This is a genomic window from Endozoicomonas acroporae, assembly GCF_002864045.1.
In the GTDB taxonomy this organism is placed as follows: Bacteria; Pseudomonadota; Gammaproteobacteria; order Pseudomonadales; family Endozoicomonadaceae; genus Endozoicomonas; species Endozoicomonas acroporae.
Genome location: NZ_PJPV01000084.1, coordinates 1 through 47,658, shown reverse-complemented (window position 1 = coordinate 47,658; position 47,658 = coordinate 1). Strand labels below are relative to the sequence as shown.

General features: G+C 49.4%; 38 protein-coding genes and 1 pseudogene. 20 read left to right on the top strand and 19 right to left on the bottom strand.

Features of this window, described 5'->3' with window-relative positions; genetic code table 11:
• Positions 1-201 precede the first annotated feature (201 nt).
• From CX664_RS14870 to CX664_RS14815, 12 genes are all read right to left on the bottom strand, one after another.
• Complete coding sequence (locus CX664_RS14870) at positions 202-1,059, bottom strand: hypothetical protein (RefSeq protein ID WP_101747496.1); 858 nt, start codon at positions 1,057-1,059, stop codon at positions 202-204.
• A 437-nt stretch (positions 1,060-1,496) separates the two neighbouring features.
• On the bottom strand, positions 1,497-1,826 hold the full coding sequence (locus CX664_RS14865; RefSeq protein WP_101747494.1) for a phage portal protein family protein: 330 nt from the start codon (positions 1,824-1,826) through the stop codon (positions 1,497-1,499).
• Between the two features lie 422 nt (positions 1,827-2,248).
• The gene (gene vapC, locus CX664_RS14860) at positions 2,249-2,596 is read right to left on the bottom strand and encodes a type II toxin-antitoxin system VapC family toxin (protein ID WP_101747493.1); all 348 of its coding nucleotides are present in this window, start codon (positions 2,594-2,596) and stop codon (positions 2,249-2,251) included.
• Complete coding sequence (locus tag CX664_RS14855; protein WP_101747492.1) at positions 2,590-2,787, bottom strand: type II toxin-antitoxin system VapB family antitoxin; 198 nt, start codon at positions 2,785-2,787, stop codon at positions 2,590-2,592. Before CX664_RS14855 ends, vapC begins: the two co-directional genes overlap by 7 nt.
• 65 nt (positions 2,788-2,852) lie before the next feature.
• The gene (locus CX664_RS14850; protein WP_180966508.1) at positions 2,853-3,098 is read right to left on the bottom strand and encodes a hypothetical protein; all 246 of its coding nucleotides are present in this window, start codon (positions 3,096-3,098) and stop codon (positions 2,853-2,855) included.
• 46 nt (positions 3,099-3,144) lie between these two features.
• On the bottom strand, positions 3,145-4,398 hold the full coding sequence (locus CX664_RS14845) for an MFS transporter (protein WP_101747491.1): 1,254 nt from the start codon (positions 4,396-4,398) through the stop codon (positions 3,145-3,147).
• Positions 4,399-4,577: 179 nt separating this feature from the next.
• Positions 4,578-4,901 carry a hypothetical protein gene (locus CX664_RS14840; RefSeq protein WP_101747490.1) on the bottom strand — a complete coding sequence of 108 codons (324 nt, stop codon included), beginning with the start codon at positions 4,899-4,901 and terminating at the stop codon, positions 4,578-4,580.
• A gap of 341 nt (positions 4,902-5,242) precedes the next feature.
• Entirely contained in the window at positions 5,243-7,165 is a 1,923-nt protein-coding gene (locus tag CX664_RS14835; protein WP_146000035.1) for a hypothetical protein, read from the bottom strand.
• Between the two features lie 30 nt (positions 7,166-7,195).
• Complete coding sequence (locus CX664_RS14830; RefSeq protein ID WP_241693372.1) at positions 7,196-7,966, bottom strand: epoxyqueuosine reductase QueH; 771 nt, start codon at positions 7,964-7,966, stop codon at positions 7,196-7,198.
• A 209-nt stretch (positions 7,967-8,175) separates the two neighbouring features.
• On the bottom strand, positions 8,176-9,447 hold the full coding sequence (locus tag CX664_RS14825) for a hypothetical protein (protein WP_146000034.1): 1,272 nt from the start codon (positions 9,445-9,447) through the stop codon (positions 8,176-8,178).
• 103 nt (positions 9,448-9,550) lie between these two features.
• Positions 9,551-10,336: a gamma subclass chorismate mutase AroQ gene (aroQ, locus tag CX664_RS14820; RefSeq protein WP_101747485.1), complete on the bottom strand. Its 786-nt coding sequence runs from the start codon at positions 10,334-10,336 to the stop codon at positions 9,551-9,553.
• Positions 10,337-10,651: 315 nt separating this feature from the next.
• Positions 10,652-11,887 (bottom strand): hypothetical protein, encoded by a 1,236-nt coding sequence (locus tag CX664_RS14815; protein ID WP_146000033.1) that lies wholly within the window; start codon positions 11,885-11,887, stop codon positions 10,652-10,654.
• Positions 11,888-12,061: 174 nt separating this feature from the next.
• Between CX664_RS14815 and CX664_RS14810 the strand changes: the two genes are divergently transcribed.
• Both CX664_RS14810 and aceK read left to right on the top strand, forming a co-directional pair.
• On the top strand, positions 12,062-13,069 hold the full coding sequence (locus CX664_RS14810) for a 1-aminocyclopropane-1-carboxylate deaminase/D-cysteine desulfhydrase (protein ID WP_206679272.1): 1,008 nt from the start codon (positions 12,062-12,064) through the stop codon (positions 13,067-13,069).
• Between the two features lie 16 nt (positions 13,070-13,085).
• The gene (aceK, locus tag CX664_RS14805) at positions 13,086-14,891 is read left to right on the top strand and encodes a bifunctional isocitrate dehydrogenase kinase/phosphatase (RefSeq protein ID WP_101747482.1); all 1,806 of its coding nucleotides are present in this window, start codon (positions 13,086-13,088) and stop codon (positions 14,889-14,891) included.
• A 19-nt stretch (positions 14,892-14,910) separates the two neighbouring features.
• Here aceK and CX664_RS14800 read toward each other — a convergent pair.
• A pseudogene (locus tag CX664_RS14800) lies at positions 14,911-15,069 on the bottom strand (PhnA domain-containing protein); the annotation flags it as partial.
• 12 nt (positions 15,070-15,081) lie between these two features.
• Positions 15,082-16,086, bottom strand: a complete 1,005-nt coding sequence (locus CX664_RS14795; RefSeq protein ID WP_101747481.1) for a DUF1853 family protein — start codon at positions 16,084-16,086, stop codon at positions 15,082-15,084.
• 148 nt (positions 16,087-16,234) lie between these two features.
• Here CX664_RS14795 and CX664_RS14790 point away from each other — a divergent pair, with 148 nt between their 5' ends.
• The 10 genes from CX664_RS14790 (at position 16,235) to CX664_RS14745 (ending at position 31,177) form a co-directional block, all read left to right on the top strand.
• Positions 16,235-18,754 carry a ShET2/EspL2 family type III secretion system effector toxin gene (locus tag CX664_RS14790; protein ID WP_101747480.1) on the top strand — a complete coding sequence of 840 codons (2,520 nt, stop codon included), beginning with the start codon at positions 16,235-16,237 and terminating at the stop codon, positions 18,752-18,754.
• 106 nt (positions 18,755-18,860) lie between these two features.
• Entirely contained in the window at positions 18,861-21,377 is a 2,517-nt protein-coding gene (locus tag CX664_RS14785; protein ID WP_101747478.1) for a ShET2/EspL2 family type III secretion system effector toxin, read from the top strand.
• 181 nt (positions 21,378-21,558) lie between these two features.
• Positions 21,559-22,443: an NAD(+) kinase gene (locus CX664_RS14780; RefSeq protein WP_101747476.1), complete on the top strand. Its 885-nt coding sequence runs from the start codon at positions 21,559-21,561 to the stop codon at positions 22,441-22,443.
• A gap of 21 nt (positions 22,444-22,464) precedes the next feature.
• Positions 22,465-23,346 (top strand): rhomboid family intramembrane serine protease, encoded by an 882-nt coding sequence (locus CX664_RS14775; RefSeq protein WP_101747474.1) that lies wholly within the window; start codon positions 22,465-22,467, stop codon positions 23,344-23,346.
• Between the two features lie 15 nt (positions 23,347-23,361).
• Complete coding sequence (locus CX664_RS14770) at positions 23,362-23,631, top strand: YeaC family protein (RefSeq protein ID WP_101747473.1); 270 nt, start codon at positions 23,362-23,364, stop codon at positions 23,629-23,631.
• Between the two features lie 75 nt (positions 23,632-23,706).
• A complete protein-coding gene (locus CX664_RS14765) occupies positions 23,707-24,585 on the top strand; it encodes a DUF2797 domain-containing protein (RefSeq protein ID WP_338063478.1) in 879 nt (292 codons plus the stop codon).
• Between the two features lie 49 nt (positions 24,586-24,634).
• Positions 24,635-27,292, top strand: coding sequence for an aminopeptidase N (gene pepN / locus CX664_RS14760; RefSeq protein WP_180966507.1), 2,658 nt, complete (start codon positions 24,635-24,637; stop codon positions 27,290-27,292).
• A gap of 188 nt (positions 27,293-27,480) precedes the next feature.
• Positions 27,481-28,815, top strand: a complete 1,335-nt coding sequence (locus CX664_RS14755; RefSeq protein WP_241693371.1) for an efflux RND transporter permease subunit — start codon at positions 27,481-27,483, stop codon at positions 28,813-28,815.
• 183 nt (positions 28,816-28,998) lie between these two features.
• On the top strand, positions 28,999-30,297 hold the full coding sequence (locus tag CX664_RS14750) for an OmpP1/FadL family transporter (protein ID WP_101747471.1): 1,299 nt from the start codon (positions 28,999-29,001) through the stop codon (positions 30,295-30,297).
• 148 nt (positions 30,298-30,445) lie between these two features.
• Complete coding sequence (locus CX664_RS14745; protein ID WP_101747470.1) at positions 30,446-31,177, top strand: hypothetical protein; 732 nt, start codon at positions 30,446-30,448, stop codon at positions 31,175-31,177.
• A 29-nt stretch (positions 31,178-31,206) separates the two neighbouring features.
• Here CX664_RS14745 and CX664_RS14740 read toward each other — a convergent pair whose 3' ends face one another.
• On the bottom strand, positions 31,207-31,965 hold the full coding sequence (locus CX664_RS14740) for a sulfite exporter TauE/SafE family protein (protein ID WP_101747469.1): 759 nt from the start codon (positions 31,963-31,965) through the stop codon (positions 31,207-31,209).
• Positions 31,966-32,145: 180 nt separating this feature from the next.
• On the opposite strand from CX664_RS14740, the gene ahpC reads away from it, so the two are divergent.
• Together ahpC and ahpF are read left to right on the top strand one after the other, a co-directional pair.
• Positions 32,146-32,715 carry an alkyl hydroperoxide reductase subunit C gene (ahpC, locus tag CX664_RS14735; protein ID WP_101747468.1) on the top strand — a complete coding sequence of 190 codons (570 nt, stop codon included), beginning with the start codon at positions 32,146-32,148 and terminating at the stop codon, positions 32,713-32,715.
• Between the two features lie 185 nt (positions 32,716-32,900).
• Positions 32,901-34,484: an alkyl hydroperoxide reductase subunit F gene (gene ahpF / locus CX664_RS14730; protein ID WP_101747467.1), complete on the top strand. Its 1,584-nt coding sequence runs from the start codon at positions 32,901-32,903 to the stop codon at positions 34,482-34,484.
• 205 nt (positions 34,485-34,689) lie between these two features.
• Here the strand turns inward: ahpF and CX664_RS14725 are convergent, their stop codons facing one another.
• The 3 genes from CX664_RS14725 to CX664_RS26460 all read right to left on the bottom strand — a co-directional run bounded on the left by CX664_RS14725 (position 34,690) and on the right by CX664_RS26460 (position 35,459).
• Positions 34,690-34,932, bottom strand: coding sequence for a PIN domain-containing protein (locus tag CX664_RS14725; protein WP_101747466.1), 243 nt, complete (start codon positions 34,930-34,932; stop codon positions 34,690-34,692).
• Between the two features lie 142 nt (positions 34,933-35,074).
• The gene (locus CX664_RS14720; RefSeq protein WP_146000032.1) at positions 35,075-35,320 is read right to left on the bottom strand and encodes a hypothetical protein; all 246 of its coding nucleotides are present in this window, start codon (positions 35,318-35,320) and stop codon (positions 35,075-35,077) included.
• Positions 35,301-35,459 carry a hypothetical protein gene (locus tag CX664_RS26460; RefSeq protein ID WP_180966506.1) on the bottom strand — a complete coding sequence of 53 codons (159 nt, stop codon included), beginning with the start codon at positions 35,457-35,459 and terminating at the stop codon, positions 35,301-35,303. Before CX664_RS26460 ends, CX664_RS14720 begins: the two co-directional genes overlap by 20 nt.
• 123 nt (positions 35,460-35,582) lie before the next feature.
• Here CX664_RS26460 and CX664_RS14715 point away from each other — a divergent pair, with 123 nt between their 5' ends.
• Positions 35,583-35,987 (top strand): hypothetical protein, encoded by a 405-nt coding sequence (locus CX664_RS14715; protein WP_101747464.1) that lies wholly within the window; start codon positions 35,583-35,585, stop codon positions 35,985-35,987.
• A 14-nt stretch (positions 35,988-36,001) separates the two neighbouring features.
• On the opposite strand, the gene CX664_RS14710 is transcribed toward CX664_RS14715, so the two are convergent.
• Entirely contained in the window at positions 36,002-36,421 is a 420-nt protein-coding gene (locus CX664_RS14710) for an SDR family NAD(P)-dependent oxidoreductase (RefSeq protein WP_219622206.1), read from the bottom strand.
• A 539-nt stretch (positions 36,422-36,960) separates the two neighbouring features.
• On the opposite strand from CX664_RS14710, the gene CX664_RS26455 reads away from it, so the two are divergent.
• The 5 genes from CX664_RS26455 to CX664_RS14680 form a co-directional block, all read left to right on the top strand.
• A complete protein-coding gene (locus tag CX664_RS26455; RefSeq protein ID WP_180966505.1) occupies positions 36,961-37,623 on the top strand; it encodes a homeobox domain-containing protein in 663 nt (220 codons plus the stop codon).
• A 470-nt stretch (positions 37,624-38,093) separates the two neighbouring features.
• Entirely contained in the window at positions 38,094-38,750 is a 657-nt protein-coding gene (locus tag CX664_RS26450; protein WP_180966504.1) for a homeobox domain-containing protein, read from the top strand.
• A 500-nt stretch (positions 38,751-39,250) separates the two neighbouring features.
• Entirely contained in the window at positions 39,251-40,822 is a 1,572-nt protein-coding gene (locus tag CX664_RS14690) for a long-chain-fatty-acid--CoA ligase (protein ID WP_101747460.1), read from the top strand.
• 152 nt (positions 40,823-40,974) lie between these two features.
• Positions 40,975-43,191 carry a YgiQ family radical SAM protein gene (locus CX664_RS14685; RefSeq protein WP_101747459.1) on the top strand — a complete coding sequence of 739 codons (2,217 nt, stop codon included), beginning with the start codon at positions 40,975-40,977 and terminating at the stop codon, positions 43,189-43,191.
• Positions 43,192-43,568: 377 nt separating this feature from the next.
• The coding region (locus tag CX664_RS14680; protein WP_180966503.1) for a M26 family metallopeptidase at positions 43,569-47,658 on the top strand (4,090 nt) is incomplete at its 3' end.

Below are 47,658 nucleotides of genomic sequence, written 5' to 3'. Positions count from 1 at the left end.
GCTATTGATGCTTGAATAATAGATTTAGCGAATGGTTACCTGCCTTCAGTGTTTAACCGCCGAACATCGTTGCGACGGTAAGAATGGCGGACATCATTATAAGACTATGACACCGAATTGAGACTTGGCATCATTAAACATGATGCCGAACCATCCTACTTCTCCTTCACAACAATAAAGTATTGTGAATAACCCGTTGTTTTAACCGGAAATCACATCCACAAGCTGCTGCATAACCCCACGCCCCCGGTCATCCTGCATCACCGCCATCAAAAACAGGCACTGCCCATTGCTCTTGCTGGCCCACAGCTGGCCTACGGCATTTTTCTCTTTGGAGTCATCATTACTCTTGTAGGCCTCACCTTTATACTCCACCACCAGCATCCGCCCATCGTTCAGCTCCACAATAAAGTCCGGGTAGAATTTTGCGTCCGATAAAGGTAGCCAAAAGGCGGCATGAGGCTTCTTCACCAGGTTGCGTATCCAGTGTTTCACCGGCGGCAGGCTATCGATGATCTGGGCACACATAAACTCCTCACCATCTGCCTTCAGGTCTTCAATTTTGTCATAGTAGTGCTTCTGAAATTGATAGCGTCCGGAGTAATAGGGGGGGTTGGCCGGGTAAAACCCCGGCTTAAAGTCATAGCTGAAAGCCATGGAAGCACTGACTTCAGCATGGCTGCCAAACAGTGAATCCTGATAGCTGGTTTTCACCGCGCTGCTGCGCAGAAACTGCACCCGTTTCTGAATACTTCGAGCCAGCTGGAATCGGGCACGATACAGCGCCGTTAACGAGCAACCTTTCTCAGTCAACAAGTGACTCACCAAACGGGTCAGGTATCCTATCATCTCACCCTGGGTAATATCCGGCTGATAAACCTGCTGATCCAACCACCGCACAATATCCACTTCAGTGTATTGAATACCCGCTTTATTGAGATCCAGCTTATTCTGCCCGGCCAGCTTATAATTCACTTTCTGGCCGTCCATATCCACGGTAAACGTGTTACTGGTTTCCTTAATGGTAAAATTGGGCAGTTCAACAGGAAAATCCAGCAAAAAAAAAGGTGTCAGGTCTTGAATCTTGAATGAAAAAAAAAAGGTGTCAGGTCTTGAATCTTGAATGAAAAACCGGTGTCATATATGGTCCGACCCGCACTGCAAGGAAAAGTTTTCCATCATGACTAAAGAGTAATGCTTCCATATATCCGGCCTTGGGGTGAGGTCTCATTTGCCTCTGGCCCTGATGGAATCCGCTCATTCCCACCTCATCAGGTCTTCGGCCTCTACGGGCCCTGACCCCGGTCAGGTTCAAGGGAGTGCAGGTCTTACCTTTTATGCCATCATTTGAACTTTATCCACGCAACTCGTTGCAGGCTTCTTACACTGATTAACCGCTTTTGCTTTTCTTGTCTAACGACAAATGTTTAATAGTTTATTGGCTATTTCATACTGCTGCCGTCGTATGCCCACAGGCGCTCGGCTACTGAATAGCCTTAGAAGACGCCGAATAGCATCTTATCGGTAATGTCATCAAAGCGGTGGTTCTGCAGCTGCTCTTTAATAAATTCTGCTGCTGCTTTGTCTTCGCTGCTCTCGCTGGCAGGTTCTACGTCCCTCTCTGACTGGGTCACCGCCAGTCGCCGCTGCTGAAAGCAGGGTTTCACCTGGTCATTCCGTAGCAACTCATCATAGAGCCGCATATCCCGGCCACGCTGTTTAAGAACGCTGTCGGGGTTCTCCATGAGCATGTGGGTGTAGGCCTTGCTCATCAGAATGCCTTGGTCGGCTTGGGCGATTTCGCCGAGGGTGGGTTTACCTGCCATGTTCACACACCAAAAAATGACTTTAACCAACAGGAGTGTGCCAACGGATTTTACTCTCTATCAGGTCTAAAAATTCCGCTGTAAGGTGCCGAATAGCTGGCGGGCTATGGTAGGATTTGTAACCCAAGATGCTCTGAAAAAGGCAAAAAGTCCCGATCAGAATGGAGCAGGGCTAATAACAGTGTCGAGTAATCTATGATTATCTTGGTTAATCTGCTTTTTTATTGCCTTATTTAACGGTTGCTACTACATTACTTCCTGCTACTAACGAAAACCAAGTTTGTGGCAAACTGATTACAAAAGACTAGGCAACCCCGTCGGGACACGTTACAGCCCGACGCTAATCCCTACAGAAGAGCTGCGTAAGACTTACCACGGTAAGCGGTGGCGTTGACGATGTAGATAAACCCAGATAATCCTGATTATCGTAGGTTTTTAGTAACGGTAATATCATGTTCCAAACAGTAGGTAGCAATCATCACATCAATGGTTTTGCGTACTGTAACACCTCTTTTTCTGAGATAGCGGAAGTTGGAAGCACTTTTGATGGCTAAGTCCTGAGACAGTAGATTATGAACGTCCAGTGACGTCAGTAGTGACTTTGCCTTGTTAAAATCTTTTTCACTTCTGAATCCCTGCAATACTTCTGCAAGAATCAGGTCGCCGATAATAAGGTTCTGTCGGCCTAATGCAGCATCCAGGTAGTCACTGGCATCAGTGGATATGCCATTGAAATAGTCAATCCAGACCGATGAATCTACCATCACCATTTGTCGGTTCTCATATCATCCAGATCGCCTTCCCAGTTCAGCTTGCCACGATACTCTCTGATTTTTTCCTGCTTTTTCAGCTGTATCAGTGCTTTCAGACCCGCCTCTACCGCTTCTTTCTTGGTCGTCAGTCCGCTGGCATTTAATGCTTCCTGCATCAGTTCATCATCAATAACAATATTGGTTCTCATGGCTCGCCTGTGTGTATGTTTTTTTCTGTTTGTGTGTATTGTAGCCAATCCATCAACAATAGCACTTAATAACCTCGAAAATCATTACTCCGTCTGACTGCACCGTAACCCCGGGTGGTGCAGACACTCGGGTCATTCACCTGTTCTGGTTTATAAGCGGTATCCCAGCTCTGAATAACGCTTAAAAATTCCGAGGGCAGTACGTTGTAGCGTTTGAACCACTGCGATCGCTTTTTTATCCATTCGTGACCTGGGCCACCCGGGTTGGCGCTCACGTTAAAGCTGGAGGGTATGCCGTGGGGGCGAACCATTCCATTAATTCCTTATTGAAATATGGAAGTGATTTAAGGCAGCTCCTCAGCTTGCCGGTTTAGCCGTATCTTCGCTTTCCAGGAACTCCTCGGCATCAGAACGTGGGTCAATCTGCGCAACAATGGGTGTTGTTCGGGGTACTGGAATAAAGTGCTGCTCTTCGCTGGTGTAGATCGCAGGACGGTAAGCCATCCGAATCAGGAAGAAAAGACCGGTAGCGCCCATCACCGTGATGAAATACAGCATCAGGCCTTCAGGAATATGGCTCATAAACAGTGAAGCGAAGATCGGGCCGATACACGCACCAAGGCTGTAGGCCAGCAGAAGTCCCTGGGTGCCGGCAACAATATCATCCGGGTGCATGTGATCACAGCCGTGGCTGATGGCCAGTGGATAGAGTGTGAAGGTAGCGCCGCCAAACAGAAACAGTGCTGGATAATACAGCCAGCTCTCGTGGGAACTGAGGATCAGGGCAAAGCAAATAGCACAGCCAGCCAGGGCAACCAGAATCAACATTTTACGCCGATCGATCATATCGGACAGGTAGCCCACCGGAAATTGCAGTGCCATGCCGCCAATCATGGTGATGGCCAGAAAGAGCGCTACGGTGTGATCATCACTGCCGCTGAGGTCGGCCAGGTAGATGGGCAACATTGAATACAAACCACCCAGTACCAGGCCACCGGCAAAACAGCCGAGTACTCCGGAGGGTGTCAGTTCAAACAGCTTTCTGAATCCCAGGGTAGAAGCCTCTTCAATTTCCGGTGTCGGGATTCGGGTCATGGCCGGTGGGAAGATCGATAATGACAGCAGAATCCCGATCAGGATAAACGGCATCAGACTACTGCTATCCAGGAAGCCGACAAACAGCTGTCCGATAGCGTTGGCACCATAGAGTGACACCATGTAGAAAGACAGTACTCTGCCCCGGTTGGCGCTGTCGCTTTCACAGAGCAGCCATGACTCAACCACAACAAATATGCCCGCCACCGCCATGCCATTAAGGAAGCGCAGTACCAGCCAGCTGGTGGTATTCTCCGACAGTGCCAGGCTCAGTACGGTGGCACAGAGCAACGCCATAAAGCAGGCAAAGGAGCGAATATGGCCTACCCGGCAAACAATGCTTTCTGAGCGAAATGATCCGGCCAGTAATCCCAGGTAGTAGGCGGTACCCATAAGGCCGGCCAGAAAGTCATTGCCATCTGTCGCATTGATTCTCAGGGGAATCAGAGTCGTCAGGTATCCGCTGGCCAAAGCGAAAATAAACATGCCTGACAGTGGCGCAACAAAACGTATCATAGTTTGTAGCCCGATAACGGTGTTAATAAGTAGAAAAAATGAGCGATGTATTCCGGGTTTTATCGGCCTGACAGGAAAGCGGAATAGAACAGCTCGACGGGATTGCAGATGTTCTCAGAAACGCTCTGGTTTCGATAATTATGTTCAGAATCCGTTATTTTGATGAACTCTGCAACTGATCAAAGGATTGTATGTCCCCTCCCCGCTGGTGCATTCTGCCGGGTATCAAGCTTCACTATCTTCTTTGGCACCAGCATTGGCCATTCTCCCGGGTGGTCATTGTTGGTGAAGTAGGGGCGCTTCTCTCTGACCACGGCAATACCACGTTTCTTCAGCACTTTTTGGGCTTCCTTCGAAGCCAGTGTTTTCTGCGTCAAGGTGCCCGGATTCATCCGTATACCTTCGCTCTTCAGCCGCTGTATCTCTTGTTCCAATGCCAGTTTTGTTGCCGGGCTCAGCAGTGATGGGTCATGTTCGTACTGCATCTTTTCCAGCAGCGTCATTCCCGCCGGAATCGCCACCTGCCGCAGATCATACCTGCTGTTATGAGATGGAGAGATTGTTCCAGGCGCGCATTTTCACGCCGAGCCCACTGTACATGCTCTGGCCAATGCTGGTAGAAAAGATAAGTTTCCCGTTGCTTCCATAGATTATCAAGCCACTTGATAAAATCATTCGGAGAAAAGAAAAAATCTTTTCCTCTGTGACTCCGTGTCTCCGTGGCAAAAAGGGAAGTTATTCCGGGACAATTCCTTAGAGTCGGTTTTAGAATAACAACTCGCTTCGTGTAGGAGCGAATTGTAATTATGCGACAACTTCTAACCACAGAATTGACAGCAAACAATCAGTCATACATCCGTAGTTCAGTGATCTTCGCTGTGTTATCGCCATGGATGGTCAACACATGGCCATTGATGCTAAAGATGGCTGATATGATTGCACTATGATGGGAAGTGGTGGCTTTTTCTTCCCATGATCCATCGCTGTTCAGACCATAAACTTTCACTGTTCCATCGAAACTGGCAGTGACCACATGGCGGCCATCGACGCTAAAGGTTGCTAATCTAATATCCTTACCATTGGAGATGACGGCTTTTTCTCTCCATGATCCATTGTTCGTCAGGCCATAGATTTTCACCGTGTGATCTATGCTGCAGGTGATGACATGACGGCTATCGGGGCTGAATGTGGCATAGTAGACACTTTTGTTATGGGGAACGATGTTTTTTTCTTCCCATGATCCATCGTCCTTCTTGCCATAGATTTTCGCTTTGCCATCCGAACTGGCGGTCACCACATGGCGGCTATCGGCGCTGAATTTGGCTGAGCAGACTGTCTTGTCATGGGAAATGATGGCTTTTGCTTTCCATGATCCGTCTTTATCCTGGCCAGAGATTATCACCTTGCCATCGTCACTGGAGGTCATTAAAAAACAGCGACTATCGGGGCTGAATTTGACTGAGTTAACCTTTCCATTGTGGGAAATGATGGCTCTTTCTTCCCATGACCCATCGGCATCCAGTCTATGGATTGTTGCACTGCCATTTTTTCCATTTTTTCTGATGATCACCACATGGCGACTATCAGAGCTGAAGGTGACCGAGACAAAATGGGAAATAATGGCTTTTTCCAGCCATGACCCATCGTCCTTCCTGGCATAGATTTTCGCTTTGCTATCCAGGCTGGCGATCACCACATAGCGGCTATCGGGGCTGAAGGTGGCTGTGTAGAGAATTTCATCATGTGGAATGATGGCTTCTTCTGCCCATGTCCCATCGTCTGTCAGGCCATAGATTTTTGCCCTCTGATCCCAACTGGTGGTTACTACATAGCGACCATCTTTGCTGAAGGTGGCAAAATTGACTCTATCATCATGGGAAATAGTGGCTTTTTCTTCCCATGATCCATCGTCCTTCTTGCCATAGATTTTCGCTTTGCCGTCGTCACTGTAGGTCAACACATGGCGGCTATCGGGGCTGAAGGTGGCTGAGCGGACCCAGTGACTGTGGGAAATAGTGGTTTTTTCTTCCCATGATTGTTCGTCCTTCTTGCCATAAATTTTCGCATTGCCATCCATACCTGCGGTCACTACATAGCGGCTATTGGCACTGAAGGTGACTAATCTGACTTGCTTATCATGGGAGATAGTGCTTTTTGCTACCCATGATTCATCGCTCTCCTGGCCATAGATTTTACAGGTTCCAGAGTCACAGGCGATCACCAGGTGGCGTCCATCGGCGCTGAAGGCAGCTAAGTCCTTTAAACTATTACAGGGGATGCTGGCTAAAGTCTCTAATTTAAATGCTTTACATTGACACATCAGTTTAGTGAGAGTGGAAAAGAACAGAGCAGGAAAATAAAAACACGCCTGGCGATCCATAATTGACTTGACTAATGCCTTATCCTTTGTAAAACGGCTCAACCAATTCTCGAGTTGACCTTTATTTTTTGCAGTGAGGATTGTTTCCGTAATGGCCAGGTGTGATGAGGCAATCTGGCGATACCACGCCCTTATCATTGATGCATCTTTTTTGAGCGTGTTGTAAATGCATGAATTCACCTGTGTTAAACGGGCAATATCACGAGTCTGCAAATAGGTATAAATTTTGGCTTGTATTTCAAAGGGTAAATCGAGCAATAACGAAAGCTCATCCTTGTCACGAACAATGGCGTCCCTACGCGTGCTGATACCACTTCGTGTCCCATATTGAGATTGAACTGGTGTTGATGAAAGTGCATGGCCGGAACTACTTTTTATGCAATCCATAAATAGTCGACATTATTTGGCGGATGGTTTTCACGAAGATTTAGCGATAATAGCACAGTCCTCTTTCCCGTCCTGCGCATTGTTACTCTGGCCGTAAAAATTCACCAGTCTTTTTATCCGGTTGCGTCCCCGGGCCATTCGGAAGCGGTTGGTGTCCCTCAGGCTGTATACGCAACCGCAGTATTCCTGTTGATAGAACGCTTCCCGCTTGGACAGCTCAATCATTCTCTGGCTGCCCCCTTGTTTACGCCAGTTGTAAGTCCAGTAGGAAACACCGGGGTAATGCCCGGCAGAGCGGATGCCGCAGTCATTGATCTGTTCCATGTTCTTCCAGCGTGAAATACCCAGTGTGCTGGAGATCACCGTAAAGTGGTGTTCATAAGCATAAAGGGCGGTTCGTTCAAAGCGCATATCAAAACAGACGGTGCAGCGTTTGCCCCGTTCCGGCTCATTTTCCAGGCCCCGGGTGCGGGCAAACCAGTTGTCGGTATCATAATCAGCATCAATAAACGGAATATTGAGTTTGTCACAGAACCGTTTGTTTTCATCCTTGCGCAGCCGGTACTCTTCAGCCGGGTGGATGTTCGGGTTGTAAAAGAATACGGTCTGCTCAATACCCGATGCCTGAATCGCTTCCATTACTTCACCGGCGCAGGGGGCACAGCAGGAATGCAGCAGGATTTTTTCAGCACCATCAGGCATATTCAGAACAGGACGTTGATAATTTTCCAGGGAGAGAGGGGTGTTTTTCATGGCAGCCATACCGGTCTGACAGGTAGAGTGTTTACTTAGGGTGGACATTAAGCTTACCCCTCCATTTTCAATGGCTTTTGAATGGAACCACGAAGGACACAAAGAGCACGAAGGAAAAGAAAATCTCTTCTTTGTGCTCTTTGTGTCCTTCGTGGTTCCATCTTTAACTTCCCGAAGAGGGGAGTAGACGCTTAATGTCTACCCTAAGAGAGTGTTTACACAACCGGTAAGCATAGCAAAATATTGTCGTAAACCTTCTATCCAGCAGAAGAACTGATGGTTGAATCGCCCCTATTGGTAAACAGCATTTGTAATGCCTCCTGATGAGCCTCAAATAATTGATGGTAGTTTTGACAAAAGGCGTCTTCATTCGGTTCCACCAGTACCTCAAAGGAAGGCGCTATACCTTTTGCCCAACCGGGTAGGTAGTACCCTTTGGCAGCACACAGTGCATGAATGATCATTTCTACAGTACCACCGGGTCCTCTGACCGTTGGTGCCAAGTGCACATACCACCAGTGAATGCGAGGGATTACCGAAAGGTCGCCAGCCATCGCCTGATCAATTAAACCCTGAACATGCTGTAACCCTGGATTCAGTTGATCAGGATCCGTATGGATAATTAAAGCAGAGCGCTTATTCTTGCCAACATAATGCAAATAACAGTCACCAAAAAAATATTCAATTCCATAATTCTTGATTCTAGGGCTGGTCACTATTTGGGTTAGATAAACCTTATTCTCTCCTGCATTACCCACAACCACGCCATAATGTATATGAGCAATTTTAAGGGGGTTTAGTTTATATTTGTCAGAGATGTGATTAATAAACCTTTCTCCTGCCTTGGTTTTTTGATTGATAAAGGATTTATTGTAGGTCAGTGCAACCGCACGTTGTTTAGCAAAGGAATAAGTAGATTTTAGTGGGGTGTGGGTACAAATGGGATAATTACTCACTGATTGCAGATTATTACGAAGAAGGTCAAATTCTTCAGCACACTCATTATTTCTGGTAATCTCAATGTGTTTACGAGTATTAATTGCTTTCTTAATTAACTCTTCAGCGGTGATTGTCCTTTTAATAATACTGTCTTTTACCCGGTCAATAAATAATCTGAATTCTGAGTTAAAAACATCTGGATCACCATATGGAAGCCAATTATCTCTTTTAACCAGATGATTGGAATTTTCCGGCCGAATCAGCAAAGGTGACAGCAACTGTTCATTTTTTACTGGCAAAACCTCAGTTTCTGGCGTTTTTTCAGGCATCTTGCTGGACTGCAGAGGATGGTCCAGGTGATTTTCCAGCCTTTTGTCAGCAGTGACTGCTATTTTCCTAAGTGCGCCATTATCGGCTTGAGTGCATTGTTCAGGGGAATTACCGGTGGCATGCTGGATATTGACCATTAAATTTCGATTCGATAACTGTTTTACCGGTATTTTCTGATGTTCAACCGATGATGGCTGAGGGGGCAATGAAGATGACTTTGTCTGACCTGCAATAGGGGGGGGATGATTAATTTTGTTCACAACTTTTAATCCTTTGTCTTAGCGGTTGTAATAATTTTTCTGGATTTCAAGTCATCTTCGGCTTAATAAAATCCTTTTAATGTAAGCCGTCAATCAATCAGTTTTAAATCACACGTATCCTCTGAAGACATTCAAACATTTTTTCTTTGTCGTCTTCGGACAGGTGCGTTGCATTTACTAACCTGACAAAGTCTTGCTGCATGTTATTATCAAACTTTCCTCCATTTTTAAGATATGCGCTGATTTGAATCACGATCTGTTTACCAAGCTCTATCAGCCTGGGTCTGACCTCAGAATACAGGTCACGGTGTTTTTTATTTGCTGGCCTGGCAGAGGACCATTGCTTAATATATCCATATTGAATAGCCTTGGCCGCATTCATCTGTGCCTGAAAAAAATGTTCCATGGAATTCGGGTCTAAACCAGCATTTTTAGCATCAGACATGGCCTTCTCAAGCACCATTTTTTCTCTGGTTAAATCTTCAACAGCCCGATTCTCCCTGTCCTTGAATAAGGCTACATCTTCCATATAAGTCAGCCGCTGGTTGATTAACTCAAAGATTCCATGTAATTGCTGATTTTTGCCTGGCAAAACCTCAGTTACTGGTGTTGTTTCAGGGGGGGGGCCGGGCTGTAGAGTAAAGCCTGTAGAATTTACCAGCCTGGTTTGCGCAGTTGCAGTTATTGCAACTTGTCGAAACGTGTAATCACTGGCTTGGGCACATTGTTCCGGGGGATGCTTGATATTTACCTTTAAATTTGTATTCGATAGTTGTTTTACCGGTGTTTCTTTATCTTCAACCGATGATTTATCTTCAACCGATGATGGCTGAGGATATTTGGAATTTGTCGAACTTATCGTAGTGGATACTTGATTAACTGGGTTCACTGATTCGAATCCTTTGTTAAAGAGGGGTAATAATTTTCCTCAATGTCAAACCATTTTCAGGCTGAAAAAATTCACCCTAACATGGGCTATCAATCAACAAACTAACTATGTTGTCAGTAACTCTAACGGACAGTCATTTATGAGGCAGGTTTCGGCGCACATTCAGAGTGAGATAAGAAGAATGAGCAGTAGTGCTGCGGGTAGAATGTTTTTCATGGCAGCCATACTGGGAGGCTGACAGCGTAGAGTGTTTACACAAGCGATAAGTTTTGCAAAGTCGTCGTAAACCCTCTATCCATCAGCAGAACCGATGGTTCAAGCGCTCCTTTTGGTAAACAGCATTCGCAATGCCCCCTGATGAGCCTCAAATAATGTAGGGTAGTTTCGACAAAAGGCCTCTTCATTTGGCTCCACAAGTACCTCAATGGAAGGCGCTATGCCTGTTGCCCAACCGGGTAGATAGTACCCATTGGCGGCACACAGTGCATGAATGATCATTTCTACAGTACCACCAGGTCCTCTGACCGTTGGTGCCAAGTGCACATACCACCAGTGAATGCGTGGGATTACCGAAAGGTCACCTGCCATCGCCTGATCAATCAAACCCTGAATATGCTGTAACCCCGGACTCAGTTGATCAGGATCCGTATGGATAATTAATGCAGAGCGCTTGTCACTGCCAACATAATACTCATCATATCGACCAAAATAATAGGACATTCCGGAATTATTGATTCTGGGGCTGGTGAATATTTGCGTTAGATAAATCTTATTGTTTCCTGCATGACCCACAACAACTCCAGAATGAATATTATCAATTTCACATGGATATAGACCATATTCACTAGCGATGTGGTTAACAAAATTTTCTCCCTCCTTAGTTCTGTGATTAATAAAGAATTTATTATGCGTCAGCGCAACCGCACGTTGTTTACCACAGGAATAAGTTGTGTTTAGAGGGGTGTTTAAACAAAAATTGTGCAGATTGTTACGAAGAAGTCCAAAGTCATCAGCCTCAATATTATTTCTGGTAATCTCAATGTTTTTACGAGTAATAATCGCTTCCTCAATTAAATCTTTAGCAGTGATATTCTTTTGAATAATCCTGTCTTTAAACCTGTCAACAAATAATCTGAATTCTGTATTAAAAACATCTGGATTACCATATGAAACCCAATCATCTCTTTTAACCAGATGATTGGAATTTTCCGACCGAATCATCAAAGGTGACAGCAAGTGTTTATTTTTTACCGGCCAAACCTCAGTTTCTAACATTTTTACAGGGATCTTACTGGACGGTAGAGGATAGTCTGTAGACTTTGCCAGCCTTCTTTCAGCAGTTACTGCAACTTTCAGAAGCGTGTCATCATCGGCTCGGTTGTATTGTTCAGGGGAATTGCCGGTGACATGTGCGACCTTTACCATTAAAGCAGGATTCGATAACTGTTTTACCGGTATTTTGTTATGTTCAACCGATGAGGACTGAGGGTGCAATGAAGGTGAACTTGCCTCACTTATAATAATAGTTGGAGGATGATTAATTTTATTCACAGTTTTGAGCCCTTTGTTTTAGGGGGATGTAATAATTTTTCTGGATTTGGAGCTATTTTCAGCTAAAAGAATTCATTTTAATATAAGCTATCGATCGATAAACTAACCATGTTGTTAGGAATTCTTGCAGACAGTCATTTATCAGAGTGATGCAAAGAATAAGCAAGCGCGGCAGTGCTGGAAGAGCCAGCAGTGATGCGGGTAGGAGATGGCGGGATTGTCATCGGTGGAGCAGGAACTATGGTATTCGAATCTATTGGGTTATTGGATAAGCCGGTTCCTATGCAGTCAGTGAATACCGGGTGGCTATATGAACTGGGCGTATCCCTGGATATTTTGCGCCTGGATCAACTTGACCCCGAGATCAGCGGTAACAAGTGGTACAAGCTGAAACACAATCTTATTGCCGCGCAGCAGGAGGGCAAATCGGCCATTCTCAGCTTTGGTGGTGCCTGGTCCAACCATATTCATGCACTGGCTGCGGCGGGTCATCGGTTTGGCATGCCAACCATTGGTGTTATCAGGGGAGAGCCGGGGGAATCTCTGTCAGCGACCTTGACCGATGCGGTTAACTGGGGAATGCAATTACACTACCTGTCCAGAAGTGATTATCGTCGAAAGAATGAAGCCGTCTTTGTTAACCATCTTTTGCATCAATCAGGTTTGTCAGCCCGGGATGTACATGTTGTACCGGAAGGCGGGAGTAATTTGTCCGGTGTGCAGGGTTGCCGCGAAATTCTGGCAGCCGGGGGCGTCACTGCGGGGAGCTATGATGAGATCTGGCTGGCGTGTGGCACGGGGGCCACGCTGTCAGGGGTGGCGCTGGCTGCGGCAACAGAGATGCCACAGACGCAGGTGACCGGAGTCGCCGTCCTTAAAGGAGGCGATTTTCTGCGCGGTGATATTCATCACTACACCGGGCAGGCATTGGCTAACTGGACACTGTTGACGGACTATCATCATGGCGGTTACGCTCGCACTACCCAGGCTTTGCTGTCGTTTATCAAATCCTTTGAGATGGAGGCGGCAATCCCTTTGGATCCGGTATACACCGGCAAGGTCATGTTTGCCATTCGGCATTCACTGGCGGAAAACCTGAAGCAAGGCCTTCCCTGCCGGGGCAGACGGCTGTTAATGGTTCATACCGGAGGGCTTCAGGGGCGGCGCGGTTTAAAAATATAAGAGCAATGGTGCAGTAATGAATACTTCAATAGCCCGACAGATTGCCAGAATTGTTCTTGAAGGGTTCAGTGACTATCGAACACGCTTTACTGACATCACCCTGGGTGCCCGGGCCCGTTTTCTGAAGGCGGACTGGAGTGCTGCGCAAAATGCTGCCTCTGACCGGATTAACCTTTACCATGTTGCCGTTACCGATGTGATGGCAACCCTGGCATCCCGGATTGAAGCGTCCTATCTCAGCGACAGTAGCTGCTGGCAGGATGTGCATGACGCTTACCTGGATTTGATCTCTTACCGGACCGACCCGGAACTGGCGGAAACCTTTTATAACTCCATCTACCGCAAGTTGTTCAGGGGCGAAGCGGTGAACCCCCGTCACTGTTTTATTCAGTCGGAATTTGATGGTTTTAAGGTACACAGCGCCAGGGGCATTTATCGATCCTATGCTTTTAATGATAAAAGTAATGACCAAAGCCAGCAGCAGGGGCTGGTCAGCCAGGTTGGCCAGATACTGGATGATTTTCAGTTTGAACTGCCCTGGGAGTACCGGCGCAGGGATATTCGCAATATTATCCATGCGTTGCAGAAAACTCAGCCATCATGGGTTCGGCGCAGTAATGTTCGGGTGGATGTGCTGAAGTGGGTCTTTTATCGGAATAAAGCCGCTTACCTGGTGGGAAGGCTGGTGGCCGGTGACGACCTGCAACCGTTTGTTCTGGCGGTTCTGAATAATGAACAGGGCGCGCTCTACGTTGACGCCCTGCTCTGTGAAAACGACAGCGTCAGTGTGCTGTTCAGCTTTACCCGCTCTTATTTCCTGGTTGATGCCCGGATTCCCTCCGAGTGTATTGAGTTTTTGCACACGCTGGTGCCTGAAAAAAAACGTGCCGAGCTTTATAACTCCATCGGTTTTTTCAAGCATGGTAAAAGTGTCTTCTATCGGGATTTTCTCCAGCATTTGCACCACTCTGCTGATCAGTTTGTCATCGCTCCGGGTGTCAAGGGCATGGTGATGTCGGTGTTTATGCTGCCTTCCCTGGATATGGTGTTTAAAGTCATCAAAGATCATTTCGCCCCGCCCAAAGATATCAGCAAGGCCATGGTTAAAGACCGGTACTATCTGGTAAAAACCCATGACCGGGTAGGGCGGATGGCAGATACTCAGGAGTACTCCAATCTGATATTGCCCCGTTCCCGGTTCAGTGATGAGTTGTTGCAGGAGTTGCGGCAGGTAGCGCCCTCTACCGTTCTTGTCTATGACGATAAGGTGCTGATTCGCCATCTATATACTGAGCGGCGAATGATGCCCATGAATATCTATGTTGAACAGCTGGTTGACCATGGCAACGAGCAGGCACTGGAAGCGGTGCTTGATGAGTATGGCCGGGCGATCAAGCAATTGGCCGCCGCCAATATCTTCCCGGGCGATATGCTGCTGAAAAATTTCGGGGTCACTCGCCATGGTCGTGTGGTTTTCTACGATTACGATGAAATTATCTATCTGACCGAGTGCAATTTTCGCGAGATACCCGAGGCGCTTTATCCAGAGCAGGAAATGTCCGCTGAGCCCTGGTATTCCGTTTCACCGGGGGATATTTTTCCGGAAGAGTTTCCGGTGTTTCTGTTTCCTGATCTGGCCATCCGCAAACGTTTTACCCGTCTTCATGGTGATCTTTTTACCGCCAGCTACTGGCGCAGTGTTCAGCAGCAGATTACCCAGGGGCAGGTGATGGATGTATTGCCATACACGCCATCACTGCAACTGAAAAAACACCATGTTGACCGGGTTGCGTCCCGGCCAAAAACAGTGCCTGTGGTTTAACAGGCGCTACTTATGGTGTTCACGCTTTTTTCAGGTACTTGGTCAACAGAACAATTCTGACACCATTGACACGGCCTTCGATCTGTTCAGGATTACCGGTCAAAGAGATATTGCGCACAGCAGTACCGCGCTTGGCAGTAAAGCCAGCACCTTTGACCGGCAGATCCCTGATCAGCGTTGCCATTGATTGTCACTCATCGGTTTTAGCGACCTTTATCGCTCTCTCAGGCCAGTCATCAGGCACAATAAACAAATGCCTCTGCTGTTGCAGCGCCTGATGGATTACCCTGATATACACCGGTCGTTTTTGCGGTTGCAGCTGGCGTATCAGCGCATCATGATCGAGCCACTCTGCAACAGGGTTCTGATTCAACCACTGCACTTTCTGAGGTATCTGGAAGCGGACATCCCCGTTGATGGAGCGGGTACCCAGAAGGAAATGGCTTTGGGTTAACCAATAACCTTTCAGGTGATTCTGGTTGCAATACTCCGGTGGCGGGCACTGCGCTGTTATATTCTGTTCTGCCTGAGTTATTAGTTGGATGTCGTTCAGTTGCGGTATGGCTGTTTTATCTGTGCGGTACAGGGGATAAAAAAGCCTTCCCTGTATCAGGATCTCTTTAGCAACCGGCTGGACAATACCCAGCGTTAATAATGTTTCCCGCCCTTCATGGCTATCACTCAACAGGGCTTGATGATGGAGCAGGCGATCCATCTTGCGATCCAGCCGGTCCCTGAGTCCGGGACCGACCCAATGTTGCCATGAAGACCCCGTGACATTGTCAGCTTCACCAGGCATACCCAGATAAAATTTAACGGCCAGTTCCCGATGGATAAACCGGTTTTTCCGCTGGTAGATAAGGTCATATTCACCCAGTGTGGCAGGCTGACCATTTTTCTCGCCATTCACCTGCAGGTTAGCGGCAATGGTCTTGTTATCAGGCAGCTGGCTCAGCAGGAATTGCCATAGGGTTTCGTTGAAAATGCCGAGCAGGGGATTGCCTTTTTGGTTAACCAGACTTTCCAGAAGGGCCAGCTGCTGTTGATCAGGCATCACCGGGGCTGTTCCGGCCGGTAAGGGGGAATCAAGAAAAAGAGGGCTGGCCGTACGATTAAATAATGGCGGGCTGTTTTGTACCCACTCTACTGCCTGTTGTAGAGTGTGATGTATGCTTTGATGTGAAAATCTGTTCATACTGACGTTTATATACTATTACATGGTTTCAATGTAATTGATGGGTTCTTTTTATCAATGGCCTCCAAACTCCGTTCGTCCTGAGGAGCCGAAGGACGCTAAGGGTGACAGGAGATTGTACACATCAAAATCATCGAAATAATGTACTATGGAAAATATCAGTCAGAATACACCTTGTTCATCTGCTGACATACCTCAGAAGGATTCTCAATCTGTCAATGAAGCGGCAATCCTCACTGGATTTCCGCGAGCTGTTAAGTCTGTTGATCCAAAAAACATTCCCGGGGAAAAGAAAAGTCAGTCTGCCAATGTTCCCCAACATGTATCTCTGATTAGCCGTAAAATCGAACAACTTAACCATCAGGGACGCACTTACCTGTTGCAGGTGGATAAGCCTCTGGAGAGTGGCAATGCACCCATAGAATCTTCGACAGAGACCCTGCCTGTTAATACCTCCGGGATTTTGCAATACGTATCAAAGGGCGACCAGAGAAGGTTCAACGGCATGGCGAACAATCTCTTTGATCATGAACCGATTACTTGCAGGCATTTGGCCTATGCGTTTGCTACAGGCAAGTTTGGCACGAAAGATGTGGGCAAATTCACGTCCATTGATCAGCTTGATAAAATTTCCCGTCACAGCGGTATTAAAATGGATCAGGCCCTGGACGACACTACGGCTGATGGCTATAAAACGGCACAGGAAGGTTATTACTTTGACCGGGCTGGCTTGGGCCAGGCAATTTATGCAGCTTGTCAACAGCAGCTGGTCGATAGCGAGCAAAATAAAACCTATCTGTTTTCGTCATTGAACCATTTGATGGCTCTAAAGATAAACTGGTCGCCTGAGCGACCGGAAATAAAACTGGCCTGTTATGATCCCAACGACACCCTGAGAGTCCAACGGCTTATCGTCCCTGACCTGCAAACCCTGAAGGCGATTAAAATAGAGCACCTGTTCCCGAATTCTTATGCAATCAAATTATATTTCCCCAAGCCTTCCTGGAGTGGATGTTTAACCACGACAACGGTTGAGAGCCGGGCCGGTAACTCGTTGGTCAGGATTCTGGCGGATATGAATTCGTCGATCCTGTTTTTAATGCTCAGGAATGGACATTTTTCTTCGCAAATGGTGGATCAATTCATGGGGCAACTGAACCGGCTTGATCCATATCATCAAAAGATTGCCCTGATGGCTAAAAATGACGATGGTGTGCCAGGGCTGAACATGGCATCACACAGGGGGCATGTTGAGTGCGTCAGGAAATACCTGGGTTGGGTCATGGCCAGCGCCCTGAACGACGAGGTCAAACAGGATCTGTTGATGGCGACATCCGACAGTGGTTTTCCCTGGCTCTGCGTGGCAATGCAAAGCGGCCACGGGGAGTGTGTGAAGAGTTACCTGGATCGGGTGATGGCCAGCTCCCTGAGCAACGAGATCAAACAGAATCTGCTGATGGTGAAATCCCCCAAGGGTTATCCCGGGCTCTTCGGGGCGCTGCAAAACGGCCACGAAGAGTGTGTGAAGAGTTACCTGGATCGGTTGCTGGCCAGCTCCCTGAGCGACGAGGTCAAACAGTATCTGCTGATGGCAAAATCCCCCGGGGGGTATCCCGGGCTCTTCATGGCACTGGAAAATGGCCAGGGGGAGTGTGTGCAGAGTTACCTGGACCGGGTCCTGGCCAGCTTCCTGAGTGACGAGGTCAAACAGAATCTGCTGATGGCGAAGTCCCCCAGGGGTTTTTCCGGGCTCTGTGTGGCGTTGCAAAACGGCCATGGTGAGTGCGTCAGGATTTACTGGGATCGGGTGATGGCCAGCCCCTTCAGCGACGAGGTCAAACAGAACCTGCTGATGGCGAAATCCGACAGGGGTTTTCCCGGGCTCTACGTAGCACTGGAAAAAGGCCATGGTGAGTGCGTCAGGATTTACTGGGATCGGGTGATGGCCAGCCCCTTTAGCGAGGAGGTCAAACAGAACCTGCTGATAGCGAAATCCGACAATGGTTTTCCCGGGCTCTGCGCGGCACTTAAAACTGGCCACGGGGAGTGCGTGAAGAGTTACCTGGATCGAGTCCTGGCCAGCTCCTTCAGTAACAAGGTCAAACAGGACCTGCTGAGGGCGAAATCCGACAGTGGTTTTCCCGGGCTCTATGTAGCATTGGAAAATGGCCATGCTGATTGCGTCAGGATTTACTGTGATCTGGTGATGGCCAGCCCCTTCAGCGAGGAGTTCAAACAGGACTTGCTGAGGGCGAAATCCGACAGTGGTTTTCCCGGGCTCTACATAGCACTGCAAAATGGCCATGGTGAGTGCGTCAGGATTTACCTGGATCGGGTAATGGCCAGCCCCTTCAGCGATGAGTTCAAACTGAATCTGCTGGTGGCGACATCTGACACGGGATTTCCGGGGTTGTTTAAGGCGCTGAAAAATGGCCGGGAGGCGTGCGCCAGGGATTACCTGAGTCTGGTTATGGCCAGTCCCTTCTGCGATGAGGTCAAACAAAACCTGCTGATGGCGACGACCCGGGGCGACGGTATCTCCGGACTCTACGTGGTCTGGGAAAATGGCAGACGGGAATGCTTCAAGACGTATGTTACAGAGGTTATCAATAGCAGCTTCAGTAATGATTCAAAACAATCAATGATATCGTCGACTCCGGCGAACTGAACGACCTTGTCCCGGATTCTGATTTAATGATCAATAATTTTTAAAACAGCCTCTTATTGTCTACCGTAATAAGGATCACAGACTACGGATAAACACCCATTAGCCTATGTACAATATCAGGCAGAATCCTCCTCGCTCATCTGCTGGAGCACCGCAGAAGGATTCTCAATCTGTCAATGAAGAGATACTCATCACTGGATTTTCGCGGGCCATTAATTCTGTTGACCCAAACAACATTCCCGGGGAAAAGAAGAGTAAGTCTGCCAATGTTCCCCAACATGCATCTCTGATTAGCCACAAAATCGAACAACTTAATCGTCAGGGACGCACTTACCTGTTGCAGGTGGATAAGCCCCTGGTTAGTGGCAATACATCCATAGAGTCTTCGACAGAGGCCCTGCCTGTTAATACCTTGGGGATTTTGCAATACGTATCAAAGGGCGAGCTGAGAAGATTCAACTGTAGAGCGAACAATCTCTTTGATCATAAACCGATTACTTGCAGGCATTTGGCCTATGCGTTTGCTACAGGCAAGTTTGGCACGAAAGAGGTTGGCAAATTCACGTCTATTGATCAGCTTGATAAAATTTCCCGACACAGCGGTATTAAAATGGATCAGGCCCTGGATGACACCACGGCTGATGGCTATAAAACTGCACAGGAAGGTTATTATTTTGACCGGGCTGGCTTGGGCCAGGCAATTTATGCAGCTTGTCAACAGCAGCTGGTCGATAGCGAACAAAATAAAACCTATCTGTTTTCGTCATCGAACCATGTGATGGCTCTAAAGATAAACTGGTCGCCTGAGCGACCGGAAATAAAACTGGCCTTTTATGATCCCAACGACACCCTGAGAGTCCGACGGCTCATCGTCCATGACCTGCAAACCCTGAAGGTGATTAACATAGAGCACCTTGTCCCGGATTCTTATTCAATCAAATCCTATTACCCTGAGTCTTCTTTGGGGGGATGTTTAACCACGACAACGGTTGAGAGCCGGGCCGGTAACTCATTGGTCAGGATTCTGGCGGATATGAATTCGTCCATCCTGTTTTTAATGCTCAGAAATGGACATTTTTCTGCACAAATGGTGGATCAATTCATGGGGCAACTGAACCGGCTTGATCCATATCATCAAAAGATTGCCCTGATGGCTAAAAATGACCAGGGTGTACCAGGACTGCACATGGCATTACAAAAGGGCCATGGGGAGTGCGTCAGGAAATACCTGGATTGGGTCCTGGCCAGCTCCTTGAGCGACGAAGTCAAACAGGATCTGTTGATGGCGAAATCCGACAGTGGTTTTCCTGGGCTCTACATGGCACTGCAAAACGGCCACGGGGAGTGCGTGAAGAGTTACCTGGATCGGGTCATGGCCAGCTCCCTGAGCGACGAGGTCAAACAGAATCTGCTGATGGTGAAATCCCCCAGGGGTTATCCCGGGCTTTTCGCAGCACTGCGAAATGGCCATGTTGAGTGCGTCAGGAATTACCTGGATTGTGTCATGGCCAGCCCCTTCAGTGACGAGTTCAAACATAACCTGCTGATGGCGAAATCCCCCAAGGGTTTTCCCGGACTCTTTGAGGCACTGCGATATGGCCATAGTGAGTGCGTCGCGAGTTACCTGGATCGGGTTCTGGCCAGCGCCCTGAGTGACGAGATCAAACAGGACCTGATCAGGGCGAAATCCAACGATGGTTTTCCCGGGCTCTACGTAGCACTGCAAAATGGCCATGTTGAGTGCGTGAAAAGTTACGTGGATCGGGTCCTGGCCAGCTCCTTGAGCGACGAGGTCAAACAGGACCTGCTGATGGTCAAATCCCCCAAGGGTTTTCCCGGACTCTGCGTGGCGCTGCTGAAAGGCCATGGGGAGTGCGTCAAGAGTTACCTGGATCGGGTCCTGGCCAGCTCCCTGAGCGACGAGATCAAACAGAATCTGCTGATGGCGAAATCCGACAGTGGTTTTCCCGGGCTCTTCGTGGCACTGGAAAACGGCCAGGAGGAGTTTGTGCAGAGTTACCTGGATCTGATCCTGGCCAGCTCCCTGAGCGACGAGGTCAAACAGAATCTGCTGATGGCGAAATCCCCCAAGGGGTTACCCGGGCTCTACGTGGCACTGCAAAATGGCTATGTTGAGTGCGTCAGGAGTTACCTGGATCGGGTCCTGGCCAGCGCCTTGAGTGACGAGATCAAACAGAACCTGCTGAGGGCGAAATCCAACGATGGTGTTCCCGGGCTCTTCGAGGCATTGCAAAATGGCCATGGTGAGTGCGTCAAGAGTTACTGTGGGCGGGTGATGGACAGCGCCTTCAGCGACGAGATCAAACTGGATCTGCTGCTGGCGAAATCCGGTAAGGGTTTTACGGGGCTGTTCAAGGCGCTGCAAAATGGCCATGAGGCGTGCGTCAGGGATTACCTGAGTTTGGTCATGGCCAGTCCTTTCAGCGATGAGGTCAAAAAAAAACTGCTGGTGGCGACCTGGGGCGATGATATTTCCGGACTCTACGTGGTACTGGAAAATGGCAAACGGGAATGCTTCGAGACGTATGTTACACAGGCTATTGATAGCGTCTTAAGTAACGATTCAAAACAATCAAGGATATCGTCGCCTCAGGTTAACTGAACGACCTTGTTCCGGATTCTGATTTGCATCAAATTATTTTATCTTGGGCCTTCTTTGGGTGGAGCACCACTCTACTGTCTTTTGTAGAACCTGTTGAAGAGTATGATGTATGCTTTGATGTAAAAATCTGTTCATGACTAACGTATACTCACTCACATTCTAAGGCGACATCACTGAGTTTATGGAACACTTCAAAATTGTCGGAGTAACCGGCCGCCAGGGGCGTATTCAGGTGGAGGATACTCTAAGGCATCTGGCAGACTTTCTGCAGCAGCGTGGGGTGACCGTAGTTCTGGATGAACAGCTGGACGGTCTGTTGCCGGGTCACTCCTTTTCCATGATCAGCCGTGAGCAAATGGGGCAGCAGTGTGACCTGGTGATCGTTGTGGGTGGTGATGGCAGTATGCTGGGCGCGGCCCGCACACTGGCGCTGTACGATATTCCCGTGATCGGTATCAACCGCGGGCGATTGGGTTTTTTGACCGATATCTCCCCGGATGAACTGGATGACCAGCTGGCAGAAGTGCTTGAGGGACGCTACCTGGCCGAGAGTCGTTTTCTTCTTGAGGCCCGCGTTCGCCGCCAGGGCAAGGTGATCGGCCAGGGGGATGCGCTGAATGATGTGGTGCTGCATCCCGGCAAGTCGACCCGAATCATTGAGTTTGAACTGTATATCGATGGGCAGTTCGTTTACAAGCAGCGGGCTGATGGACTGATTATTGCCACGCCAACCGGTTCAACCGCCTACGCGCTGTCTGGCGGTGGTCCCATTATGCACCCCAGGCTGGACGCCATTGTTCTGGTGCCTATGTACCCCCACATGTTAACCAACCGTCCCCTGGTGGTGGATGGCGATAGCGAGCTGAAACTGGTGATTCGCCATGAAAACACCATTTCCCCGCAGATCAGCTGTGATGGACAGATTCATATCACCTCGGCACCGGGGGATGAAATCACGATTCATAAGAAGTCTCAGCGTTTAAAGCTGCTGCACCCTCTGAATCATAATTTTTATGAGTCCTGTCGTTCCAAGTTGCGTTGGAACTACCAGGAAGAGCGTTGTTAATTCAAGGACTTTTTTCACATTATGCATAGGGCATTGGAACTCCCCGGAGACATCGACCTGAGCGACCTATCCTACTTTCTCTATGCCCGGGGGATTCCCCATAAGGTCACAGAAGAGTCAGGCAAACAGGTGATCTGGACTGAGAATGAGGAAAAGTCCCGTATTGTCACCAGCCTTTATCAGCAGTGGCAGTCCGGTGATTTACAAGTGCTGGCAGCGCCCCCCAGGGCCGGTGTGAATGCGGGTGCTTTGCTCAAGAGTATTCCCTGGCAGAGCATACCGGTCACCTTGCTGTTTATGGTGGCCTGTATGGTGGTCGCGCTGATCACCCGGGCCGGTGCCAACTGGCAGGCAATAGCCTGGTTCTCCTTTATTCCCTTCGAGGTGGCTAATGGTTATCTCTACTTTGGCAGTTTTGGCATGGGGCTTGAGCAGGGGGAATACTGGCGGTTGATCAGTCCGATCTTTCTTCATTTTGGCCTGAGCCATCTGGCGTTCAATATGCTGGCTCTGTATATTTTTGGCAGTCGGCTGGAGACTCGTCAGGGGGGCATTCATCTACTGGCCATCATCGTCTTTACTGCGGTGATTTCCAATGTTACCCAGTACTTCTGGGCTGGGGATGATACTATTTTTGGCGGCTTTTCCGGTGTGGTGTACGGCCTGATGGGGTATTGCATGACCCGGGAAAAGGTGGACCGGAACTGGCAGTTTGGACTCCCGCCGTTTTACTACGGCTTTATGCTGACCTGGCTGGTGGTGGGTTATACCGGCGTTTTGGGCAGTATTGGCTTTGGTAATATGGCCAATGCCGCACATACCGGAGGCCTTGTGGCAGGTTGTCTGCTGGGTGCCATTGCCGGTTTGCTGTTTAAAGAAAGACGCTTTATAGAAAAGGATTGAAAAGGATTCGATACCATGCAGTTAGATGCTTTTCTGGAGAAGATGACGCCTGCTATCCATCAGGCATTGAAGTTGGCCCTGGAACTGGGTAAGTGGCCTGATGGACGGGCCATGACGGAAGAAGAACGGGATGTCAGCCTGCAGGCGGTGATTGTCTATGAACACGAACACCTGCCAGAGTCACAACGGGTCGGCTATATGCCCGGCAAGTGCAAATCCGGTGGTACATCTTCTAAAGAGGACAGCTCTGCTGAAGAGGCCACCATCCTTCGTTTCAGGAACTGAATATTCTCTATTCATATTGGTGTCGCTCTGTTGGTTGATAACAGGGCCGTTCTTACCCTACACAAGAGTACAACTGTGTCCGAAAGTACCATCACCGGATCGCTCAGCAAAATGCATTCAGACCTGTTGACCGGGACTGACAACAGCAAGAGCCAGGTTACCTACCAACTGCCCGTTGGCGATCAATTGCTGCCATTAAATGAGCTGCTGGGGCAAAAGTTGTCCATGCAGTACCAGGGGGAAATTCATTGCTGCCACTGTGGCCGGAAAACCAAAAAGAGTTTTAACCAGGGGTTCTGCTATCCCTGTTTTAAAAAGCTGCCCCAATGTGACAGCTGCATTATGAGTCCGGAAAAATGCCATTATCATCAGGGTACCTGTCGTGATCCCGCCTGGGGAGAGACATTCTGTATGACAGATCATGTCGTCTATCTGGCCAACTCATCCGGTCTGAAGGTTGGCATTACCCGGGCAACCCAGGTGCCAACCCGCTGGATTGACCAGGGTGCCACGCAGGCCATGCCATTTATTCGCGTGGCGACCCGTCAGCAATCGGGGCTGCTGGAAGTGATTTTCAAGGAATTTATCAATGACCGGACCAACTGGCGGGCTATGCTGAAGGGACCCGCTGACCCTCTGGACCTGCAGGATACCGCCAGGGAACTGTTGGACATGAACAATAGTCGGATTACCGCATTGCAGGAGCAATTTGGCATTCAGGCGATACAACCTTTGGCAGGTGTAAAGTCAGTAGATATCGACTCTTCTGCCGTACTGAATATTGATTACCCGGTTATTGAATACCCCGCCAAAGTGACATCCCGATCCTTTGACAAGGAGCCGCTGATTGAAGGCACGCTATTGGGTATCAAGGGACAGTATCTGATTTTTGATAATGGTGTGGTCAATATTCGTAAACATACCGCCTATGAGGTGAGCGTGGCTGTAAATTAATCACAGTCCCTGTGCAAACGCTTATGAAAAAGACAACAGGATGGACAAGATGAAAGACTCGCAACCAAAAGCGATTTACCTGAAAGATTATCAGGCACCTGACTACTGGATTGATCAGACCAACCTGACCTTTGATCTCTTTGAAGACCATGCGATGGTTACCTCAGTGCTGAGTATTCGTCGTAATCCTGATAATCCCTCAGCCAGCACTGCTGAAAACGCTCCGCAGAACAAGCTTCCTGAGCTGGTACTGGTGGGGGATAACCTTGAACTTCTTTCTCTTGAAATTGATGACCAGCCATTCACGGACTTCAGGGAAGCGGATGGTTTTCTCAGGATTGCCTCACCCACAGAAGCGTTCACTTTAAAAACCGTCTGCCGCATCAAGCCCCAGGAAAACACCTCCCTGGAAGGGCTCTATAAATCCAATGGTATGTTTTGTACCCAGTGCGAGGCAGAAGGTTTTCGCAAGATTACCTACTACCTGGACCGTCCCGATGTGATGTCCCGGTTTATCACCCGAATCACCGCCGACAAGGCAGCGTATCCGGTGCTTCTCTCCAATGGTAATGATATTGAACGTGGCGAACTGGACCATGGCAGGCACTTTGTCACCTGGGAAGACCCCTTCAAAAAGCCAAGCTACCTGTTTGCCCTGGTCGCGGGTAATTTGCAGTATGTGGAAGATCACTTTACCACCATGAGTGGCCGTGAGGTGACGCTGAGGCTGTTTACCGAAGCGCACAATATTGACCAGTGCGATCATGCCATGATCTCTCTGCAGAAATCCATGAAGTGGGATGAACAGGTCTATGGTCGTGAATACGATCTGGATATTTTCATGATCGTCGCCGTTGATCATTTCAATATGGGGGCCATGGAAAACAAAGGGCTGAATATCTTTAATTCAGCCTGTGTGCTGGCCAGCCCGGAAACGGCGACAGATGCCCGCTTCCAGCGGGTTGAAGCGATTGTTGCCCACGAGTATTTCCACAACTGGTCCGGTAACCGGGTCACCTGCCGGGATTGGTTTCAGCTGAGCCTGAAAGAAGGTTTTACCGTGTTCCGGGATTCGGAATTTTCTGCGGATATGAACTCCCGTGGGGTAAAACGAATTGAGGATGTCAATATTCTCCGTACCGCCCAGTTTGCCGAAGATGCCGGGCCAATGGCGCATCCGGTAAGACCTGAGTCGTTTATTGAGATTGCCAATTTCTACACCGTCACCGTTTATGAAAAAGGGGCGGAAGTCGTACGGATGATCCATGGCATTCTCGGGCCAGAGGATTTCCGCAAAGGGTCAGATCTTTACTTTGCCCGCCATGATGGTCAGGCCGTGACCTGCGAAGATTTTGTCAAAGCCATGGAAGATGCTTCTGGCCGCGACCTGGGCCAGTTCCGCCGTTGGTACAGCCAGGCAGGTACGCCAGTACTTAAGGTCAGTGATGAATACGATGAAGAGAACAGGCAGTACCGCCTGACCATTGAGCAATCCTGTCCTGCGACACCGGGGCAGAAGGAAAAGCTGCCGTTCCATATTCCGGTACGTATTGGCCTGCTGGACGGAGAAGGTGAGGATCTGCCGCTTAATAACGCCGGAGACACCGATCAGGTACTGGATGTCAAACAGGACAAGGAAACCTTCACCTTTGAAAATATTGAAGAGCGCCCACTGCCTTCTATATTAAGAGGGTTCTCTGCGCCGGTGCGGGTCCGGTATGACTACTCCCGTGATGACCTGCTGTTCCTGATGGAAAACGACAGCGATCACTTTAACCGCTGGGATGCCAGCCAGCGCCTGGCCAGTGGTGTGATTGATGAGATGGTGGCGGCCCTGGAACAGGGCAGGGAGTGCAGCCCGGATGAAAGCCTGATCAAGGCGTTTGGGACGATTATCACCGATGAGTCGCTGGATCTGGCGGTAAAAGCCGAGATGCTGTCATTGCCATCAGAAGCGTCCCTGGCGGAACAGGCGATTGAGGTTTACCCGCAGTTTATTCATCAGGCACGCCTGACTGTCAAGAATGCGATTGCATCTGCGCACCGTGAGTCGCTGGAAACTCTGTGGCGCTCTTTAAGCATCAATAAGCCTTACCGACCTGAGGCGGAAGATATTGCTGAACGCACATTGAAAAATATCAGTCTGTCCTATCTGACCAGTCTGGATGATAAAGGCATGTTGGCGCTGGCGGAGCAGCAGTATCACGGCGCGTCCAATATGACCGATCGTTTTGCGGCACTGGCCAGTATCGTTAATGCGGGCTGTCAGGATCGGGAGCTGATTGAGGAAGTGCTGGCGGATTTCCTGGAACGTTATCAGGACGATACCAATGTCATGGACCAGTGGCTGTCGGTACAGGCCGCCAGCCCATCACTGGGAACCCTGGAACATATTCTGGCACTGATGCAGCATGAGATTTTTGATGCCACCAGTCCTAACAAGCTGCGTTCTGTGCTGGGTGGTTTTGCCGGCAATATGAAGCAGTTTCACCGTGTGGATGGCCTGGGGTATGAGTTTCTGACGGATCAGCTGCTGGATCTTGATAAGAAAAACCCGCAGATTGCTGCACGGCTGATGACGCCTTTAACCCGCTGGCGTAAATTTGAGCCTGGCTGCCGTAAACGTATGCGTAAGGCACTGGAGAGAATTAAAGCAACGCCCGGCCTTTCTTCTGATGTTTATGAAGTGGTCACCAAGAGCCTCTGATGTTTCGTTGTAAGCCGGCTTCCTGAATAAGGTGCCGGTTCAGGTGCTGTCCTGAAATAATTTCCACATTTCTGAGTTTCAAGACTACGTTCGTCCTGAGCCTGTCTAAGGGCGTGAGCTTCGGCCTCTTGTATTGTGCCAATCACCCTTCGACAAGCCTCAGGATGAACGGAGATCGAGTTCAAAATGTGGAAATTATTTCGGGACAATTCCTTACCCTGCTGGTGATTGATATTCAGGTGATTCAGGATCTGGCGATTACTGCCAGTATCGGGGTTGCGACCATCATTTTAACCAACCTGGTTCTGCTGCCTGTGCTGATGTCGTTTATCACAGTCAGCAAACGCTCCGTTGACCATGCCAGAAAAAGCCAGCAGCAGGAGTCCCGGGTCTGGCAAGTGGTCGCCAAACTGGCCAGCCCGAAGGTGATGCCGGTGTCTATTCTGATTGCCCTGCTGGGCTTTGCTGCGGGTGCTTACCAGGCAACTGACCTGAAAATTGGTGATCTTGACCCCGGTGCCCCGGAGTTTCATCCGGACTCCCGTTACAACCTGGATAACCTGTTTATTAATAGCCATTACGCCACCAGTGCCGATCTGTTCATCACCTATCTGGAAACTCAGCCCGAAGGTTGTAGCCGTTATCCGGTGATGGATGCCATCGACCGATATATGTGGCATATGGAGAATGTGCCGGGGGTTCAGTCTGCGCTCTCGCTGGTCACCGTGTCCAAGCAGGTGATTAAAGGGCTGAATGAAGGAAGTCTGAAATGGCAAAGCCTCTCCCGTAACCCTTATGTGCTGAACAACTCGGTGGGGAATGCGGCTGCACTGTTTAATGCCGACTGTTCCAGTGCGCCGATTATCCTGTTCCTGGATGATCACAAGGCTGAAACACTGGAGCGGGTGGTTCAGGCGACTCAAGCGTTTGCTGCTATCAATAACACCGAAGAGTTCCAGTTTGTGATGGCCAGCGGTAATGCCGGAGTAGAAGCGGCCATCAATGAGATTATTGCCCAGGCGCAGAATAAAATGCTGTTCTGGGTGTATGTGGTGGTCAGTATTCTCTGCCTGATTACCTTCCGTTCAGTGAAAGCGGTGCTCTGCATTATTATTCCACTGGGGCTGACTTCGGTGCTCTGTCAGGCGCTGATGTCTTACCTGGGGATCGGTGTAAAAGTGGCGACCCTGCCGGTTATTGCCTTGGGTGTGGGGATTGGCGTGGATTATGGAATATATATCTACAGTCGTTTAGAGAGTTTTATGAGGCAGGGTATGTCTCTGGAAGAAGCCTATTACGCAACGCTGAAAATAACCGGTAAAGCTGTCACCTTTACCGGGGTGACACTGGCCATTGGGGTGGGTACCTGGATCTTCTCGCCGCTGAAATTTCAGGCGGATATGGGGATTTTGCTGACCTTTATGTTTGTCTGGAATATGGTCGGGGCTATTTGGTTGTTGCCTGCTTTGGCCAGGTTGTTGTTGGTGCCTCGGGTTGGGGGAGGGGTTTTGGCTGAAACATGAAAAAGTTGGCAGTGGGCAGTGGGTAGGTTTTTTATGGGGGGTGTTTTTATTGGGAAGTTACTTGTTGGTGGTTCATTACTTTTCAAACTGTAACAAATGTATTAATATCCGCTAACGAAAAGTCACACGACATTCGCACAATAATAAAAATGCACCTTGAGTTGTGCCTGAAGGGAAGTACTAATGAAAAAAATCAATCAATCCCTCTTTGCCCTGTCGACACTGACACTGGCCATGCAGGCTGGTGCAGCTGGTTTTGCCCTGAATGAATCTTCAGCGGCTGCTGCTGGTACTGCTTATGCGGGGCGGGGTTCTAATGCGCAAGATGCGTCCATTTTGGCGGCTAACCCTGCGGGTATTGCTTTGCTGGAACAGCGGCAGGTGACTGTGGGTGGCGGTGTGGTTGTGCCAAAAGGTGATTTTAAGGGTACAGGTACCACTCCTTTAGGACCTAATAGCAGTAGTAACGATGAGTTTTTGAATACTTCTGTGATCCCATTTGGCTATTTCTCCATGCCTGTGGATGATCAGCTCTCGTTTGGCTTCGGTATATATGCGCCATTTGGTTCGTCCACAGATTATGATGACGACTGGGCAGGGAAATATTTTGCCGATGAAACTCAAGTTACTATCGTTAATTTCCATCCAACAGTCGCCTATAAGTTTTCTGATCAGCTATCTTTGGGTTTAGGTGTTTTCGCTACCTATGGAGAAGGAGAACTCAGCCGCTTTGTTAACCCTCTTACACCCACTGATAATGTTGTGATCAAAGGTGATGATGTGGCTTATGGCTGGAATATTGGTGCGATTTGGCAGCCACAAGAGTCAACATCCCTGGGTGTTAGCTATAGATCAAGTATTAAGCTGAAGCTAAAAGGAGATGCTACTGGAACTGGTTCTATCTGGAATGCTTTAGGAGGTAGTGCAACGGAGAAAGCCAAGCTAGACATAACCTTGCCAGAGACCCTGGAGTTCAGTGCTACCCACGAGCTGGATGACCGGTGGACAGTAATGGCCGGAGCAACATGGACTCGATGGAGCCAGTTTGACAAGCTGGTCATTAGTTCTGATCAAGGAACTGGCCCTGTTTCTGGAGTTGATCCTTCAGATGCAACAGTAATAACATATGTGCCTGAAAACTGGAAAAATGTGTGGGCGTTCGCTGTTGGCGGTAGCTATAAATATGATGATAATCTCACCTTAAAAGCAGGTTATGCATTTGATCAAAGTCCAGTTAAAGATGAGTTCAGAACAGCTCGGATTCCTGATAGTGATCGTAACTGGCTGACACTTGGTGCCAAGTATGAGTTGGGCAATGACTGGACGGTAGATGCTGCTTATGGATATATGTTCGGATCCAAAGTAGAGATTGATGAGAAAAACTATCAATCTAATGGGAGTCCCGCAGGAACCCTGAACCTGAAAGGCGAATACAACAACACCGCCCACGTATTCAGCGCATCGGTAACCAAACGCTTCTAAAACCAAAGGGTCTTGTCTGACCCTGTAAAAGTGATCGTAAAAGAAATGCCCGGCCGTCGTCGGGCATTATTTTTTCTGCGCATGGTGAATTTGTTGACTACTTTGTTGATGTGATAAACCAACAAAAGAAATCCCATGGGGGGTACGAGTGCTAACGAATACACCTGCTTCACTTCAGCTCACCCCGGCGGCGCAGTCACTCCCGTCCAATAGTGAGATTGCCAGTGGCAAACAGGCATCTTCAAGGGCTGAAAAAAATGCTGGTACGTCTTTTTCAGGTCATATAATCAATGATTCCTCAGAGGAATGTTCAGGTACATCGTCGTTAATACCTGGCTCAGATGGTGTTGTTGAAGCAAAGTTGGAAACCCCCAGTGACGAGCCAATAGTTTGCCGTTCTGTTACCCCTGCTGAAGAGCTTTGCAGGAGAATCCGCCTGTTGACTACTTCAGCTTCCAGGCCGTCCACGAGTGCAAATATTTCACTTCCGGATATAAGAGAAGAGGATGCTTATGATCCTCAGTCAGATATGGTACGGAGAAACCATATCCTGGATTTATATGGGAAATACGATTTCCGGACGTTGCGCATTAGCGCAATTCGGCAACAATTGCACCATGCACTGGAACCATTGCTATCGCTGTTGGCTGAGGACAAAAATGTAAACGGCGTCGTCAGGCATAAGGAGGATCCCCTTGTCGTATCCGTCGATATGGGGGCTTATAATCAGGGAAAGCTTCCTTCCTTAGGCCCCCATTTTGCTTCTCTGCTTAGATACGAGGCTGATGATCCCCACTACCCCTATGTATTCTGGGATACTGAAGGTTGCATTACGGTTAAAAACTTGCTTCTGATCCGTTACAGTACGCCGGCTTTTTAATTATCTGTTCCCGTTAAAAAACCTTCTCGTTAAAAGAATAACGCCGCAAAACACCCGCAAACGGTCATTACCAGCAGCAGCTTTTTCAGTGTGTCTGGTTTGGCCTTAATGGCAAATTTTACGGAAAGGTGTGCGCCAATGATATAACCGATGGACAGAACCAGTGCCGGAATCCAGGCCACCTGGTCACGGGCAATAAAGACGACCAAGGCCACTACCGTAAAAGCCAGGGTGCAGACCAGTTTCAGGGCATTGCCACGCACCAGGTCGTAACGGAGAACGCCACATACCGCCGCCAGCAAAATAAAGCCGACACCTGCCTGCACAAAGCCGCCATAGAATCCGGCTATAGTCAGCCCAATCCAGGATTTTGGTGAGTCTGCCACTTTCAATGGCACAGTGCCTTCTGGCGGAACAATCATGGCTGGCCGCAGCACCATAATCAGGCTCATGGTGACCATGGCTCCCAGCAGCATGGGCTTTAATACCCACTCCGGGCTGTAAGACGCGGTCACTGCTCCCGCCAGGCCTCCCGCCAGGGTAGGGATCATCATGGGCAGAATCTCTCCAGTCTCCAGACGGTTATGTTGCCTGAAGCCCAGGGCACCGGTCAGGCTCTGCAGGAAAATGCCCACCCGGTTGCTGGCATTGGCAATATCAGCGGGCATGCCCATGACCATCAGGGCTGGCAGCGTCAGGTTGGAACCGCCTCCCGCCAGTGTGTTGATGATGCCTGCCACTATGCCCAGTGTGATCAGTATTGCGGATGATACTACCGTGACTTCCATAAACCGTTCCTGTTGTCGCTTTTATGTTCGGGAAACCGAAACTCTGTCAATTAAGTAAATCTATTAGAGGTATTCTTTTAATTAATTTTGATGTTCGATGGTTTGGTCGTAATCTTTATCACGTGAAAGGCAAACCTAAACCAGAAAACACTCTCCAAGAGAAGCGAAAAGGAAAATCAAATGACTCAATCTCTGATTAACACTGTGATCAAGCCATTCAAAGCCACTGCTTTCCACAAAGGCGAGTTTATCGATGTGACCGAACAGAGCCTGCTGGGCAAGTGGTCAGTGGTCTTCTTTTACCCGGCTGACTTCACCTTTGTCTGCCCAACCGAACTGGGCGATCTGGCTGACCATTATGAGAAACTACAGTCCCTGGGCGTCGAAGTGTACTCCGTGTCAACGGATACCCACTTCACCCATAAGGCATGGCATGACAGCTCTGAAACCATCAAGAAAATCCAGTTCCCGATGATCGGCGATCCAACCGGCACCATCACCCGCAACTTCGGTGTGATGATTGAAGAAGACGGCCTGGCACTGCGTGGCACCTTTGTAATCAATCCTGAAGGTGAAATCAAGGCCATCGAAACCAACGACCTGGGCATCGGCCGCTCAGCCAAAGACCTGGTGCGTAAGGTACAGGCTGCCCAGTACGTCGCTGAGCATGACGGCGAAGTTTGCCCGGCCGCATGGCAGCCAGGTGAAGAGACTCTGGCACCGTCCCTGGACCTGGTTGGCAAGATCTAAGTAATAGATTACCGCTGATAACCTGCCCGACCTGTTCGGGCAGGCTCAAAGGCTGACCAGGAATAGTGAGTAAACCGTTCAATATTCCTGGTCAGCTTTACAGAGGCTTGTCTGAGAAGCCCGGTCAGAACTAGCCTGATCGAATACAGTAAGAAACCGTTTTTATCATAAACAGGGGGGCGACCATGCTCGACACAAATATGAAAGCCCAGTTACAGAGTTACCTGCAAAACCTGAAAACAGCCGTTGAACTTATGGTATTTCTGGACGACAGCGGTAAGTCAGCGGAAATGGCCTCCCTGGCCAACGACATTGCCAGCCTGTCTGACAAGGTATCTGTCACCAAAGCAGACAACAGCAATGAGCGCAAACCCTCGATGCTGGTTCGCTCGGCGGCAACGGGCAGTGAAATTCGCTTTGCCGGCCTGCCCATGGGCCATGAGTTTACTTCCCTGGTACTGGCGCTGCTGCACAGTGGTGGTCACCCCATTAAGGTGGATGATTCTGTGGCAGAGCAGGTAAAAGCACTGGAAGGTAACTACCGCTTTGAAACTTACGTTTCCCTCAGCTGTCAGAACTGCCCGGATGTGGTGCAGGCGCTGAACATCATGTCAGCCCTGAATCCCAGCATCACCAATGTGATGATCGATGGTGCTTTGTTCCCGAACGAAGTGGACGAACGGAAAATCATGGCCGTACCCTCGGTTTACCTGAACGGTGAACTGTTTGCCCAGGGACGTATATCTGTGCAGGAAATCCTGAACAAACTGGATACCGGGGCTGCCCGGCGTCAGGCAGAAGCGATCTCGGAAAAAGCACCGTTTGATGTGCTGGTGGTTGGCGGTGGCCCTGCCGGTGCCTCTGCTGCCATCTACAGTGCCCGAAAAGGCATTCGTACCGGTATTGTGGCGGACCGTTTCGGTGGTCAGGTGATGGATACTGTTGGTATTGAAAACTTTATCTCCGTTAAGGCGACGGAAGGCCCTAAACTGGCCGCAAGCCTGGAAGAACATGTCCGCGACTATGATGTGGATATCATGACTCAACAGCGTGCCAGCCGGATTGTGGCGGCGGAGCAGGCCGGTGATCTGATGCAGGTTGAGCTGGAAAGTGGGGCAACATTGCACAGTCGCTCACTGGTTATCGCTACCGGTGCCCGCTGGCGGGAAATGAACGTGCCTGGTGAGCAGGAATATCGGGGTAAAGGCGTCGCCTATTGCCCACACTGTGATGGCCCGCTGTTCAAAGGGAAAAAAGTCGCCGTCATTGGTGGTGGTAACTCCGGTATTGAAGCAGCAATCGATCTGGCAGGTATTGTTGAACATGTCACCGTTCTGGAGTTCGACAGCAAACTGAGAGCAGACGAAGTGCTGCAACGCAAGGCCCGCTCCATGGGTAATATCGATATCATTACTGAAGCACTGACCACTGAAGTGCTGGGCGATGGTGAGCAAGTGACCGGGCTGCGTTACACCGACCGGGCAACGGATAACAGCAATACAATTGAGTTGTCGGGTATCTTTGTCCAGATCGGTCTGGTTCCCAACGCCGAGTTCCTCAAGGGCACCCTGGAGTTAAGCCCGCGTGGTGAGATTATCACCGGTGCCCAGGGGGAGACTTCTCTGCCCGGCGTGTTTGCCGCCGGTGATGTCACCACCGCACCTTACAAACAGATCATTATTGCCATGGGTGGTGGTGCAAATGCGGCGTTGGGTGCCTTTGATTACCTGATCCGGACGCCAGAGCCACAGCAGCAGAAAGCGGCTTGATTTGTCGGTGCTTTGATTAGGTGGCATAAAACTTTAGTTTTTGACCAAACAGACCTCGGTAACAATACTCCACGTGTTGTATAACCGAGGTCTTTTTTATGTAACGCAGAAAACTCGGGAAATCCAGGGATAACAATATTCATTTCGACGACAAATAAACAACCCTATTTTGATTGGCCAACCTTGTTTCCCACGGTTATGTATTTCAGGGCTTTTTCACATCGTCAAACTGTTGAGCGGCCTTATCGAGGGAGTATACCCCGGCAAATTCTTCATTCATTTTCTCGATGATATATCTGGATTTGCATACGATCAGAGCATCAGCGAAACCAGCTTCTTTTCCTTTGATGTCTTTGGCTTTTTTGTAGGTATTGAGAGCTTTCCATACAACCGGACCGTTTTCAAAAACAATGGACGGTTCATGGAATAAGTGCAAGATTGTTTTCACTATCTCTTTTTTTTCAGCTGATATTTTCGGCCTGCTAATGTCCAGACGGTTTCAACAAGAACGGCATCCGATACAAGAATACGCCAATTCCCCTTGCACTGGTGGAAAATAGTACTGAGGGAGATGGTTTCAGAGCTATCTTTCACTTAGCGATATCAAACGCTTTCAACCACAGCAGGCGACCAATGCCCCGACAGCCTTTATCGATTTTATGGTCAGAATCCAGAGTTTCGAACGATGCTATATTGGCGTCGTTAAAGCCAACACCATTATCTGTAGCTTTTAATGATTTCCTGCTCAGCTTCTTTCGCAGGGTGCATCTGCTGCTGAGGGTTACGGATAATCTCAAGGGTAATCTGGCCGGTTGTTCACCGGTTGGCTTCTTCAAGGGACTGGATTGAGTTAACAACGGCTTCAAAAACTGGCAACAGGCCGTGGGACTTAGGTAAATTGGTGTTGCGCAATCTTCCGGCAAGATTGGTATGAAGACTTATTGGCAGCACTCCTTTGGAAGAAACAGCCTGCATCGTTGTTTCTTTTTGTCAGATCATGTCAGACAGTACAATTCATGCTCAAAGAGAATAGACCCTATAGCCAGCTATGCATGGTGTGAGGCAATAGCAACTCAATATTTTCATGATTGATCAGTAATGGTCTATGTTTCTTTGGATTATAAAAAAATTATTTCAATTGCATATAAAGGTTATATTGATATGAACATTACAATAGCCAAACAATCCGTTCCAACAAGCCAACCCGATACAACAAGTCAACCCGTTATAACAAGTCAACCCGTTCCAACAAGCCAACACATTCTGCAAAAAGTAAGTGAAAGCCGTGTCAAAAAGGCCGGTAACTGCTTTGCCAATACCGGCTGTGGAGCATTTGTTGGCTGGTTGTGTGCAATCTATTGGGGCGTTAGCTATCCTGCAACCATACTTACTGGGGTATGTGTCGGCTGTTTAGCTACCAGTAGCTCCGAAACAATAACAAAAGTTTATAACAGAGTCATAACTTCAAAAAAACCGGCCGAGCAAGCACCTGAACAGGTTTGAACATTTGTCATGGGTTATTGCACCGGTTGGCCGGTATGCAGTTCGAGACCGCCTGACACCGGCAAGTTAACGCCATTGCAGGAGCGGGACGCATCGGAGGCGAGGAAGTACATGGCCTCGGCCACCTCTTGCGGGGTGCAGATGCGTCCCATCTGGTTGAACTGATTGACGACATCGGCCGGGTTTGCCAGAAACATCGGTGTTGCACAGGCAGAAGGGCAGACATTATTCACCCGAATATTGTACTTGCCATAATCCAGGGCCATTGCCCTGGTCAGATTGACCACCGCTCCTTTTGCCGCATTATAAGCGGCCATGTTGTAGTCACCGTTTAGTCCAGACACCGAAGCGGTATTGACGATAGTACCACCGCCGTTGGCAATCATGGATGGGACAAAGTATTTACTGGTCAGGAAAATTGATTTCACATCCACAGCGAACAGCGTGTACCAGTCCTTGTGAATGGATTTTAGTCAGCACAGTGTCACCTTGAATACAAAAAAAATTACAGTTCATTAGATTTTTTGACGCACGCGTCTAGTATGGTCTTACCTACAGCAAATTGGCTGATGTTATGGACCCAGCAGCGTTCTCTAAAAAATCACCTGACATGTTGTCTAATGTAGTTAACTCATCCGGAGCTGTCGGCACTCGTACTGCCAGTGTACCGGAAGCCAGAAATGCGGCAGTTTATGGCAGGTTTTCCATAGCACGAACTACTGATGTGCAGCCATTCCATTGCGTGGATAGTTTAATTCCCATGGTGTCACAGGTAAGGGAGCTTTCCCCTCCGTACATGTTTGGTTGCGGAGTTTCAAGTGTCGATAATATACCAAGGAATTTGTCCCTGTATCCTCATTATGCCATGGCCCCGGCGCTTGACCATTATCGCCTGGGAGAACAGGCAGGATTTGATATGAGCTCTGTTTACCGGCCACCTTATCGGACTGCTACTTCCACCCGGGTAGTGGGTGTGGGTGGGGAGCCTGGTCCGTCAGTTTCTGCTGATACGATAAAGAGCAAAGCTGCTACGATAAAGAGCAAAGCTGATACGAGCGAAATGGATGCACAGCCAGCAGAACCTGAGTTTCATGCACCTAGATTGCGGACCACGTTTCAGGATTGGCAGCTTCAGAAACTTAATACTGCTTTTCAACGCAACAAGTATTTAACAACGTTTCAAAAGGGTACATTGGCTTTAAAGTTGGGTGTAAAAGAATCACAGGTGCAAACATGGTTTCAGAATAAAAGATCGGCCATCAAAAAGCAGACCTCTTCGGTCATAAAAAGCAAAAGCGCTCGATCTGTCAGGGCGTCGAAAGCAGCTGCTTCCCGGGCCCTTTCGACGAAGCAGCCAGTTTCTTCAGTATCACGGCAGGAAGTTGGTGCTCAGCATAGATATGCATTACTGCGCGAGAGTAAAGTAATCAGCACGGCTATGGCTCAATCATCAGCTGAAGCGTTGCAGATAATTTCAGCGAATCTCAAAGATACTCCTCAGGCACAATCTCCTCTTTCAGCTGCTCACTACAGTCCATCCGGTAGTCCCGGGCCCGGACTTCCTGCAACTTCTCCAAGGATTGAATTAACGGATGCCGAAGATGAGTCAGATTCTTCCACCTCAACTGAAACATAAGCTGGCAACTAAACGTCAACAGGCTTTACAGAATAACTTCTACCTGTTGACTGGATTTTTTGATTCTTGTGTCTTTTACCTATAACTAACTGGCTGATTTCATGGACCCTGCATTGCTTTCCCCCGACCAATCTTGCACACCGTTGCCTGGCGCAGTTCGCGCATCTGAAAATGAACACCCTCGTTCAGCCTCTGAACCAAAACCTGGAAATGTGACTTTCTGCGGCAGGTTTGCTGCAGCCCATCGGGATACTGAGCCAGTTTATTCCGGGCAAGAACCAGTTTGTTCTGTGGATGGATTATTACCCTGGACGTCACAGGCAAGGGACTTTTTTCCGCCGGATAGATTTGGCATGGGGGTTGCCTGTATTGGTAATGTGTCAAGGAATATTTCCCTGTTTGACCAGCCTGCCATGGCATCAGCTCTTCCCCCTTATCACAATAGGCATCAGGGACTGGCTGGGCCAGGTATGAGTTCTGGTCCCGTGCCTTCTGACCGGGCCGTTATTTCCACCAGAACAGAGGATGATCTGGCAGGAAGTTGCCAATCAGTTCCTTCAGGGAAGATAACAAGCAAAGCTGATACGAGTGAATCACATCCCCAGCAGGCAAGCACGGCACTTGCAGTACCCAGAAAACGATTATATGTGCCTGAATGGAAAGCTAAACAACTTGATAAGGTATTTCAACGCAGTGCTTATGTCACACTCCAGGAACGAGCTTTTCTGGCCGCAGAGCTGGATATGACAGAAGAGGAGGTTCGATTATGGTTTCAAAATAAAAGAACGAGTATTAAAAGGCGATGTTTGTCGGATAGTCTAAGAAACAGCGCTCAAAATATGATGCCGTCAAGAGCGGTTTCACGGGCCGTGGGGGATCAGCAGCAAAGTGTTTCATTGCCCTGGCATGGGATTGGTGAGAATAAGGAATATAAATTAATTTGTGAGAGGTATGTAATCACCAGTACTGTGGCTAAATCACCAGTTACAGCGTTGCAAGAGATGTTAATAGACATCGAAAGAAATCCCACGGTACGATTTTCCCGTTCAATTGCTAATTACTGCCAATCCAGGCTTCCTCAACCTGAACCCCCTGCAACGAGTTCAAATATTGCTCCGGGGGAATGAATAAGGTTGGCAATAAGCCATCTGTGGGCTTATCCATGACCGGCGACTGTAAAGGGAGCACCTGATTGCTGATAGCCATCTGACCTTTCTCACTGAATCAAGGTAAGATAGCACTATCTTCATTTTCCACAATCTTCACAATGGCATCAGGGCAAAAAGGGTTTCTTTTAAGTCTGCAGAGTTCAGACCGGCGTGATCAGACGAAAATGGTCTTCTGGGTAGTGACCGATGGGCAACCGGTATGTCTGGTGATAGATAACGAGCTGGCCGTCTTTTTTCTGCCAATGTCTGCTTTTCAGCAGGCTGAAGCGTTAAGTAGTTGGTTAACTACTTACTGCTCCATGCTCAGATAACCTTTACCTTCCTGCCGTTTGTTAATATGGATTTTGACAACATCATCACCTCACAGACCAGTCTGTTTTAAAGTGCCAGTTTGAGCTTTCACCGGTAGGTGTCTATGTTCTGGGGAGTCCATTTTATTTCCCTGGGGTGCTGGTTTCATGCCCAATCTTGCTGATTTCCTGTTCCGGAGCGCTGCTGTTTATCCCGATAAAACCGCCATTGTTGCGGGTGAACGGCGTATCAGTTATCAGGTATTAAAAGATACGGCAGCCACTATTGGTCAGGGGTTGCAGCAAACAGGTATCCGGCCCGGTGACCGGGTGGCGGTCAGTTGCCCGAATATTCCCCAATTCATGATGGTTTATTACGGTATTCTCAGTGCCGGTGCGGTTGTGGTGCCATTGAATATTCTGCTAAAGCCAAAAGAGATCGCCTATCATCTTACCGACAGTCAGGCCGTCGCCTATCTGTGTTTTCAAGGTTCGGATGAACTGCCATTGGGACAGTTTGGGCTTGAAGCCTGTCAACGGGTGAGCAGCTGTGAACACTTTTTTGTTATTACCGCAGACCTGAACCAGGATGAGTGGCGAGGTGAGTCCACGCTATCTGCATTGCTATCCGGCGGCTCAATGGCCGACCCGCAGGACAGGGCCCCGGAAGATACTGCCGCCATTCTCTACACGTCCGGCACCACCGGACGGCCAAAAGGTGCTGAGCTCACTCACTATAACCTGTCGATGAATGCACTTATCTGTTCGGCCTTATTGATGACCGGTGTGAATGATAGTCATCTGGTGGTTTTGCCGTTGTTCCATAGTTTTGCCCAGACGGCCCATATGCTCCATGCCGTGGCATCAGCATCCACCATGGTGTTGATGGTTCGTTTCGAGGCATTGACAACCCTGAAGCTGCTGGCGCAGGAGCAGATCAGCTATTTCGCTGGTGTACCCACCATGTATATTGCCCTGAATGGTGCGCAGGCGGAGTTGTCTGCCGGTGAACGACAGGCCATTACCGATACGTTGCGGTTGTGTGTCAGTGGTGGTGGCCCTATGCCTGTGGATGTTTTGCAGGCATTTGAGGGCAATTTCAACGTCACCCTGCTTGAAGGTTATGGTCTCTCGGAGACGTCGCCGGTCGTCTGTTTCAATACTCTGGATCAGGCACGCATTCCCGGCTCTATTGGACGACCAATCCCTGGTGTGGCACTGAAAGTGGTTGACGATGAGGGAAACGATCTGCCCTTTGGTCAGGATGGTGAGCTGGTCATTCGCGGCCACAACGTGATGAAAGGGTACTTTAACAAACCGGAACAGACGGCAGCGGTGTTGCAAGATGGCTGGTTTCGCACCGGCGATATTGCCCGCCGTGATGAAGCGGGTAACTACTACATAGTAGATCGGAAGAAAGACCTGATTATACGTGGTGGTTTTAATGTTTACCCCCGTGAGGTTGAGGAGGTGTTGCTGGCTCATCCCGATATTATGCAGGCGGCAGTCATCGGGGTACCTGATGATTATTACGTTGAAGAGATTATGGCGTGCCTGATCCTGCACGAAGGTTGTGAGCTGTCGCCGGAATTGGTGAAGACCTGGGCACGGCAACAGCTTGGGGACTACAAATACCCGCGCTATGTACGAATTTTTCAGGAATTCCCGCTCAGTGCCACGGGTAAAGTATTAAAGAGAGCGTTGCGAGAGCAGGTGAAGGGAGAGCATAAAGGGCAGTAGTCTTCTTTGTATTGACGGTTTTTTATGGCAATGGGTCGGTTTGTCTTATTAACCTTTCGCTATTTGGTAGTTGCTGATTTAAATACCGGGGTAGGACTGACGGACGATTTCTGTGAAAATAGCCGGTTTTTCATCACAGCTCCCAAGAATCCATGCCCATACCGAAAACCGCACCGGACCTTTTCTCCTATCCCAAGTACTGGGCTGAATGCTATGGTACGTCGCCCTGGTTGCCCATGTCCCGTAAAGAGATGGATGCGCTTGGCTGGGATTCCTGCGACATTATTATTGTGACCGGCGACGCTTATGTGGACCACCCCAGCTTTGGTATGGCAGTGATTGGCCGTTTCCTGGAATCCCAGGGTTTTCGGGTTGGGATTATTGCGCAGCCGGACTGGAGCAACCCGGAAGATTTCAAACGGCTGGGCAAGCCGAACCTGTTTTTCGGTGTGACTGGCGGCAACATGGACTCCATGATTAACCGCTACACCGCCGACCTGAAAGTGCGTAATGACGATGCCTATACGCCGAACGCAGAGCCCGGCAAGCGACCGGACCGGTCGGTGATCGTCTATAGCCAGCGCTGTAAGGAAGCATACAGTGATGTTCCGGTGGTGCTTGGTGGTATTGAAGCCAGTTTGCGTCGTATAGCCCAGTATGATTACTGGAGTGATGAAGTGCGTCGTTCCGTATTGATCGATGCCACCGCTGATATTCTGCTTTATGGTAATGCCGAGCGGGCGCTGGCCGAAGTGGCGGATCGATTGGCAAAAGGCATGACCATTCGGGAGATTGATGATATCCGGGGCACCGTGGTGATCAAACCGGCGGTGCCTTCCGGCTGGACCGAGATTGATTCATCACGGATTGACTGGCCCCGGGACATTCAGTCCCTGGAAGAAGCTTATGGCCTCAGTCCTTATGCTGAGGTTGAAGAGACGGTTTGTGATAGCAAAACCGGCAGCTCGTCGGAGTCAGCGGGTGATAATGACGTGCAGCCGGTACGCATAATCCCCATGCCTCTGCATCGCAATCAGCCGCTGGACCCGGCATCCACCTGCATACGGTTGCCATCCTTTGACAAGGTGCGCAAAGACCCGGTGCTTTATGCCCATGCTTCCCGGGTACTGCACCAGGAATCCAACCCCCATAATGCCCGGGTGCTGGTACAGAAGCACGGCAGCCGTGAACTCTGGGTGAACCCGCCACCCATCCCCCTGGCCACCCCTGAGATTGACGGTGTGTTTGGCCTGTTTTACCAGCGTCGTCCACACCCGTCTTATGGCAATGCCAATATTCCGGCCTACGAGATGATCAAAACCTCGGTCAATATCATGCGTGGCTGCTTTGGAGGGTGTTCTTTCTGCTCCATTACTGAGCATGAAGGCCGTATTATCCAGAGTCGCTCCCATGAATCGGTGATTGCCGAACTGGAAGATATTCGGGAAAAAGTACCGGGCTTTACCGGGCAGATATCCGACCTGGGTGGTCCAACCGCCAATATGTACTATCTCAATTGCAAGGATGACAAGATTCAGGCCAGTTGTCGTCGACTTTCCTGTGTCTTTCCGGGGATTTGTAAAAACCTGAAAACCTCCCATAAGAAGACCACAGAGCTTTATCGGAAAGCCCGTGCCCTGCCGGGTATCAGGAAAATTGCCATTGCCTCTGGCCTGCGTTATGACCTGGCGGTGGAAGATCCGGAATATGTGGAAGAGCTGGTGACGCACCATGTCGGTGGCTATTTAAAGATTGCCCCGGAACATACGGAAAAAGGCACCCTCGATCTGATGATGAAGCCGGGGATGGGCACCTATGACGCCTTTAAAAAGATGTTTGAACACTTCTCGCAAAAGGCAGGTAAAAAGCAGTATCTGATTCCTTACTTTATTGCCGCTCACCCCGGCTGTGAAGATGAAGATATGCTGAACCTTTCTTTATGGCTGAAGAAAAACAAGTTCCGTGTGGATCAGGTGCAGACATTTTATCCATCACCCATGTCGCTGGCCACGGCCATGTATCATGCCCAAAAGAATCCGTTGAAGCGGGTCAGCTATAAAAGCCCCCGTTTGTATACGCCAAGAACATTGGATCAGCGTCGTTTGCAAAAGGCCTTTCTCCGTTACCATGATGCGAAAAACTGGCCATTCCTGCGTCAGGCCCTGCGGGATATGAATCGTTCCGACCTGATTGGTTCCGGTAAGCATCAATTGATTCCGGAAGAGGAAAACAAGGGGCAGAGAAGATCTGGCCAGCGGGTACAATCGCAGGGTGATTTCCAGAAAGCCCGGGGCGGTCAGTGGGATAATCGCCATTCCAGAACATCAAAGAGTCCATCATCCCGGCAGAAAAAAGGTCGGGGCAGGTAAACTGAATGACCGTTTAAATATCTCCCTGGCATTGAAACCGTGTAGACATTAAAGAATTCATAGCAGAAAACCAGTTAACTACTTACTGTACTCCGCTTGCTTGAAATTCTCACCGGGCAGTAGTGGCACTCCGCCGGGTCTTTGAACTTCTCCTGAGGATTTTCTGACTCTGAAAATCCTGCACATCAGTATGTGACCAACGTCGTACTTTATGTGACTTTTTGAACATAGGCATAACGTCTTTAAGCATTCTGAGCTATGTTGTTCACAGAGAATTTGAATCAGCAAATAAATATTGGTGTTTATATCTTATTCGCTGATTTACACGACACAGGATGTTTTTGAGAAAAAGCGTTCGAAGTATTGATGAGGCAGTAATGTTGATACAGCCACCGACCGTGCCCAGAGGCGGCACTGCCAGCGACTCCCGACTTACAACAATACCGTCTACAGAGCCACAGGGACGATGGGGCAGTTTGGATGTATCCAGGGAGTCAGGGGTAGTACCGTTTTTAACGCGGGACGGAACCCAGGAAAACGACAACGATAAAATAAAAGACACACAACAGAACTCATCGCAGCAGCATCGTAAACCGACAAGCACAGCGCCCGGGTCTGGTCATCTGCCCAATGCGGCGGCGGTGCTGGGTGCGCTGTCCGGCCTTGCTGCTGTCGGCCTGGCAGCATCGGCCACCCGTGACAGCGACTCGTCAATTCCAGTGGCGAATGCCACAACCCTGGGCAAGATTGGCCGTGACCCGAACTATCCACTCACTGGCACTTACCGGCAAACTGTTCCGTGTATTGATGGTAGCCAATTGCAATCCATCGGTAATGAGACCCATCCGTTTACCGGCATCTTCCATGGCGAAAATGGTACCATCGGTAATCTCAGACATTGTCTGATAAAAACCCTGGCCGGTGAAGGCCGTGTCGATCTCCTGCGCTTGACTAATGCCAATATAACGTCCACGTGTCCGACCGCAGTGGTGGCCTGTGAAATTTCTGAAAATGCCACGATCAGTAATATCCGGGTTGAAAATGCTCATGTAAGTACTTCGGGCCCTAAAGCCCATGGGGGAGTTGTAGCAGGCATTGCCAAAGGAAAGGTTGACAACACCATGGCGGTGAATTGCACGGTTCGAACTTCAGGCAAGCTTGCCCATGGGGGAGTTGTAGCAGGCATTGCCAAAGGAAAGGTTGACAACACCATGGCGGTGAATTGCACGGTTCTAACTTCAGGCGAGTCTGCCCATGCCGGTGTCGGTGCAGGAATGGTTGATCACGGAACCTTTGCTGACACCAGGGCAGTGAATTGCAAGGTTCGAACTTCAGGCTGGCGTGCCAATGCCGGTGTCGGTGCAGGAAAGGTCGATGGCGGAACCGTTGCTGACACTAAGGTAGTGAACTGTAACATCACAACCGAAAATTATAGAGCAGACGCAGGTATCGGGGCTGGCCGCGTTATTGATGGCACTGTTGCTAACACGACAGCGGTTGATTGCCGCGTTGAAACCGGGGGCGATGAGGCTTATGCCGCTATTGGAGCTGGACATTTGCGCAGAGGAATCGTTACCTACACCAAGGCACTGAACTCCACAGTCAAAACCTCCTATATATTTGGGAGCGCCGGTATTGGCTCAGGCGTTGTTGAAAATGGAACTGTTGCCGACACGACAGCGGTTGACTGCCACGTTGAAACAGAGGGCCAGAGTGCAAATGCCGCTGTTGGAGCGGGATCTATTAAAGGTCGCAGCCTCGTTGAACGCACCACAGCGTTGAGCTGCACGGTCAAAACCAAAAATTATTTGGGACGTGCAGGCATCGGAGCTGCAATTGCCTATGATGGTGGCACCGTTGCCTGGAGCACAGCGGTAAATTGCAATGTTACAACTGCCGGTGATATTGCCAATGCAGCTATCGGCATAGGAGAGCTTGAAAAGAGTGCAACCGCTGCCAACACCCTGGCAGTGAACAGTAATGTCGCAACGAACGGCACTCGGGCATATGCTGGTATTGGGGCAGGGCGGGTTAATGAGACTAACGGTAATACCGTTACCGATACCACGGCGGTTAATTGCAGGATCGAAGCCCTGGGTCTTGAGGCAAAGGCGGATATCGTCAGTAATCATACCCGGGTTTGTAATACCTCTCTTATCGATATGGTTAACGATAGGGTATTTAACAGTCCTGGTGTCTGTCCGCTGGATCTGGATGATGTGTGTAAACCTGTCGCTCATCCGCTCTCGCTCTTGCTCCCGGATTGCCAACCCAGGCAAGAGTATCTTGACCAGTTAGACATGCTACGCAATTTCAGCAGTGATTTCTTCTCCGTCGAAACCCTGCCCATGGCATCCGCCATCCCCTTTTCCGACTTGCCTTGTCCTGCACCATCGGCCGCCTGTGACAGCGAACCGATTCCGGTGGCAGATGCCGAAACCCTGGGCATGATTGGCCGTAACAAGAGCTATCCACGCATTTGCGATTACCGGCAAACTGTTCCGTGTATTGATGGTAGCCAATTGCAATCCATCGGTAATGAGACCCATCCGTTTACCGGCATCTTCCATGGCGAAAATGGTACCATCAGTAATCTCAGACATTGCCTGATAAAAAAACTGGCCGGTAAAGGCCGTGTCGATCGCCTGCGCTTTACTAATGCTAATATAACGTCCACAGGCCCGGCCGCAGTGGTGGCCTGTAAAGTTTCTGAAAATGCCATGATCAGTAATATCCGGGTTGAAAATGCTCATGTAAGTACTTCGGGTATTCACGCCCATGGGGGGGTTGTTGCAGGCATTGCCGAAAAAAAGGGAAAGGTTGTCAACACCATGGCGGTGAATTGCACGGTTCAAACTTCAGCCGGGTTTGCCAGTGCCGGTGTCGGTGCAGGATGGGTGGTCGATGGCGGAACCGTTGCTGACACCACGGCCGTGAACTGTGACATCATGACCGACGAAGCTTATGGAAACGCGGGTATCGGGGCAGGGCAAGTTTATGCTGGCACTGTTGCTAACACGACAGCGATTGATTGCAACGTTACAACCAGCGGCATACAGGCTTATGCCGCTATTGGAGCGGGGCATGTTTGGGCCGGAGGAAATGTTACCAACACCAGGGCACTGAACTCCATAGTCAAAACCTCCGGTAAACTGGGTGGGAGCGCTGGTATTGGCTCAGGCGATCTTGCAGATGGAACTGTTGCCGACACGAGAGCGGTTCTCTGCCAGGTTGAAACAGTGGGCAAGGGTGCAAATGCCGCTGTTGGAGCGGGAAAAATTTCCCGTGGAAAAGTTACCAACACCAGGGCACTGAACTGCACGGTGGCAACTTCTGGTTATCGTGGCTATGCGGGTATCGGCGGGGGATGGTTTGAAGGTGGCACCGTGACTGGCACCACAGCGGTGAACTGCAATGTTACAGCAACCGGTAGCGATGCCAGCGCGGGTATCGGGGGTGGGAAGGTTAAGAAGGGTACTACTGTTACTAATACCGTGGCAGACAATTGTCACGTCAAAACATTCAAGGAAAATGCCGATGCGGGCATTGGCGCGGGAAATGTTGCTGATGGCACTGTTAACGGCACGACGGCAGTGAGCTGCAATGTCAGAACCTTCAATTCTGGCAAATCTGATATGGGGGCCAATGCCGGTATCGGAGCGGGATCTATTAAAGGTCTTAACAGCGTCGTGGCATACACCACAGCGTTGGACTGCACGGTCGAAACCAGAGATGACGATGGAGCGGCAGGCATCGGAGCCGGAACAGCCTTTGACGGTGGCACCGTTGAATGGAGCACAGCGGTGAATTGCGAGGTTGAAACTTTTGGTGCTGAGGCCCATGCAGCTATCGGCACAGGATACGTTAGAAGGAGTGCAACCGCTGCCAACACCCTGGCAGTGAAAAGTAATGTCACAACGAACGGCACTTGGGCAAATGCTGGTATTGAGGCAGGGCAGGTTCGTGAGTATAGGCGTGCAAAAGTTACCGATACCACGGCGGTTGATTGCAGGATCAAAGCCCTGAGTGATGATGCGACAGCCCGTATCGTCAGTGAGCATTACCAGGTTTGTAATACCTACCTTGACAATAAGCCATTTAACAGCACTACCTGTCCGCTGGATGATGTGTGTGAACCTGTCGCTCGTCCGTTCTCGCTCTTGCTTCCGGATTGCAAACCCAACCCCAAGTATCTTGACCAGTTACGCATGCTAAGCAATCTCAGCAGTGATTTCTTCTCCGTCGAAATCCCGCCCATGGCATCCGACATACCCTTTCCCGACCTGCCTTGTCCTGCACCATTGACCGCGACAGTGGCACCGTCGGCCGCCACAACGGCAGCAGGCAGGGAAGCCGGAGCCGGGGCATCAACCACCATACTTGTTTCAAAACCGGCTTCTTCTGCAACATTGTCCACAGAGATGGTATCGTCAACCACCATACCTGTTTCCGAAACGGCTTCTTCTT

What these genes read in the sequence shown, in the direction of transcription:
- CX664_RS14845 (WP_101747491.1), bottom strand. Translation starts at nt 4,398, where the DNA reads ATGATACGTTTTGTTGCGCCACTGTCAGGCATGTTTATTTTCGCTTTG.
- vapC (WP_101747493.1), bottom strand. Translation starts at nt 2,596, where the DNA reads ATGGTGATGGTAGATTCATCGGTCTGGATTGACTATTTCAATGGCATA.
- aceK (WP_101747482.1), top strand. Translation starts at nt 13,086, where the DNA reads ATGAATACTTCAATAGCCCGACAGATTGCCAGAATTGTTCTTGAAGGG.
- CX664_RS14865 (WP_101747494.1), bottom strand. Translation starts at nt 1,826, where the DNA reads ATGGCAGGTAAACCCACCCTCGGCGAAATCGCCCAAGCCGACCAAGGC.
- CX664_RS14790 (WP_101747480.1), top strand. Translation starts at nt 16,235, where the DNA reads ATGGAAAATATCAGTCAGAATACACCTTGTTCATCTGCTGACATACCT.
- CX664_RS14715 (WP_101747464.1), top strand. Translation starts at nt 35,583, where the DNA reads ATGGTCTATGTTTCTTTGGATTATAAAAAAATTATTTCAATTGCATAT.
- CX664_RS14835 (WP_146000035.1), bottom strand. Translation starts at nt 7,165, where the DNA reads ATGGATTGCATAAAAAGTAGTTCCGGCCATGCACTTTCATCAACACCA.
- CX664_RS26460 (WP_180966506.1), bottom strand. Translation starts at nt 35,459, where the DNA reads ATGCAGGCTGTTTCTTCCAAAGGAGTGCTGCCAATAAGTCTTCATACC.
- CX664_RS14780 (WP_101747476.1), top strand. Translation starts at nt 21,559, where the DNA reads ATGGAACACTTCAAAATTGTCGGAGTAACCGGCCGCCAGGGGCGTATT.
- CX664_RS14740 (WP_101747469.1), bottom strand. Translation starts at nt 31,965, where the DNA reads ATGGAAGTCACGGTAGTATCATCCGCAATACTGATCACACTGGGCATA.
- CX664_RS14830 (WP_241693372.1), bottom strand. Translation starts at nt 7,966, where the DNA reads ATGTCCACCCTAAGTAAACACTCTACCTGTCAGACCGGTATGGCTGCC.
- ahpC (WP_101747468.1), top strand. Translation starts at nt 32,146, where the DNA reads ATGACTCAATCTCTGATTAACACTGTGATCAAGCCATTCAAAGCCACT.
- CX664_RS14685 (WP_101747459.1), top strand. Translation starts at nt 40,975, where the DNA reads ATGCCCATACCGAAAACCGCACCGGACCTTTTCTCCTATCCCAAGTAC.
- CX664_RS14855 (WP_101747492.1), bottom strand. Translation starts at nt 2,787, where the DNA reads ATGAGAACCAATATTGTTATTGATGATGAACTGATGCAGGAAGCATTA.
- CX664_RS14775 (WP_101747474.1), top strand. Translation starts at nt 22,465, where the DNA reads ATGCATAGGGCATTGGAACTCCCCGGAGACATCGACCTGAGCGACCTA.
- CX664_RS14750 (WP_101747471.1), top strand. Translation starts at nt 28,999, where the DNA reads ATGAAAAAAATCAATCAATCCCTCTTTGCCCTGTCGACACTGACACTG.
- CX664_RS14690 (WP_101747460.1), top strand. Translation starts at nt 39,251, where the DNA reads ATGCCCAATCTTGCTGATTTCCTGTTCCGGAGCGCTGCTGTTTATCCC.
- ahpF (WP_101747467.1), top strand. Translation starts at nt 32,901, where the DNA reads ATGCTCGACACAAATATGAAAGCCCAGTTACAGAGTTACCTGCAAAAC.
- CX664_RS14850 (WP_180966508.1), bottom strand. Translation starts at nt 3,098, where the DNA reads ATGGTTCGCCCCCACGGCATACCCTCCAGCTTTAACGTGAGCGCCAAC.
- CX664_RS14785 (WP_101747478.1), top strand. Translation starts at nt 18,861, where the DNA reads ATGTACAATATCAGGCAGAATCCTCCTCGCTCATCTGCTGGAGCACCG.
- CX664_RS14770 (WP_101747473.1), top strand. Translation starts at nt 23,362, where the DNA reads ATGCAGTTAGATGCTTTTCTGGAGAAGATGACGCCTGCTATCCATCAG.
- CX664_RS26450 (WP_180966504.1), top strand. Translation starts at nt 38,094, where the DNA reads ATGAGTTCTGGTCCCGTGCCTTCTGACCGGGCCGTTATTTCCACCAGA.
- CX664_RS14840 (WP_101747490.1), bottom strand. Translation starts at nt 4,901, where the DNA reads ATGACGCTGCTGGAAAAGATGCAGTACGAACATGACCCATCACTGCTG.
- pepN (WP_180966507.1), top strand. Translation starts at nt 24,635, where the DNA reads ATGAAAGACTCGCAACCAAAAGCGATTTACCTGAAAGATTATCAGGCA.
- CX664_RS14795 (WP_101747481.1), bottom strand. Translation starts at nt 16,086, where the DNA reads ATGAACAGATTTTCACATCAAAGCATACATCACACTCTACAACAGGCA.